The sequence below is a fragment of the Streptomyces sp. NRRL B-3229 genome (assembly GCF_000719505.1).
Taxonomy (GTDB): Bacteria; Actinomycetota; Actinomycetes; order Streptomycetales; family Streptomycetaceae; genus Streptomyces; species Streptomyces griseorubiginosus.
Genome location: NZ_JOGP01000029.1, coordinates 1 through 57,032, shown reverse-complemented (window position 1 = coordinate 57,032; position 57,032 = coordinate 1). Strand labels below are relative to the sequence as shown.

Annotated in this window: 46 protein-coding genes and 2 pseudogenes (1 of these 48 running past the window's edge); 22 read left to right on the top strand and 26 right to left on the bottom strand. The window is 71.8% G+C overall.

The features are described from left to right. Positions 1–386, top strand: the 3' portion of a protein-coding gene (locus tag IF54_RS0134315) for a GNAT family N-acetyltransferase (RefSeq protein ID WP_030326011.1). Its footprint begins 118 nt before the window's first position; the window shows 386 of its 504 coding nt (coding positions 119–504); the start codon falls outside the window, past its left edge; the stop codon is at positions 384–386. Positions 387–438: 52 nt separating this feature from the next. Here IF54_RS0134315 and IF54_RS0134310 read toward each other — a convergent pair whose 3' ends face one another. From IF54_RS0134310 to IF54_RS0134285, 6 genes and pseudogenes are all read right to left on the bottom strand, one after another. After that, positions 439–1,260 (bottom strand): class I SAM-dependent methyltransferase, encoded by an 822-nt coding sequence (locus IF54_RS0134310; protein ID WP_030326009.1) that lies wholly within the window; start codon positions 1,258–1,260, stop codon positions 439–441. Between the two features lie 265 nt (positions 1,261–1,525). Next, positions 1,526–3,337 carry a protein kinase domain-containing protein gene (locus tag IF54_RS0134305; RefSeq protein ID WP_030326007.1) on the bottom strand — a complete coding sequence of 604 codons (1,812 nt, stop codon included), beginning with the start codon at positions 3,335–3,337 and terminating at the stop codon, positions 1,526–1,528. Positions 3,338–3,498: 161 nt separating this feature from the next. Further along, entirely contained in the window at positions 3,499–5,928 is a 2,430-nt protein-coding gene (locus IF54_RS0134300) for a SpoIIE family protein phosphatase (protein WP_234439127.1), read from the bottom strand. Positions 5,929–5,980: 52 nt separating this feature from the next. Beyond that, the gene (locus IF54_RS0134295; RefSeq protein WP_030326004.1) at positions 5,981–6,826 is read right to left on the bottom strand and encodes an RNA polymerase sigma factor SigF; all 846 of its coding nucleotides are present in this window, start codon (positions 6,824–6,826) and stop codon (positions 5,981–5,983) included. A 139-nt stretch (positions 6,827–6,965) separates the two neighbouring features. Continuing rightward, a pseudogene (locus IF54_RS39955) lies at positions 6,966–9,258 on the bottom strand (FdhF/YdeP family oxidoreductase). Between the two features lie 35 nt (positions 9,259–9,293). Continuing rightward, entirely contained in the window at positions 9,294–9,842 is a 549-nt protein-coding gene (locus IF54_RS0134285) for an SRPBCC family protein (protein ID WP_030326003.1), read from the bottom strand. Positions 9,843–10,071: 229 nt separating this feature from the next. Here IF54_RS0134285 and IF54_RS0134280 point away from each other — a divergent pair, with 229 nt between their 5' ends. Further along, complete coding sequence (locus IF54_RS0134280; RefSeq protein WP_030326002.1) at positions 10,072–10,353, top strand: GlsB/YeaQ/YmgE family stress response membrane protein; 282 nt, start codon at positions 10,072–10,074, stop codon at positions 10,351–10,353. Between the two features lie 110 nt (positions 10,354–10,463). Here IF54_RS0134280 and IF54_RS0134275 read toward each other — a convergent pair whose 3' ends face one another. From IF54_RS0134275 to IF54_RS0134265, 3 genes are all read right to left on the bottom strand, one after another. Next, complete coding sequence (locus IF54_RS0134275) at positions 10,464–11,327, bottom strand: alpha/beta fold hydrolase (protein WP_030326001.1); 864 nt, start codon at positions 11,325–11,327, stop codon at positions 10,464–10,466. Between the two features lie 70 nt (positions 11,328–11,397). After that, positions 11,398–12,309, bottom strand: coding sequence for an SDR family oxidoreductase (locus tag IF54_RS0134270; protein ID WP_030325997.1), 912 nt, complete (start codon positions 12,307–12,309; stop codon positions 11,398–11,400). A 186-nt stretch (positions 12,310–12,495) separates the two neighbouring features. Continuing rightward, on the bottom strand, positions 12,496–13,272 hold the full coding sequence (locus IF54_RS0134265) for an SDR family oxidoreductase (RefSeq protein ID WP_030325995.1): 777 nt from the start codon (positions 13,270–13,272) through the stop codon (positions 12,496–12,498). A gap of 78 nt (positions 13,273–13,350) precedes the next feature. On the opposite strand from IF54_RS0134265, the gene IF54_RS0134260 reads away from it, so the two are divergent. Genes IF54_RS0134260 through IF54_RS0134245 form a run of 4 tightly spaced genes read left to right on the top strand, consistent with a single transcriptional unit; the run spans position 13,351 to position 16,874 of the window. After that, on the top strand, positions 13,351–14,118 hold the full coding sequence (locus tag IF54_RS0134260) for an enoyl-CoA hydratase family protein (RefSeq protein WP_030325993.1): 768 nt from the start codon (positions 13,351–13,353) through the stop codon (positions 14,116–14,118). Further along, positions 14,111–14,974: a CoA transferase subunit A gene (locus tag IF54_RS0134255; protein WP_030325992.1), complete on the top strand. Its 864-nt coding sequence runs from the start codon at positions 14,111–14,113 to the stop codon at positions 14,972–14,974. Before IF54_RS0134260 ends, IF54_RS0134255 begins: the two co-directional genes overlap by 8 nt. Further along, entirely contained in the window at positions 14,971–15,786 is an 816-nt protein-coding gene (locus IF54_RS0134250; RefSeq protein ID WP_030325990.1) for a CoA-transferase, read from the top strand. Before IF54_RS0134255 ends, IF54_RS0134250 begins: the two co-directional genes overlap by 4 nt. Then, positions 15,783–16,874, top strand: a complete 1,092-nt coding sequence (locus IF54_RS0134245; RefSeq protein WP_051735642.1) for an NAD(P)H-dependent flavin oxidoreductase — start codon at positions 15,783–15,785, stop codon at positions 16,872–16,874. The genes IF54_RS0134250 and IF54_RS0134245 overlap by 4 nt, the downstream gene beginning before the upstream one ends. A 31-nt stretch (positions 16,875–16,905) precedes the next feature. On the opposite strand, the gene IF54_RS0134240 is transcribed toward IF54_RS0134245, so the two are convergent. The 3 genes from IF54_RS0134240 to IF54_RS0134230 are packed head-to-tail and all read right to left on the bottom strand — an operon-like array spanning position 16,906 to position 19,517. Next, positions 16,906–18,063, bottom strand: coding sequence for an acetyl-CoA C-acetyltransferase (locus IF54_RS0134240; protein WP_030325985.1), 1,158 nt, complete (start codon positions 18,061–18,063; stop codon positions 16,906–16,908). A gap of 26 nt (positions 18,064–18,089) precedes the next feature. Continuing rightward, positions 18,090–18,677 carry a TetR/AcrR family transcriptional regulator gene (locus IF54_RS0134235; protein WP_030325983.1) on the bottom strand — a complete coding sequence of 196 codons (588 nt, stop codon included), beginning with the start codon at positions 18,675–18,677 and terminating at the stop codon, positions 18,090–18,092. 51 nt (positions 18,678–18,728) lie between these two features. After that, positions 18,729–19,517, bottom strand: a complete 789-nt coding sequence (locus IF54_RS0134230) for an SDR family oxidoreductase (protein WP_030325981.1) — start codon at positions 19,515–19,517, stop codon at positions 18,729–18,731. 103 nt (positions 19,518–19,620) lie between these two features. Here IF54_RS0134230 and IF54_RS0134225 point away from each other — a divergent pair, with 103 nt between their 5' ends. Next, positions 19,621–20,799: an acyl-CoA dehydrogenase family protein gene (locus IF54_RS0134225; protein ID WP_030325979.1), complete on the top strand. Its 1,179-nt coding sequence runs from the start codon at positions 19,621–19,623 to the stop codon at positions 20,797–20,799. After that, on the top strand, positions 20,799–21,788 hold the full coding sequence (locus IF54_RS0134220) for an acyl-CoA dehydrogenase family protein (RefSeq protein ID WP_030325977.1): 990 nt from the start codon (positions 20,799–20,801) through the stop codon (positions 21,786–21,788). The genes IF54_RS0134225 and IF54_RS0134220 overlap by 1 nt, the downstream gene beginning before the upstream one ends. 16 nt (positions 21,789–21,804) lie before the next feature. Here IF54_RS0134220 and IF54_RS0134215 read toward each other — a convergent pair whose 3' ends face one another. From IF54_RS0134215 to IF54_RS0134205, 3 genes are all read right to left on the bottom strand, one after another. Next, positions 21,805–23,070 carry a multidrug effflux MFS transporter gene (locus IF54_RS0134215; RefSeq protein ID WP_037820994.1) on the bottom strand — a complete coding sequence of 422 codons (1,266 nt, stop codon included), beginning with the start codon at positions 23,068–23,070 and terminating at the stop codon, positions 21,805–21,807. A 24-nt stretch (positions 23,071–23,094) separates the two neighbouring features. Next, on the bottom strand, positions 23,095–24,036 hold the full coding sequence (locus tag IF54_RS0134210; RefSeq protein ID WP_030325974.1) for an SMP-30/gluconolactonase/LRE family protein: 942 nt from the start codon (positions 24,034–24,036) through the stop codon (positions 23,095–23,097). A 135-nt stretch (positions 24,037–24,171) separates the two neighbouring features. Beyond that, positions 24,172–24,951 carry an MBL fold metallo-hydrolase gene (locus IF54_RS0134205; RefSeq protein WP_030325973.1) on the bottom strand — a complete coding sequence of 260 codons (780 nt, stop codon included), beginning with the start codon at positions 24,949–24,951 and terminating at the stop codon, positions 24,172–24,174. 128 nt (positions 24,952–25,079) lie between these two features. Between IF54_RS0134205 and IF54_RS0134200 the strand changes: the two genes are divergently transcribed. Next, entirely contained in the window at positions 25,080–25,985 is a 906-nt protein-coding gene (locus tag IF54_RS0134200; protein WP_030325971.1) for an AraC family transcriptional regulator, read from the top strand. 24 nt (positions 25,986–26,009) lie between these two features. Here IF54_RS0134200 and IF54_RS0134195 read toward each other — a convergent pair whose 3' ends face one another. Then, on the bottom strand, positions 26,010–29,042 hold the full coding sequence (locus IF54_RS0134195) for a glycoside hydrolase family 2 TIM barrel-domain containing protein (protein WP_030325963.1): 3,033 nt from the start codon (positions 29,040–29,042) through the stop codon (positions 26,010–26,012). 175 nt (positions 29,043–29,217) lie between these two features. Here IF54_RS0134195 and IF54_RS0134190 point away from each other — a divergent pair, with 175 nt between their 5' ends. Continuing rightward, positions 29,218–30,240 (top strand): LacI family DNA-binding transcriptional regulator, encoded by a 1,023-nt coding sequence (locus tag IF54_RS0134190; protein WP_051735641.1) that lies wholly within the window; start codon positions 29,218–29,220, stop codon positions 30,238–30,240. A gap of 46 nt (positions 30,241–30,286) precedes the next feature. Here the strand turns inward: IF54_RS0134190 and IF54_RS0134185 are convergent, their stop codons facing one another. The 4 genes from IF54_RS0134185 to IF54_RS0134170 all read right to left on the bottom strand — a co-directional run bounded on the left by IF54_RS0134185 (position 30,287) and on the right by IF54_RS0134170 (position 36,826). After that, positions 30,287–32,044 carry a cellulase family glycosylhydrolase gene (locus IF54_RS0134185; protein ID WP_030325959.1) on the bottom strand — a complete coding sequence of 586 codons (1,758 nt, stop codon included), beginning with the start codon at positions 32,042–32,044 and terminating at the stop codon, positions 30,287–30,289. 97 nt (positions 32,045–32,141) lie between these two features. After that, positions 32,142–33,644, bottom strand: coding sequence for a glycoside hydrolase family 43 protein (locus IF54_RS0134180; protein ID WP_030325956.1), 1,503 nt, complete (start codon positions 33,642–33,644; stop codon positions 32,142–32,144). Positions 33,645–33,662: 18 nt separating this feature from the next. Further along, positions 33,663–35,798, bottom strand: a complete 2,136-nt coding sequence (locus IF54_RS0134175) for an alpha-galactosidase (protein ID WP_030325955.1) — start codon at positions 35,796–35,798, stop codon at positions 33,663–33,665. Positions 35,799–36,274: 476 nt separating this feature from the next. Next, positions 36,275–36,826: a TetR/AcrR family transcriptional regulator gene (locus IF54_RS0134170; protein ID WP_030325954.1), complete on the bottom strand. Its 552-nt coding sequence runs from the start codon at positions 36,824–36,826 to the stop codon at positions 36,275–36,277. A 75-nt stretch (positions 36,827–36,901) separates the two neighbouring features. On the opposite strand from IF54_RS0134170, the gene IF54_RS0134165 reads away from it, so the two are divergent. The 3 genes from IF54_RS0134165 to IF54_RS0134155 are packed head-to-tail and all read left to right on the top strand — an operon-like array spanning position 36,902 to position 39,713. Further along, complete coding sequence (locus IF54_RS0134165) at positions 36,902–37,951, top strand: aldo/keto reductase (protein ID WP_030325953.1); 1,050 nt, start codon at positions 36,902–36,904, stop codon at positions 37,949–37,951. Then, entirely contained in the window at positions 37,948–38,667 is a 720-nt protein-coding gene (locus IF54_RS41660) for a DUF998 domain-containing protein (protein ID WP_030325952.1), read from the top strand. Before IF54_RS0134165 ends, IF54_RS41660 begins: the two co-directional genes overlap by 4 nt. An 11-nt stretch (positions 38,668–38,678) precedes the next feature. After that, positions 38,679–39,713 (top strand): SDR family oxidoreductase, encoded by a 1,035-nt coding sequence (locus IF54_RS0134155; RefSeq protein WP_030325951.1) that lies wholly within the window; start codon positions 38,679–38,681, stop codon positions 39,711–39,713. A 332-nt stretch (positions 39,714–40,045) separates the two neighbouring features. Here the strand turns inward: IF54_RS0134155 and IF54_RS0134150 are convergent, their stop codons facing one another. The 5 genes from IF54_RS0134150 to IF54_RS0134130 all read right to left on the bottom strand — a co-directional run bounded on the left by IF54_RS0134150 (position 40,046) and on the right by IF54_RS0134130 (position 45,848). Next, on the bottom strand, positions 40,046–41,086 hold the full coding sequence (locus tag IF54_RS0134150; RefSeq protein ID WP_030325949.1) for an ABC transporter permease: 1,041 nt from the start codon (positions 41,084–41,086) through the stop codon (positions 40,046–40,048). Beyond that, the gene (locus IF54_RS0134145; protein WP_030325947.1) at positions 41,079–42,587 is read right to left on the bottom strand and encodes a sugar ABC transporter ATP-binding protein; all 1,509 of its coding nucleotides are present in this window, start codon (positions 42,585–42,587) and stop codon (positions 41,079–41,081) included. Before IF54_RS0134145 ends, IF54_RS0134150 begins: the two co-directional genes overlap by 8 nt. Positions 42,588–42,607: 20 nt before the next feature. Continuing rightward, positions 42,608–43,675, bottom strand: coding sequence for a sugar ABC transporter substrate-binding protein (locus IF54_RS0134140; protein WP_030325945.1), 1,068 nt, complete (start codon positions 43,673–43,675; stop codon positions 42,608–42,610). A 110-nt stretch (positions 43,676–43,785) separates the two neighbouring features. Beyond that, positions 43,786–44,544 carry an SDR family NAD(P)-dependent oxidoreductase gene (locus IF54_RS0134135; RefSeq protein WP_030325943.1) on the bottom strand — a complete coding sequence of 253 codons (759 nt, stop codon included), beginning with the start codon at positions 44,542–44,544 and terminating at the stop codon, positions 43,786–43,788. Next, a complete protein-coding gene (locus IF54_RS0134130) occupies positions 44,541–45,848 on the bottom strand; it encodes an L-fuconate dehydratase (protein WP_030325941.1) in 1,308 nt (435 codons plus the stop codon). The genes IF54_RS0134135 and IF54_RS0134130 overlap by 4 nt, the downstream gene beginning before the upstream one ends. Before the next feature lie 310 nt (positions 45,849–46,158). On the opposite strand from IF54_RS0134130, the gene IF54_RS0134125 reads away from it, so the two are divergent. From IF54_RS0134125 to larE, 8 genes are all read left to right on the top strand, one after another. Beyond that, positions 46,159–46,881 carry a FadR/GntR family transcriptional regulator gene (locus IF54_RS0134125; RefSeq protein ID WP_030325939.1) on the top strand — a complete coding sequence of 241 codons (723 nt, stop codon included), beginning with the start codon at positions 46,159–46,161 and terminating at the stop codon, positions 46,879–46,881. 186 nt (positions 46,882–47,067) lie between these two features. Next, positions 47,068–47,919 carry a fumarylacetoacetate hydrolase family protein gene (locus IF54_RS0134120; protein WP_030325937.1) on the top strand — a complete coding sequence of 284 codons (852 nt, stop codon included), beginning with the start codon at positions 47,068–47,070 and terminating at the stop codon, positions 47,917–47,919. Next, positions 47,919–48,956 (top strand): aldo/keto reductase, encoded by a 1,038-nt coding sequence (locus IF54_RS0134115; protein WP_078852198.1) that lies wholly within the window; start codon positions 47,919–47,921, stop codon positions 48,954–48,956. The genes IF54_RS0134120 and IF54_RS0134115 overlap by 1 nt, the downstream gene beginning before the upstream one ends. Positions 48,957–48,987: 31 nt before the next feature. Next, positions 48,988–49,890, top strand: a complete 903-nt coding sequence (locus tag IF54_RS0134110) for an amidohydrolase family protein (RefSeq protein WP_030325933.1) — start codon at positions 48,988–48,990, stop codon at positions 49,888–49,890. Next, complete coding sequence (larA, locus tag IF54_RS0134105; RefSeq protein WP_030325932.1) at positions 49,887–51,167, top strand: nickel-dependent lactate racemase; 1,281 nt, start codon at positions 49,887–49,889, stop codon at positions 51,165–51,167. Before IF54_RS0134110 ends, larA begins: the two co-directional genes overlap by 4 nt. Beyond that, entirely contained in the window at positions 51,164–51,850 is a 687-nt protein-coding gene (larB, locus tag IF54_RS0134100) for a nickel pincer cofactor biosynthesis protein LarB (protein ID WP_030325931.1), read from the top strand. Before larA ends, larB begins: the two co-directional genes overlap by 4 nt. After that, positions 51,847–53,019, top strand: a complete 1,173-nt coding sequence (gene larC, locus IF54_RS0134095; protein ID WP_030325930.1) for a nickel pincer cofactor biosynthesis protein LarC — start codon at positions 51,847–51,849, stop codon at positions 53,017–53,019. The genes larB and larC overlap by 4 nt, the downstream gene beginning before the upstream one ends. Then, positions 53,012–53,842 carry an ATP-dependent sacrificial sulfur transferase LarE gene (gene larE, locus IF54_RS0134090; RefSeq protein WP_107047929.1) on the top strand — a complete coding sequence of 277 codons (831 nt, stop codon included), beginning with the start codon at positions 53,012–53,014 and terminating at the stop codon, positions 53,840–53,842. The genes larC and larE overlap by 8 nt, the downstream gene beginning before the upstream one ends. A 6-nt stretch (positions 53,843–53,848) precedes the next feature. On the opposite strand, the gene IF54_RS0134085 is transcribed toward larE, so the two are convergent. Next, positions 53,849–56,275: a SpoIIE family protein phosphatase gene (locus IF54_RS0134085; protein WP_030325924.1), complete on the bottom strand. Its 2,427-nt coding sequence runs from the start codon at positions 56,273–56,275 to the stop codon at positions 53,849–53,851. A 325-nt stretch (positions 56,276–56,600) separates the two neighbouring features. Here IF54_RS0134085 and IF54_RS39945 point away from each other — a divergent pair. Continuing rightward, positions 56,601–57,032, top strand: a pseudogene (locus IF54_RS39945) (hypothetical protein); the annotation flags it as partial.

The window sequence follows — 57,032 nt, the reverse complement described above, 5'->3', positions numbered from 1 at the left end:
AGGCCGTAGGCGACGTGGACGACCTGCCGGACCGCTACCGGGCCGAGATCTCCGACCCGTGGACCGCGTTCGCGGACGACGTCGTCCTGGTGGCCCGCCTGGGGGACGCCGCCGTGGGCTGTCTGGTCGTGACCGCCCCGGCCGACGGGCAGTCGGAGATCAAGAGACTCTGGACGGACCCCGCGTTCCGCGGCCGCGGCATCGCGTCCGGACTCCTCGAAGCGGCCCTCGCGCACACCGCGGAACACGGCGTGGACACCGTGCGGTTGTCGGTGTGGCAGTGGCGGACCGGGGCGATCGCACTCTACGAACGCTTCGGCTTCACCGTCACCGGGTCATGGGACGTGCGGGACCGGCTGGTGTGCATGCGGCGCACCGCGGTTTGAGCCCCCCCGCAGCGCCTCGCAGCCCCCCGCAGCGCGCCGCAGTCCCGCGCGGTCAGTCCGTGGAGCCGGGTTTCCAGCCCCAGGCCGTGAGCATGCCTGCCGACAGGGCCGCACATTCGTCGGAGTCCAGGTAGAGGAGTGCCGCGTCGATGGTGTCCTCGTCGACCGTGCCGGTGGCGAGCATCGCCTCCCGGCTGCGCTCCCAGGTGTCCGCCCAGAAGCGGCTGATGGGGCTCCCGGGGGTCAGCGGGGGCACGTACAGCTCGGCCGCGGCGCGCACCAGCCCCGCCCCGCGCAGCAGCTGGGGACAAGACGGCACCCAGGAGACGTCGGTGCCGATGCCGGCGCGCAGTCCCCGCCACATCGCCCGCATCACCTCGGTGTACGGCGTGTCCGGGGTCCGCTCGTTCGTCAGGTCCACCGCGTCGCTCAGCACCAGCACACCACCCGGTGCGACCAGTTCGGCCAGGTTCGCGATGACCCGCTCCCGTTCGGGCAGGTGCATCAGCACGAAGCGGGCGTGGACGAGCCGGAACCGGCCTGTGACGAAGCCCGGCGCGGTGATGTCGCTCTCCCGCACCTCCAGACCGGGCACGGGGCGACGCGCGAGGAAGCGCACGTCACGGTCCACGGCCAGCACGCTGTCGACGCCGGCCTCCTCCAGCAGTCGGCGGGACACGGTGCCCGTGCCGGCCCCCACGTCCAGACAGCTCCACCCCGGACCGGCCCCGAGGGCCCGCAGTCGCGCCATGGTGATCTCGTCGTAGGCCAGCGCGCCGTAGTCGATGCGCTCGCCCTCGCCCTCCTGTTCGGGCCGGAAGACGTCCTCGCCGTAGCGACCGCCACCACCCTGGCCCTCCGCCGACGCCGCCATCACATCGCCGCCGGTGCGCAGCAATGCGGTGAGTGGAGACCGCCCGGTGGTCGTCGGCGGCACGGGCGGTGTTGCGACTCCTGAGGACGACCGAGGTGAGCGCCGTCGTACGGTTTCATGTCCGGACCTCTTCACGCAGCGGGGGGTACCCGGCGGCCCGTCCGGCGCCGCCGTCCGACCGATGTTCCCCGTGCGGCCGCCCGCGGCACCGAGGCGCGCCGCCTCTGAGCCGATCGGAGCAGGGGACAGCCGTACGGCGGCGAGGTCACTCCGCGCTGCGCAGCGCGCTCCAGGTGTCGTGGGCGACGACACCGTCAGCGTCCAGACCCCGGTCGCTCTGGAAGGCCTCGACGGCGGACTCGGTACCGGTCCCGAACTCACCGTCGACACCGCCGCCGCCCACGGCGTATCCGCGCTCGGTCAGGATGCACTGCACCTGCCGCACGCGTTTGCCGCTGTCGCCGAGGCGGGTACGGCCGTTGCCGTCGTAGTAGGTGCACTCGGAGAGCCAGGGCGCGGTACCCGGGCCCGCGGTGGTGCTGTCGTCGGACGGCGTGGGCGAGGAGGAGGCGTCCGGTGCGGCACCGGGAGCGGAGGCCTCGTCGCTCTGGCCGCCGGCCGGACTCGAGGCCACGGACCGCTCCGGGTCGGGGCCGGTGCCCACGTCGGCCTTTCCGCCTTCGGTCGCTTCCTTGTTCAGGGCGCCGTCGAGGTCGGGTCGTGACTGCCCGTCGGAGGTCGCGGATCCGGGCTGGGCCGAGGCGTTCCGGGGCGCGCCGCCGATGGCCCGGACACCGTCTGCGCCCTGGGGGGAGCCACCGCCGGGGCCGTCGGGGTGGGTGAGCAGGACGGCCAGTGCGGCCACGACGCAGATCACGAGACCCGCGGCGACGGTCCGCCAGGGTCTCTCCCGGAGCCGGGCGACGACTCCGACGGGGCCGGAGGTCCGTTCGGACTCCGCCGCCGACGCGGGGGGCCGTTCCGCCGACGCCGCCGGCAGCGGTACCACAGGCTCCGGGGTGGAGGGGGCGGACGGGACTGACGGCCCCGGCAAGACGGGCTCGGCGACGGGCCGGAGCGGCCGCGGTGGCAGGCCCTCCCGACCCCGGAGCCGGACCATGCTCGCGACCGGCATCCGATGCAGTGTCTCGTACGCCCGCTGCCGGGCCGCCACCTCCTCGCCCAGCGGCTCCGGCCACACGGACGGCACAGCGCGCGACCGGGCGGTCTCGATCAGTTCCCGCGGAGTGGGCCGCCGTGCGGGGTCCTTGGCCAGGCAGGCCGTCAGCAGCGCACCCAATTCCGGGTCCACGGCCGCGATCTCACCGATCACGTCGGGGTTCGGTTCCTCGAACGCGACCCGGTGCATGACGTCGACGCCGGTCCCGTCGCCGAACGGGGCGCGCCCGGCCGCCGCGTACACCAGTGTCCCGCCCAGGGAGAACAGGTCGGACGCCCCGTCCGACAGGCCCTCCCGTAAGTGTTCGGGAGACATGTAGGCCGGGGTCCCCACCCGGTTGCCCGTACCGGTGATCGCGCTCGCGTCCACGGCCTTGGAGATTCCGAAGTCGATCACATGCGCGCCCCGGATCGTCAGGAGCACGTTGGAAGGCTTGAGGTCCCGGTGCACGATCTCCTCGGCGCCGAGGGCCGCGAGTGCCTGTCCCAGCTCCGCCACCAGCCGCCACACCGCGGCGGGCGCCAGCGCTCCGGCCTCCTGTACGGCCTCCGCGAGGTCGAAGCCGGGGAGGTACTCCGTGGCCATCCACAGCAGTTCGTCCTCGAAGCCCGTCCCGCACAGACGGGGGGCGTGCGGTGTGCGCAGTCGGGCGTGCACGGACGCCTCGCGCTCGAACCGGCGCCGGAACCGGGGGTCCTCCGCGTACTCCGGTCTGATCACCTTCACCGCGACCAGACCGGGACTGTCGTCCGCGGGACGCGCCAGGTAGACCCGCCCCATGCCCCCACTGCCCAGCAGGGCGACGGGCACGTACGGGCCGACCCGCGGTGGGTCGGTGGGCCGCAAGGGTGAGGCGCCGGTCCGCCTCAGCGCCGCCGCCGAGTCGTCCGTCGGCACGGGCCGCTGTCCCGACAAGAAATCCCCCGAAGTCACATTCGATGCACGCCTGTTCGGCCCCCGTGAGGGACGAGGTTAACCCAGTCGATGCGCACAGTCAGCGATTCACTCACTTAAGTCACTTCGACCACGCCTGCGGCTCTCGCCCACCCGGTCTCGCGCTACGGGGTCCGCGGCAGGCTGATGTGGAGGGCGCACACGTCGTCGGGGTGGTCGGCGTGGGCCAGGGACATGTGCAGGGTGGTGAGACTGTCGGGGCCGGAGGTGTCCAGGACCGCCGCGGCTGTCGTGGCCAGGGCACTCAGGCCCGCGGTCAGGTCCTGCCCGGGGTGCTCGATCAGGCCATCGGTGAACATCAGCAGTTGGTCGTCCTCCTCCAGCCGCAGCGTGGCTTCCGCGAACACCGGGGTGGTGGTGGCGCCGAGGAGGATGCCGGCGGGCCGCTCGAGGATCCGGGCCTCGCCGTCCCGCACCAGCAGGGGCGGCAGGTGGCCGGCCTGCGCCCAGGTGAGAGTGCGGTCGGCGGGACGGTAGCGGGCCACGATCATCGTCGCCGTGGTGTGCCGGTCGGCGAGGGAGTGCAGGTGCATCAGGAGAGCGTTGAGCCGGGTGAGCGCGTCCGTCAGACTCGACCCGGTGATGATCATGCCTTTGGCCGTGAAGCGGAGCTGAGCCATCGTCGCGACGGCGTTGATGCCGTGCCCCATAACGTCCCCGATGACGAACAGGGCGTCCCCGTCGGGGAGTTCGATGGCGCTGTACCAGTCGCCGCCGACGCTGATGCCCCGCTCGGCGGGGTGGTAGAACGCGTTCGTCCACAGCCCGGCCAGCGTGGCGGGACCCGTGGGCAGCGGCAGCAGCGCCTGCTGGAGCCGGGCCGCCATCCTGCGTTCGGCCTGGAGCAGCCCGCGCTGGGCGGAGACGGCGCGTTCACTGCTGAGCAGGGCGAGTTCCGCGTCCCGCTGCCCGGAGAGGTCCTGGAAGAAGCCGTGGACCTCCAGCGGGGTGCCGTCCGCGTCGGTGATGGCCTCGGCGACGATCCGCAGATGCCGCACGCCCGCCCTGGTGGTGATGCGGAAGGGCTGGTCGATGGCGGTGCCGTCGCTCAGCAGCCGCTGCGCCGCCACCGTCAGCCCGGGCAGGTCCTCGGGCAGGACCCACTCGGGCAGGTCCTCCAGGCGCAGCGGTCCGAGGCTCTGGTCCCGGTCGAAGATCGTGAACACGTGCGGGGACCAGGTGATGGTGTCGCTGATGAGGTTCCAGTCGGCCCAGCCCAGATTGCCCAGCCGCTGGAGGGTGGCCAGGCGCTGCTCCTGCCGTGCCGTGATGTCGTGCCGGACCCAGGAGACGACGAGGTGCTCGCCGAGCCGGGCCACCCGCAGGGAGAAACTGGAGTGCCGCGGGATGCCGGCCACCACCTCCTCGTAGGTGAACGGCTCGCCCGCGAACGGCCGGCCCGTGGCGAGGACGTCCAGGTAGCCCTTCCACATCTCCGTACCGGCGAAGGTCGGATAGCACTCCAGGACCCGCAGGCCGACGAGTTGACGTCCGGTACGGCCGGCGACGTCCACCGACTCGGGTGCCGCGGCCTCGATGCGGAAGTCCTCCACCACCCCGTCGGCCGAGGACAGCGGGGAGAGCAGGATCACCGACCCCGGCAGCACGTCGAAGATCTGCTGCACACTGTCGACGGACGGCTTGCGGCGGGAGACCTCCGAGTCGAGGGTCGTCAGCCGTCCCGCGCACAACTGCACCGCGGCCACGAGCAGTTCGCGTTCGGCAAGCGTGAAGGGGCGGTCGGTGCCGCGCAGCACGGCGACGATCTCCTCGGCCTCACCGCCCATGTCCACCGGCAGCCAGGCACGCGACGGCCACCGGCGCACGGTGTCGTCGGGCACCAGGAACGCCTCGTACGGCTCGGGCCCCTCCGACCACAGCGGTTCCCGGGCGGGCCACGGATCGCGTACGGCGGTCCCGTCCCCGGCGACGGCCAGTCGCTGCCAGCGGACGGCGTCCACCCCGTCGATGCCGGCGTGCCCGGCCAGCCGCACGGTGTCGCCGGCGGCGAGATAGATCAGTACGGCACCGGCCTCGACGCCGTCCGAGAGGTGTTCCAGCAGACAGCGGGCCAGCTCGTGCCGGTCCCGCACGTTCGCCAGGCTCAGGCCGAGCCTGCCCAGCAGCAGCGCGGTGTCGCGGGGCGCGCCCGTCGGGGCGGGGCGGGGGGACGGCTCTGCGGGCACCAGGTACTGGGCCGAGTCGAACACCGAACCGCCGGTGTCGCTCTCCGGTCGCTGACGGCGCCGCCCGCGCCGTCGACGGACCGGACGGATGGCCCCCAGCGTCAGCCAGCACTCCTCCACGAGGGTGCGGCCGGCCTCGGCGGACCGGTCGAGGAGCAGTTCGTAGGCCTCCTGGGCGGAACACCCCTCCTGCACCATCACGGCGCCCTTGGCCCGTTCCAGCACCGGAAGCAGGGCCGCGACCCGCTGAAGATCAACGATCTCGGCCCGCTGGCGTGCGACTACTTTCGCCAGCGCCGGGGAGTCGGACGCCGCTCCTTGCCGAGGCGGCTGTTCCCGTGACGTCACGCGTCGAGCATCGCACAGCCGACGGCCGTGGTCAGCAGGTGCGCCGACCGGGTCAGTGGGTGGAGAGCATCCCCTGGCGCAGCCGGGTCAGCGTGCGCGAGAGCAACCGCGAGACGTGCATCTGGGAGATGCCGAGGCGCTCGCCCATCTCCGACTGCGTGAGCTCCTCGACGAACCGCATGTGGATGATCAGCCGCTCGCGCTCCGTGAGACCGGCGATGAGGGGGGCCAGCGCGTGGAAGTCCTCCACCAGCTCCAGGGCCGTGTCGTCGGCGCCGATGAAGTCCTGGAGGACCGACTCGCCGTCCTGGCTGCCGCTGATGGTGGCGTCCAGGGAGGCGGAGTTGTAGCCGTTGGCGGCGATGCGGGCCTCGATGACCTCGTTCTCGGGCAGGCTCATCAGTTCCGACAGTTCCTTCACCGTCGGGGTGCGGCCGAGGCGGCTGCGGAGTTCCTCGGTGGCGCGGGCCAGCTGGACGCGGGCCTCCTGGAGCCGGCGCGGCACGTGGACGGCCCAGGTGGTGTCGCGGAAGAACCGCTTGATCTCGCCGACTATGTAGGGGATGGCGAACGAGGTGAACTCCGCCTCGCGGGACAGCTCGAACCGGTCGATCGCCTTGATCAGGCCGATCATGCCGACCTGGACGATGTCCTCCATCTCCTCCGGACCACGGCTGCGGAACCGGCCGGCCGCGAAGCGGACCAGGGACATGTTCATCTCGATCAGCGTGTTGCGGGCGTACTGGTACTCGGGCGTGCCCTCTTCCAGCACGGCCAGCTGCTCGAAGAACAGCCGCGACAGCTGCCGCGCGTCCTTGGGCGCCACCTGGGAGGGCTCCGCCAGCTGGGGCAGCTCGGTGGTCCTCGCTGCGGACGTTGTCCTTGTCGTCACCGCCATGATTGTTCCCCTCCCGGAATCAAACCCTCAGCGCCGCCCACCCCGGCGGCCGACAAACCCGCGCCTACCCCGGCGTCCACGATCCACTCCTGCTGTTCGGAAGGCAATCTGCCAGACCCTGGAAAACGCGTCCTGCGAATCAGGCGCCGGTCGGTTCGAGGCGGACCACGACGCCCTTGGAGGCGGGCTGGTTGCTGATGTCGGCGACGCTGTCCAGCGGGACCAGGACGTTGGTCTCGGGGTAGTAGGCGGCGGCGGAGCCCGGTGCCGTCGGGTAGGAGACGATCGAGAAGTCCGCGGCCCGGCGCTCGGTGCCGTCCGCTGCGACACTGACGAGATCGACGTGGTCGCCCTGCGCCAGCCCCAGTCGGGAGAGGTCGGCCGGGTTGACCATGACGACGTGCCGGCTGCCGTGGATGCCCCGGTAGCGGTCGTTCAGCGTGTAGGGGACGGTGTTCCACTGGTCGTGCGAGCGCAAGGTCTGGAGCAGCAGATGGCCCTCGGGGGCCCTGGGGACCACCCGCTCGTTGCAGCTGAACATGGCCTCGCCGGACGCGGTGTCGAACACCCCCTCGTTGACCGGGTTGGGCAGCTGGAAGCCGCCGGGGCGCGTCACCCGCGCGTTGAAGTCGTGGAATCCCGGCACGATGCGCGCGATGCGGTCGCGGATCGTGCCGTAGTCCGCCTCGAACCGGTCCCAGGGGATGTCCGTCCTGCCGTCGAGGGTGCGGCGGGCCAGCCGGCACAGGATGGCGACCTCGCTGAGCAGCAGCCGGGACGCCGGTTCCAGGCGGCCCTGGGAGGTGTGCACCTCGCTCATGGAGTTCTCCACGGTGACGAACTGCTCGCCGTCTGCCTGGACGTCACGCTCCGTGCGGCCGAGGGTCGGCAGGATCAGCGCGGTGTCCCCGCACACGGTGTGCGAGCGGTTGAGCTTGGTGGAGATGTGGGCGGTCAGCCGGCACGAGCGCATCGCCTCCTCGGTGACCTCGCTGTCGGGAGCTGCCCGCACGAAGTTGCCGGCGAGGGCCAGGAACACCTTCACGCGGCCCTCGCGCATCGCCTTGATCGAGTTGACCGAGTCGAGGCCGTGCGGGCGCGGCGGGTCGAAGCCGAACTCCTTCTGGAGAGCGTCCAGGAACGTGTCCGGCATCTGCTCCCAGATGCCCATGGTGCGGTCGCCCTGCACGTTGCTGTGCCCGCGCACCGGGCAGGCGCCGGTACCGGCCCGGCCCAGATTGCCGCGCAGCAGCAGGAAGTTGACGATCTCCCGGATCGTGGGCACGCCGTGCTTGTGCTGGGTGATGCCCATCGCCCAGCAGACGACGACCCGTTCACTGCGCAGGACCTCGTCGCGGACCTTCTCGATCGCCTCGCGGGTCAGTCCGGTCGCCGTCCGCACCTCGTCCCAGTCGACGCTGCGGGCGTGCTCGGTGAACTCGTCGAATCCGCTGGTGTGGGCGTCGATGAAGTCGTGGTCCAGCACGGTGCCGGGCCGGGCGTCCTCGGCCTCCAGCAGCAGCAGGTTCAGGGCCTGGAACAGGGCGAGGTCGCCGCCGGGCTTGATGTGCAGGAAACGGTCGGCGATCTGGGTGCCGCGGCCGACGACACCGCGCGGCTTCTGCGGGTTCTTGAAGCGCCGCAGCCCCGCCTCGGGCAGCGGGTTGACCGCCACGATGCGGGCGCCGTTCCGCTTGGCCTCCTCCAGCGCGGAGAGCTGGCGCGGGTGGTTGCTGCCCGGGTTCTGCCCCACCAGGAAGATCAGGTCGGCGTGGTGGAGGTCGTCGAGGCTGACAGTGCCCTTGCCGGTGCCCCAGCGTCTCGCTCAGGGCGAAGCCGCTGGACTCGTGGCACATGTTGCTGCAATCAGGCAGGTTGTTGGTGCCGAAGGCGCGGGCGAAGAGCTGGAGCACGAAGGCGGCCTCGTTGCTGGCCCGGCCCGAGGTGTAGAAGACCGCCTCGTCGGGGGAGTCCAGCGAGGTGAGCTCGCCGGCCAGCACGCCGAGGGCGTCCTGCCATGCGAGGGGCTCGTAGTGGTCGGAGCCCGGCCGCTTGATCATCGGCTCGGTGAGGCGGCCCTGCTGGTTGAGCCACATGTCGGAGCGCTCGGCGAGCTCGGACACGCTGTGCTCGCGGAAGAAGTCGGCGGTGATCCGGCGGGTCGTGGCCTCGTCGTTGATGTGCTTGGCGCCGTTCTCGCAGTACTCGTTGCGATGGCGGTTCCCTGGCTTCGGATCAGCCCAGGCGCAGCCGGGGCAGTCGATCCCGCCCACCTGGTTCATCGTCAGCAGGTCGACCCCGGTCCTGCGCGGTGAGGTCTGCTCCAGCGAGTACTCCAGCGCGTGCACGACCGCGGGAACCCCCGCCGCCCACTTCTTCGGCGGTGTCACGGAGAGGGTGTCCTCCGGCTCCTGACCTGACGGGTGCTGCATCGGTACGCCTCTCTTGTGCGGGTCCGGAACGCGGGTCAGCCGACGGGCCACCGGGCCACCCGGCTCCTCGGCGGTTCCGGGTGGTCGTGCTGGACGCGGCCGTTGCGGATGGTGCCGCGCCACGCGCCACACTCCTGCCCGACCCCCTCGATGTAGTCCTTGAAGCTCCCGAGCTCGCGGCGCACCAACCGGGCGACCACCTGCGTGCCCTTGGACGAGCCCAGGAGCAGCTTCGCGGCCCCGCGCGGTTCCAGGCGCATCCGGACGGTGACCGCCGTGCCGCCCGACCGTGTCGGCCTGAACCGCACCTCGCCCTGATGGGAGGGGTGCTGGTCAAGACCGCGCCAGATCAGGCACGTGTCAGGGTCCTGCTCCACGATCTCCACGGGGAAACGGTGGCGCAGCGGGCCGTAGCCGATGGTCCACGCGGTCACGGTGGGCCTGACCTGTTCGACGGCGTGCACCACGGCCGAGAAGCGCGGGAAGGTCTTGAACTGCGTCCACTGGTTGTACGCCGTACGCACCGGAACGGCGACCTCGACGGTCTCCTCGACGTGCTGCCGCGACTCGTCTGCGCGTGCCATCGTGGCCTCTCCTCCGGTCGGCGAACCGGGCTCACGCGCCCGGGCTCCTCTCCCGGTTCCCAGATCGCGCCCTTCGAGTCGCCCGAACAGGCATGTGAACTGCTCGGGCCCGGCCTGCGCGCGGCCTTTCGGTGAAACGGATTTCACAGGAAACGTTTGTATGCGCGCGGACGGTAAACACGATGTGCTGACGCAGTCCTTATCTCATGAAGGAAGAGGGACAGACACCATGGGAATCCTCGCGTGGATCATCATCGGCCTGCTCGCCGGAGCGATCGCCAAGGCCATCATGCCGGGCAAGGACCCCGGCGGTGTCATCATCACCATGCTCATCGGGATCGTGGGCGCCCTGCTCGGAGGATGGCTGGGCAAGGTGATCTTCGGCGTCGACTCGGTCGACGGGTTCTTCGAGATCTCCACCTGGATCGCCGCGATAGTCGGCTCCCTCATCCTGCTCGCCCTCTACCGGGTCTTCACCGGTAACCGAGGGCGCTCCCACCGGCACGCCTGACGTCTCGCCAGCGCCTACAGGTCGATAAATCGACCACTGCCCCGTGGGCCGGGATCCATCAGCGGATTCCGGCCCACGGGGCTTTGCGCGTCCTTCTGGGGCTGCCGGAGTCACGACTCGCCTCCCGCCGTGTGCCGCACCAGAGCCGGGACGAAGGCGTCCCACACGGCCCTCGGCACGTCGTGCCCCGCCCCTTCCAGGACGAGCAGCTCCGCGCCGGGTACCGCGTCGCGCAGCGCCTCGCCGTGTGCCGGGGGCAGCAGTGGGTCGAGGTCGCCGTGCACCACGAGCGTGGGGGCCGTGATGTCGCCGAAGCCGCCCCCGGACGGCTCGTCGAACCCGATGGCGTAGTGGTTCAGCAGCGTGGACGCGTAGTTCCTGGCACGCGCCACGTCCCGTTCGGCCAGCGCCCGGATCGCGGCCTCGTCGAAGTACGGCGACCCGCCGGCGCACGCCCTCGCCCCGGCGACCACGTACGCGACGACCGCGGCCGGGTCGGAGGCATCCGGTGCGGCCGGCATGGCCAGGTCCGCGGCGGGCGGCGGCAGGTCGGCGGCGCCGGTCGAGGTCGACACGAACGTCAGCGTCGCGACCCGGTCGGGCCGGTCCACCCCGAGGAGGAGACCGATCCCGCCGAACATCGACTGACAGACCAGATGGGCGCGCTCGACACCGAGGGCGTCCAGGATGCCCAGCACGTCCTGGGCCAGGTCGGCGTAGGTGTACGTCGGCCGCCCGGGCGGGCAGCAGGTCGAGCGGCCGGTGTCCCGGTGGTCGTACCGCACCACGAACCGGCCACCGGCGGCGATCCGTACGCACAGTTCGGCGTCCCACCACAGCATCGAGGCGCAGGCCCCGGCGACCAGCACGATCGCCTGGGCCGAGGGGTCTCCGAAGGTCTCGACGCACAACTCGGCACCGTTGATGTCGAGGAGCCGCTCGCCGTGGGAGTGAGGGGCGGTGCCGGAGGCCATACCTGGAACGCTAGCCCGCACCGCCGGGCATCGTGGCCCACGGCACCGCCGCGTCCGGCGAAGGGCCGTTCTAACCGGCCCCGTACACCGGCCGCGGCACCTCCGCCTCCGCCAGCAGTTGCAGCGCCGTCTCGCCCGCCTGTTCCGGGGTCCAGCGGGCTCCCTTGTCGACCGTGGGTCCGGGCCGCCAGCCCTCCATCACGGTGATCCGGCCGCCCTCGGCCTCGAAGACCCGTCCGGTCACCCCGGCGGACGCGGGGGAGGCGAGCCAGACGACCAGCGGGGAGACGTTCTCCGGGGCCATGGCGTCGAAGCCGCCGTCGCCGGGGGCGGCCATGGTCTCGGCGAAGGTCGCCTCGGTCATCCGGGTGCGGGCGGCCGGGGCGACGGCGTTGACCTGGACGCCGTAGCGGGCCAGTTCAGCGGCCGCGACCAGCGTCAGCCCGACGATTCCGGCCTTCGCCGCGCTGTAGTTGCCCTGCCCGACCGAGCCCGCAAGGCCCGCCCCGCTGCTGGTGTTCACCACCCGCGCGACCGGGGTCCGCCCGGCCTTCGCCTCCCCGCGCCAGTGTGCGGCGGCATGCTTCAACGGCAGGAAATGGCCCTTGAGATGGACGCGCAGGACGGCGTCCCAGTCGTCCTCGTCGAGGTTGACCAGCATCCGGTCGCGCAGGAACCCGGCGTTGTTGACCAGGGCGTCCAGACGGCCGTACGTCTCCAGGGCCGTACGGACGAGGGACGCGGCGCCCTGGGTCGTCGCGATGTCACCGCCGTGCGCGACCGCCCGTCCCCCGAGTGCCCGGATCTCATCGACGACCTGCTGCGCGGGCCCGGCAGCGCTACCGGTCCCGTCGACGCCGACCCCGAGGTCGTTGACGACGACCGCGGCGCCCTCCGCCGCGAGGGCGAGCGCGTGCGCGCGGCCGAGTCCACGGCCGGCGCCGGTGACGACGGCGACGCGTCCGGTGCACAGTCCGTTCATGGGGATCATCCTCACGTCGTGGGTCGGTGGCTGCTGACCGGTCGGGCGACGGCCGTGGCCGGCGGATGGGCCGGTCAGACGGCTCGTGGGTTGGGCTGGGGACGGCTCACTGGGCGGTCGGCGGTCGGCGGTCGGCTCGCGGGTCGGGCTGCCGGACGACTCGTGGGTCCCTCGGTGGCCGCCGGCTCAGCGGTTGGCGGTGGCCGCGTCGAGGAATGCCGGTCGCTCCCCGCCGCCGTGCACGAAGAGGCTCGCACCGGAGATGTAGGAGGCGCGGTCGGAGGCGAGGAACGCGCAGGCGTCGCCCACCTCGGCGGGGTCGGCGAGCCGGCCGAGCGGGACGGTGCGCCCCACGGCGGCCACGCCCTCCTCGTCGCCGTAGTGCAGCCGGGTCAGTTCGGTGCGGACCATGCCCAGCACCAGGGTGTTGACCCGCACGAGCGGGGCCCACTCCACGGCCATGGTCCGGGCGAGCTGATCGAGACCCGCCTTCGCGGCCCCGTAGGCCGCCGAACCGGGGGAGGGGCGGCTGCCGCTGACGCTTCCGATCATCACGATCGACCCGCCCTCGGGCTGCTCGCGCATCACCTCGTAGGCGGCCAGGGACGCGGTGAGCGGGGCCAGCAGGTTCAACTCGACCACGCGCGCGTGCCGTTGGGCCCCGCCCTCGTCCAGCATCCGGTACGGCGTGCCGCCCGCGTTGTTGACCAGGACATCGAGGCGGCCGCATTCCCGGCGCACCCGCTGGAAGAAGCCGGTCACCGCGTCGGCGTCCCGGAGGTCCAGCGGCAGGAACCGGGCCGTGCGCCCGTCGGCCCGCACCGGCGCCTCCGGTGGGCGCCTGGCGCAGACGACGACCTCGGCGCCCGCCTCCAGCAGGGCCCGGGTGATGCCCGCGCCCACCCCGCGCGTGCCGCCGGTGACCACCGCGACCCTGCCGTCCAGCTCGATGACCGATGCCATGAGGCCCTCCCGGAGGGTGCGCTCCGCTGCTACCTTCGTGCCTAACAAACGTTTGGTGGAAAGGTAGCTGAATAGCTCATGGGTGTCTCCACCGCAGCCCCCGATGAGGGCGTTTCCGTCGTCAATGTCGACTTCCCACCGGTCAACGCCCTCCCCGTGCAGGGCTGGTACGAGCTCGCCGCCGCGGTGCGCGCCGCCGGGGCCGACCCCAAGGTGCGCTGTGTCGTGCTCACCGCCTCCGGGCGCGGGTTCAACGCGGGCGCCGACATCAAGGAGATGCAGCGCACCGACGGCCACGCGGCCCTCGTCGGCACCAACCGCGGTTGCTACGAGGCGTTCGCGGCGGTGTACGACTGCGAGGTCCCGGTCGTGGCCGCCGTGCACGGCTTCTGCCTGGGCGGCGGCATCGGCCTGGTCGGCAACGCGGACGCGATCGTGGCGAGCGAGGACGCGACCTTCGGACTGCCCGAGCTGGACCGGGGCGCCCTCGGCGCGGCCACCCACCTGGCCCGCCTGGTGCCCCAGCACCTGATGCGGACCCTGTACTACACCTCGCGCACCGTCACCGCCCAGGAGCTGTACCGGCACGGCTCGGTGTGGCGCGTGGTGCCGCGTGGGCAACTGACGGAGGCGGCACTGGAGTTGGCGCGTGAGATCGCGGCCAAGGACGGACTGCTGATCCGCCTGGCCAAGGCGGCGATCAACGGCATCGACCCGGTGGACGTCCGCCGCAGCTACCGCTTCGAGCAGGGCTTCACCTTCGAGGCCAACCTCAGCGGTGTCTCCGACCGGCACCGCGACGCGTTCGTGGCGTCCAAGTCGCCGGAGGGTGGCGCCGGTGAGTGACAAGACGATGAGCGCCGAGGAGGCCGTCGGCCGCCTCCGCAGCGGCATGACCGTCGGCATCGGCGGCTGGGGATCGCGGCGCAAGCCGATGGCCCTGGTCCGCGCCCTCCTGCGGACCGACGTCACCGACCTCACCGTGGTCTCCTACGGCGGTCCGGACGTCGGACTCCTCGCCGCCGCCGGGAGGATCCGCAAGCTGGTCGCCGCCTTCGCCACCCTCGACTCCATCCCCCTGGAGCCGCACTTCACCGCGGCCCGGCAGCGGGGCGCCTTCGCACTGGAGGAACTGGACGAGGCGATGTTCATGTGGGGCCTGACCGCGGCCGCGCAGCGCCTGCCGTTCCTTCCGGTCAGGGCGGCCCTCGGATCGGACGTCATGAAGGTCAACCCCCGCCTGCGGACCGTCACTTCGCCCTACGACGACGGTGAGGAGTTCGTCGCCGTCCCGGCCCTGCGGCTGGACGCCGCCCTCGTCCACCTCAACCGGGCGGACACCCGCGGCAACGCCCAGTACCTCGGCCCCGACCCGTACTTCGACGACCTCTTCTGCCAGGCCGCCGACACCGCCTACGTGTCCTGCGAGCAGATCGTCGACACCGCCGACCTGCTCAAGGACGCGGCCCCGCAGAGCCTGTTGGTCAAACGGGCCTTCGTGACCGGGGTCGTCGAGACGCCGGGCGGAGCCCACTTCACCTCCTGCGTGCCCGACTACGACCGCGACGAGCCCTTCCAGCGCGCCTACGCGCAGGCCGCCCGGGATCCGGAGGCCTGGCGGGCGTTCACGGACCGTTTCCTGTCCGGCGACGAACAGGCGTACCGGACGGCGGTCACGGCATTCCACGAGGAGCGGACGTGAGCGCACCCCGGACGAACACACCCCCGACCAACGCACCCTCGGCGAACGCACCCACGACGAGCGACGCGACCCGCGCCGAGTACTGCGTGGTGGCCTGCGCCGAGGCCTGGCGGGACGCCGGCGAGATCCTCGCGAGTCCCATGGGCACCGTCCCCACCCTCGGCGCCCGGCTGGCCAGGCTCACCTTCGCCCCCGACCTGCTCCTCACCGACGGAGAGGCGCTGCTCATCGGCGACACCCCCGCCCTCGGCGCCCCACCCGGGATCGTGGAGGGCTGGCTGCCCTACCGCCAGCACCTGGCCCTGGTCGCCACCGGCCGTCGGCACGTGATGATGGGCGCGAGCCAGATCGACCGCCACGGCAACCAGAACATCTCCTGCATCGGCGACTGGGCCCGCCCCACGCGGCAGTTGCTGGGAGTGCGGGGCGCACCCGTCAACACCCTGAACAACCCCACCAGTTACTGGATCCCAAAGCACTCGCCGCGCGTCTTCGTCGAGCACGTCGACATGGTCAGCGGAGTCGGCTACGCCCGCGCCGCCGAGGCCGGTCCCTCCGCCACCCGCTACCACCGCATCCCCGAAGTCATCAGCAACCTGGGCGTGTTCGACTTCGACACCCCGGACCGCACCATGCGGCTGCGCTCCCTGCACCCCGGCGTCACCGTGGAACAGGTCGAGGAGGCCACCGGGTTCGCGCTCACCGTCCCCGCGGAGGTGCCGTACACCCGCGCCCCAGACGCCGACGAACTGCGGCTGATCCGCGAGGTCCTGGACCCCGGCGACCTCCGCACCCGTGAGGTCCCCGCATGAGCGACGGCACCCTCACCACCGACGGCACCCCTCCCGCCGATGGCACCATCCCCACCGCGCTCACCGCACTCGTCGGCGTACGGCACCCGATCGTCCAGACCGGTATGGGATGGGTGGCCGGGCCACGGCTGGTGAGCGCCACGGCGAGGGCCGGCGCACTGGGGATCCTCGCCTCCGCCACCATGACCGTGCCGCAACTGCGGTCCGCCGTACGCGAGGTGAAGTCCCGTACGGACGCCCCGTTCGGGGTCAACCTGCGGGCGGACGCCTCGGACGCGGCCGAGCGGGTGCGCGTCCTGATCGACGAGGGCGTACGGGTGGCGTCCTTCGCGCTCGCGCCGAACCGGGACCTCATCGCCCGCCTCAAGGACGCCGGAGTGGTCGTCGTCCCCTCGGTCGGCGCCCGCCGCCACGCCGAGAAGGTGGCAGGCTGGGGCGTCGACGCGGTGCTCGTACAGGGTGGCGAAGGGGGCGGCCACACGGGCAGCGTGGCCACCACCGTGCTGCTGCCGCAGGTCGTCGACGCCGTGGACATCCCGGTGATCGCGGCCGGCGGCTTCCGCGACGGACGCGGCCTGGTCGCCGCGCTCGCCTACGGCGCGGCCGGCATCGCCATGGGCACCCGCTTCCTGCTGACTTCCGACAGCGCGGTCCCCGCCCCGGTCAAGGCCCGCTATCTGGCCGCGGGCGTACAGGACGTCACCGTCACCACCAAGGTCGACGGCCTGCCGCACCGGATGCTGCGCAGTGAACTGGTCGACACGCTGGAACGCGCGGGCCGTACCCGGGCGTTCGCCCGTGCCCTGCGCCACGCGTCCGCCTTCAGACGGGAGTCCGGCCTGAGCTGGACCGCCATGGTCCGTGACGGCCTGTCCATGAAGCACGGCAAGGACCTGACCTGGAGCCAGGTCCTGCTCGCCGCGAACACGCCCATGCTGCTGAAGGCGGCCATGGTGGACGGCCGCACCGACCTCGGCGTGATGGCAGCCGGCCAGGTCGCCGGTCTGATCGACGACCTGCCGTCCTGCGCCGAACTGGTCGAGTCCATCATGGCGGAGGCCCTGACAACGCTGAAGCGACTGCGCTGATCCTCGGGTGCATAGGGCCGTCGACCTACCGTCAGAGCCGTTCGATGATGGTGACGTTGGCCTGGCCGCCGCCCTCGCACATCGTCTGGAGGCCGAACCGGCCGCCCGTGCGCTCCAGTTCGTGCAGCAGGGTGACCATGAGCTTGGCACCCGTGGCGCCCAGCGGATGGCCCAGCGCGATCGCGCCCCCGTTCACGTTGACCTTCTCCGGTTCGGCGCCGGTCTCCTTCAGCCAGGCCAGCACCACGGACGCGAACGCCTCGTTGATCTCGACCAGGTCGATGTCGTCGATGGTCATCCCGGCCTTCTTGAGGGCGTACGCGGTCGCCGGTATCGGCGCGCTGAGCATCCGGATCGGGTCCTCGCCGCGCACCGACAGGTGGTGGACACGGGCCCGCGGGGTCAACCCGTGCTCCCGCACGGCCCGTTCGCTCGCCAGGAGGATCGCGGAGGCGCCGTCGGACACCTGGGAGGAGACGGCCGCCGTCAGTTGGCCGCCCTCGATGACCGGCTTCAGCCCCGCCATCTTCTCCAGGCTGGTGTCGCGGCGCGGCCCCTCGTCGGTGGGTACCTCGCCGTAGGGGGCGAGTTCGCGGTCGAACCGGCCCTCGTCGATGGCGCGGACGGCCCGCTGATGGGAGCGCAGCGCGAACTCCTCCATGTCCTGGCGGGAGATGCCCCACTTCCCGGCGATCGTCTCGGCTCCCACGAACTGGTTGACGGGCCGGTCGCCGTACCGGGCCCGCCAGCCCACCGAGCCCGCGAACGGGCCCTGGGTCAGCCCCAGGGGCTCGGCGGCCTGCCGGGTGGCGAAGGCGATCGGGATCATCGACATGTTCTGCACACCGCCCGCGACCACCAGGTCCTGGGTGCCGGAGAGCACGCCCTGCGCGGCGAAGTGCACGGCCTGCTGCGAGGATCCGCACTGCCGGTCCACGGTGGTGCCCGGCACCTCCTCCGGCAGTCCGGCCGCCAGCCAGCTGGTGCGCGCGATGTCACCGGCCTGCGGTCCGACGGCGTCCAGGCAGCCGAAGACGACGTCCTCGACGGCCGCCGGGTCGGCGCCCGACCGCTCCATCAGCGCCTTGAGCACATGGGCGCCCAGGTCGGCGGGGTGGACGGCGGCCAGTCCGCCGTTCCGCTTGCCGACGGGGGTACGGACCGCTTCGACGATGTATGCCTCGGCCATGGCCGCTCCTTGAGGGCTTCAGGGGATCATTCCCGCAGGTTGATGCCCTCCAGCACCATCGACAGGTACTGTCGGGCGATCTCCTCGGGGCTGTGCTGTCCGCCCGGCCGGTACCACGAGGCCGCGACCCACACGGTGTCGCGCAGGAAGCGGTACGTGAGCCGGATGTCGAGATCGGCACGGAAGGCCCGTTCGGCCACTCCGCGCTCCAGGGTGCCCAGCCAGGCCTTCTCGAACTTCACCTGGGAGTCCGCGAGATAGGCGAAGCGCGGCTGGGTCTGGAGGACCCTGGCCTCCTTCTGGTAGATCGCGACGGCCGCGTGATGCCGGTCGATCCCCCGGAAGGACTCGGTGACGAGCGCCTCGATGGTCTCCCTGGGCCCGAGACCCCCGGCGAGCACCGCGTCGTAGCGCGCCCAGAGGTCGGTCAGGAAGGTGGAGAGGATCTCGTCGACCATCGACTCCTTGGAGTCGAAGTGGTAGTACAGGCTGCCCGCGAGGATCCCCGCCGCGTCCGCGATCCTGCGGACGGTGGTGGCGCGGTACCCCTGCGCGGCGAACACCTCGGCGGCGGTGGCGAGGAGTTCCTCACGGCGCTCGGGCCCGCCGCTCATCGCCGTCTTCCTGCGGTCACTGTCACTGTTCGGCACGGGGTCATTGTCGCCTCACGCGCGCTGGCTGCTGACCGCGACGACCTCGCCCGTCATGTACGACGAGTAGCCGGACGCCAGGAAGACGATCACGTTGGCCACCTCCCACGGCTCGGCGTAGCGCCCGTACGCCTCCCGGGCGGTCAGCTCCTCCAGCAGCTCCGGAGTCGTCACCTTCACCAGATGGGGGTGCATGGCCAGGCTCGGTGCCACCGCGTTGACGCGGACGCCGAACTCGGCGGCCTCCAGGGCGGCGCACCGGGTCAGCGCCATCACGCCCGCCTTCGCGGCGGCGTAGTGGGCCTGGCCCCGCTGCGCCCGCCAGCCGACGACGGAGGCGTTGTTCACGACGACTCCGCCCTGTCCCGCCGCCTTCATCCGCCGCAGCGCGGCCCGCGTGCAGCGGAAGGTGCCGTTGAGCGTCACGTCGAGCACCTTCGACCACTGCTCGTCGCTCATGTCGACGAGATCAGCGGTCCCGCCGAGCCCGGCGTTGTTGACGACGATGTCCAGTCGCCCGTGCCGCTCCGCCGCGAGGTCGAACAGCGCGGCCACCTGGTCCTCGTCGGTGACGTCACAGGGAAGGGAGGCGACCCGGTCCGCTCCGAAGGTGTCGGCGAGTTCGGCCGCGGACTCCTTGAGCCGGCGCGCATGCGCATCCGATACGACGACGCTCGCGCCCTCCTCCAGCAGCCGCCGCGCGGTCGCCCCACCGATACCGGCACCGGCGGCCGCGGTCACGAGGGCGGCTCGGCCCGCGAGCAGCTGGTGGCCGGGCTCGTAGGGCGGCGGGGAGGTGGTCACGGACGGGCCTCCTTGGACAGGCCGGCGGCGCGTTCGACTCTCGACGGCTGACGCCCCGTACGTTAACCTACCAAACACTTGTTAGGGAAGGAGCCGGAGCCTGATGGACCTCGACTTCTCGGCCGCCGAGGACGCGTTCCGCACCGAGGCCCGCGCCTGGCTCGCCGCCCACGTACCCCGCACACCCCTGCCCTCGCTGGAGACCGAGCAGGGCTTCGCCGCGCACCGGGCGTGGGAGCGCACCCTCTCCGCCGACCGCTGGTCCGTCGTCTCCTGGCCCGAGGAATACGGCGGCCGAGGTGCTTCCGTACTGGAATGGCTGATCTTCGAGGAGGAGTACTACGCGGCCGGCGCGCCCGGCCGGGTCAGCCAGAACGGCATCAACCTGCTCGCTCCCACCCTCTTCGAGCACGGCACCCCCGAGCAGCGCGCCCGCGTCCTCCCGCCGATGGCCACCGGCGAGGTCATCTGGGCCCAGGCATGGTCGGAACCCGAGGCCGGCTCCGACCTCGGCTCGCTGCGCTCCACGGCCCGCCGGGCGGACGGGGGCTGGCTGTTGAACGGCCAGAAGACCTGGTCCTCCCGCGCCGCCTTCGCCGACCGGGCCTTCGGTCTCTTCCGCAGTGACCGGAGCGGCGTGGACGAGGGCCGACCCCACCGGGGCCTGACCTACCTGATGTTCCCGCTCGACGCCGACGGTGTGACCGTACGGCCCATCGGACGGCTCGACGGCAAACCCGCCTTTGCGGAACTCTTCCTCGACGACGTCTTCGTACCCGACGAGGACGTCATCGGCGAACCCGGCCAGGGCTGGCGGGTCGCGATGAGCACCGCGGGCAACGAACGTGGCCTCACCCTGCGCAGCCCCGGCCGCTTCACCGCGGCCGCCGACCGGCTCACCCGGCTGTGGCGGGACCGGGCCGATCCCGCCGACACCGCCCTGCGCGACCGCGTCGCCGACGCCGTGATCGGCGCCCGCGCCTACCAGTTGTTCACCTACGCCGGTGCCTCACGCCTCGCCGCGGGCGGCTCCATCGGCGCCGAGTCCAGCATGAACAAGGTGTACTGGTCCGAACTCGATATCGCCCTGCACGAGACCGCGCTCGACCTCCTCGGCCCCTACGGCGAACTCGCCGACCACGCCGACGAGGCGCCGGAGCAGGGCAGTTGGGCGGAAGGGCACACCTTCTCCCTGGCCGGTCCGATCTACGCGGGCACCAACGAGATCCAGCGCGACATCATCGCCGAGCGGCTGCTCGGCCTGCCGAAGGGACGCCGGTGATGCGCTTCCTCCTCGACGACGAGCAACGGGAGTTCGCGAGCTCACTCGACGCCCTGCTGAAGGCGGCCGACACCCCGGCCGTCGTCCGGGCCTGGAGCAACGGTGACCATGGCCCCGGACGGGCACTGTGGAGCCGCCTCGCGGAGGCCGGTGTGTTCGGGCTCTCGGTCCCGGAGGAGCATGACGGCCTCGGCCTACTCCCGGTCGAACTCACCGTTGCCTATACGGAGTTGGGCCGTCACGCCGTGCCCGGCCCGCTGGTCGAGACGGTCGCGGCGGCCGCCCTGCTCGATGGGCTCGGCGACGGGCACACGACCTGGCTCCCCGGCATCGCCTCCGGCAAGACCGTCGTGACCCTGTGCCCTCCGGGGGACGACAGTCCCTACGCCCTCGACGCGGACATGGCCGACGTCGTCCTCGTCGTCACCGGTGACACCCTGCGCGCGGCCGATTCCACCGGGCCCGTCCAGCCGTCCGCCGACCCGGCCCGCCGTCTGGCCCGGCCGACGTGCGGCACCGTCCTGGCGGAGGGGCCGCACGTGCGGCGCGCTGCCGCGCACGCCGCCGACGTGGGCCGACTCGCCACCGCGGCCCAGGCACTGGGAGTCGGCCGGACACTGCTCGACCGGACCGTCGCCCACGTGCGGGAACGCCACCAGTTCGGGCGACCCGTCGGATCGTTCCAGGCGATCAAGCACCAGCTCGCGGACGTCCTGATCAGCCTCGAATTCACCGCACCGCTCGTCCACGCGGCAGCCCTCTCGCTCGCCTCCGCGACCGGCGACAGCGGCCGGGACATCGCGGCGGCGAAGACCGCGGCAGGCGAGGCGGTCCACCTGGCCGCCCGCACCGCACTCCAGTGCCACGGTGCCATCGGCTACACCGACGAACTCGACCTCTCCCTATGGATCCGCAAGGCCCGTTCCCTGCGTACTGCCTGGGGCACCCCCTCGGCCTGCCGCGCCCGCGTGATTCCGAACTCCCGGTGAAGAGCCCGCGTCGGGCTCATCCGGCCAGCGGGTCGGGAGCGGTCTGCCACGGACGGCACAGGGTGAGGAAGCAGCCGGCCGCGGCGACGGCCAGGCCGAGCACCGACACCGCCATGGGAAGAGCGCTGGCCCGTCCTCCGAGACCGGAGAGGGCGGGGGCGAGGGTGCCCATCAGGAACTGGGTGGTGCCCACCAGCGCGGAGGCGCTGCCCGCCGCGTGCGGGGCGCGTTGCAGGGACAGGGCCGTGGCGGTGGGAAGGATCATGCCGACCGGGCAGGCGGTGAGGAAGAGGGCCACCGCGATCCAGGGCAGGCCCGCGTGGCTGACGGTGACCAGGAGCACCAGGGCGGTACCCGCGGCGCCGAGCACCGCCAGGCCGATGCCCAGCACCCGGTGAGAGGGACGACGACCGAGCAGGAACCTGCCGTTGAGCTGCCCCGTGGCGACCATGCCGAGCGAGTTGAGGCCGAACAGCAGGCTGTACTTCTGCGGGGAGGCGCCGTAGACCTCCTGGAGGGTGAAGGAGGAGCCCGCGATGTAGGCGAACAGGGCGGCGAAGCCGAGGCTCCCGGTGAGCAGGTAGCCGGTGAACGGGCGGTCGCGCACCAGGTCGCGCATGGTGCGCAGGGTCGCCCGGAGGCCGCCGTGCCGCCGCTCCGGGGGCGGCAGGGTCTCGGTCAGCAGGGCGGTGGTGGCCGTCAGGACGACCAGGCCCAACAGGGTCAGGGCCACGAACACACCGCGCCAGGAGGTCAGTCGCAGCAACTGCGCGCCGAGCACGGGCGCCAGGATCGGCGCGGTGCCGGACACCAGCATCAGCGAGGACAGCAGACGGGCGGCGCCGAGCCCGTCGTACAGGTCGCGCACGACGGCCCGCGCGATGACGATGCCCGCCGCGCCCGCCAGCCCCTGGACCAGTCGCATGCCGATGAGCACTCCGGGGTCCGGGGCGAGCGCGCACAGAGCGCCCGCCACGACGTAAACCGACAGGCCGGTCAGCAGGGGCCGGCGGCGGCCGAGGGTGTCGCTGAGCGGGCCGACGACCAGCTGGCCCAAGGCGGTCCCGACCATGTAGGCGGTCAGGGTGAGCTGGGTGACGGCCGGGGAGACGTGCAGGTCCGCGCCGACGCGGGGGAGGGCGGGAAGGTAGAGGTCGATGGTGAGGGGGCCGAGCGCGGTCAGGGAACCCAGGACCAGCACGAGAGGGAGACGGCTGGGCGTGCGGCCCCGCGGTGCTGCTGATCGTGCGCGTTCGGCGCTGGCGGTGCCGGTGTCGGCCATGTCCGTTCCAGGGCTGAGTCGGTGTCAGTGGGCGAGGTGGGCGACGAGGAGGTTGGGGTCCTCGTTCGTGAGATACGCGGCGCTGGGGACGTACACCGTGTCGCCGTGCACCGCGACGGAGGTCGGGGTCCGCAGGCCGTCGGCCGCCGTGAGGACCGCGGTGTGGGTGCCGTCGGGGCGGACGAGGTCGACCTCGTTGTCGTCGCGGGCGGCGAGGAGGGTGTCGCCCTGTCCGGTGAAGGCGAAGTCGTCGATGGAGGGCATGCCGGTGGCGCGGACCTCGATCCGGCCCGCCGAGCCGTGTGCGGTGACCGGGATGCGCAGGACCGTGCCCTTGTCGAGGTTGGTGGCCCAGACCGCTCCATCGTGCAGTTTCAGGCCGTTGGCGCCGGCGAAGGTACTGGGTTCGAGGGCCGTGCCGCGGGCCCAGACGGTCGCCGTGCCGCCGTCGGCGGGGAGGCTGTAGATGACGCCGCGGACGGAATCGGTGACGTAGAGCCGGTGCCTGCGCGTGTCGAGGGCGAGGCCGTTGGGCAGTCCGTCGGCGGGCAGGGCGGCGATCCGGTGCGGACGGCCGCCGGGGCGGACCGCCCAGACGCCGGTCAGGTCGGCGGTGCCGGTGGCGTAGGTGACGTAGAGCGTGCCGTCGTCGGCGCGGGCGATGCCCCCGACGAACGCCTTGCCGAGGTTGGGGGTGCTCGCCTTCGCGGGGGCGGGGAGCGTGGCGGGCACGTGGAGGTGTCCGCCGGGGGAGAGGCGGACGATCTGGCGGGCGAAGGAGAAGGTCAGGTACGCCGATCCGGTGCGGTCGACGGTGATGTTCTCGGGCTGCTGCGAGGACGCCAGGCTGAAGTGGGCCACGACATGGGGCCGGGACAACGGCTCGGTGGCCGCGGTGGCGGTCGCCGCGGAGTTCAGCAGCGCCGCGGCGACGGCCAGCGCGGTGACGGTGGTGCGCACATGCATGGGGGGATCTCCTGTGGTGCGTCAGGACCGCTGCCGGTTGGTGAGAACCGGGTGGTGGGGTATGTCGCCGCCGGAGGCGGCGAGGGCCGGGGGCTGCGCCGAGCGCGTGTCGACAAAAGGCGTGAAGGAGAGGGATCAGCCGGCGGCGGGGAACAGCGACCGGTTGGCGATGTCGATGATGAACGGGCCCACGTGGGAGGGGTACTTGTCGACGATCGCCTTCTTGTAGGCGTCGCCGTCGTCGCCGAGCAGCTCCCGGGCGTCGTCGAGGTAGCGGCGGACGTCCCCGTAGACCTCGGGACCGGTCGGCGCGCCGTGGCCGGCGAGGATCGTGTCGTAGCCGCTCTCGGAGGCCAGGGCGTCGACGGCCAGCTGCCAGCCGGTGATGTCGTTGTTGCCCAGGTAGAGGTGGACGTCGTTGTAGACGAGGTCCTGGGCGATCAGGACACCCTGCTCGGGCAGCTTGATCAGGAGCTCGTCGGCTGCCTCGCCGCCGGAGACGGCCTCGAAGACGAAGGGCACCCCGTCGATGACCTCGGTGCCCGGGGCGATGTTCACGTCCGGGGTGAACTCGGTGAGGGTGATGACCTGTCCGGTCGGCAGGTGGCTGTCGCCGCGGGCGATGATCTGCTCGGTCACCTGGGGCAGGGCGTGCACGGGGACACCGAAGCGGGCGGCACCGTTGTAGTGGTCCGGGTGGGCGTGGGTGACGATCAGCCGGTCGATCGGCTTGCCGAGGCCCTTGGCGTAGGCGACGGCCTCCTCGGCGTAGACGGGCAGCAGCTGGGCGTCGATCGCGATGATCCGCCCCGGTGTCTCGATCAGCTGGGTGGTGGTGTGGAAGGTGTCGGCCGGCGACATGTAGCTGTGGATGCGGACCGAGCCCCTGTCGAGAACCGTGACCGTGCCGTTCATGGTGATGCTCCTTGCGGTAAAGGCGGCCCCTTGCCGTCTTGCTGTCCTCCACTCTGGTCGGAACGCCGCAGGTAATCGAGATACGCTGAAGACGCGGCATGGTAATTCGAGGACATCTGGAGAAGTCGATGCGTACGGCGGACTCCGAGGGCGTGGACCCCTCGCAGCGGGGTGCCATCCCCCGGCTCGACTTCAACCCGCCGCACGAACGCGTCCCGGGACTGGAGATCGTCGACGTGGCGGCCCTGCACGAGCGGCGCCGGCGCCGGGGCAGCCGGACCGACCTGGTGCACCGGGTCGACTTCCACACCCTCACCCTGATCACGGAGGGCAGCGCCGAGCACGCGGTCGACTTCGTGACCTACCCCTGCCGGCCCGGCACCCTGCTGTGGATCCGCCCGGGCCAGGTGCAGCGCTTCGTCCGGCCGGGCACCGCCAACGGCACCCAGCTCCTGTTCACCCCGGCCTTCCCGCCGCACACCGGCAGCGCCGACCGGCTGGTCAGGGAGTGGCACGGGCCGGCCTGCCGGCAGCTGGGGGCGCGTCCCGAGTACGCCGTGCTGTCGACCCTGATCGGTCAGATGCGGGCCGAGTACGGCCGTCCCGTGGAGACCGTGTCGGCGGAGATCCTGCAACTCCTGCTGGCCACCGTGCTGTTGCACATAGACCGGCTGCCCCGCCCCGACGGCGGCGGCGACCCGCACGCGGGCGGCGAGGTGTACGCGCGCTTCCGCGCCGAACTGGAGCGCGGGTACGCCACCACCCGCCGGGCCGCCGACTACGCCCACCGGCTCGGGTACACCGTCAAAACCCTCACGCGCGCGTGCGTCGCCGCCACCGGACAGCCCGTCAAGCACGTCATCGATGGCCGAGTCGCCTTGGAGGCCCAGCGTCTGCTCGCCCACACCGACGAGCCGGTGGCGTCGATCGCCCGCCGCCTCGGATTTCCCGAACCCACCAACTTCGGAAAGTTCTTCACCCGCCACACGGGCGTGACGCCGGGCGCGTTCCGGCAGAGCCATCAGGGCGGCTAGCGTCCTGCGCGCCAGGGCCCGGCGTCACCGGGCGGGCAGGGCGGTCAGCACGAACGCGAAGTCCGCCGGGCGTACTTCGAGCCGGTGCTCGGGCAGCACACCCGGGCCGACGGCGCCGGAGCCGAGGCCCTGGACGACGTGGTCGGTGTGCAGATGGACCGTCGGACCCGCCGTCAGGTCGGTCTGGTGGCGTGCCTCGGCCAGCTGCCGGTCGCTCCACCTGCGGGCGGCCAGGTTGAACAGCTCGGCGCCCTCGACACGCAGCCCCGCGCCCGCCCCGTCGACGATCTCCGCCCAGCGCACCTCGGCCCGGTTGCCGTTGTCCTGCGGGCGCACGTACGGCGTCTGGAGCTCGTCGACGCTCGCGTGGAACAGCCCCGTCCGGGCCGCCTGCCGGGAGTCCGGGTAGGCCTCGCCCGGACCGGCGCCGAACCAGCTGACCTGCGACCACTCGCCGGGCAGTTCCCAGTGCAGACCGATGCGGGCCAGCGAGGGCGCCTTGTCGCGGCGCAGGAGTTCCGCGCGTTCGCCGGGCGGCAGGTCGGCTGCCACCATGGCCTCGGCGAAGCGGTCGTCCCGCTCCGGCCAGTGGCCGAACGGCTCCGTGCGGACCCGCACCCGCAGGCGCCGCCCGTCGGTCTCCCAGCGATAGGTGGTGAGGTAGCCGCAGTCCGTGGCGGCGGCGCCGCTGCGCACCACGACGGTCAGACCCTCGGTCCCCTCGTCGACGGAGACGGTCCGGTGCCGCAGCCGTTGAAGGCCGCGCGCCTCCCAGTACATCGCGTCGCGCTGCGACCAGGCGAGGTCGTTGTCGGTCGGCGCCCGCCACAGGGACAGCCGCGGTCCGTCGAACGCGTGGTCCCCGAGGCCGAGCAGGCGTCCGGTCGTCCGGTCGAAGCGAGCCCGCCCGAGCGCGATGCGCGTGCCCGACGTCTCCGTGGCCGGAATCCTGGCGCCCAGCGCGGACCGGTCCGGCACGCTCCCGGTGGACGGCAACGGCACCTGCCCCCAGGCCACCTGGTGCCCCTCGGGCGCCCACACGGCGGGCTTGGCCAGCTCCGCCCGTACGGTCAGCAGTCGCTCGCCGCCGCCGGTGCCCGCCCCGAGCGGCGGCAGCGGTATCTCCGCCTGCTCCCCGGCACCGAGGTCCGGCGTCACGAGGGTGCCTTGCTCCCGTACGGCCCCGTCCTCGGTGAGCGACCAGGTGAACCTCAGGTGCGACAGATCCACCATGTCGTGGCGGTTGCGCACGAGGAGGTGCCCGGGGCTGTCGCCGGGGGCGATGAGGACGGGCTCGATGACCTTCTGGTACTCCAGCAGCCCGGGTGACGGGGTGCCGTCCGGGAAGACCAGACCGTCACAGATGAAGTTGCCGTCGTGCACCTCCTCCCCGAAGTCGCCCCCGTAGGCGAAGAACTCACGGCCCTCGGTGTCGGTGGTGCGCAGCCCCTGGTCCCTCCACTCCCACACGAATCCGCCCTGGACGCGCGGAAATTGGTCGCACAGCCGCATGTACTCGGACAGTGCGCCGGGGCCGTTGCCCATCGCGTGGGCGAACTCCGTGTAGACGAAGGGCATGCGGTTGCGCGGTTCGTCCGCTGGGTCGCCCTCGCCGTCGGTGGCCGGGTAGAGCTTCTCGCCCGGACGCAGCAGGCCCTGGCCGATCCGGCGCACGGTGGCGGGAGTGCGGTACATCTCGCCGTAGAGGTCGACGTAGCGGGCCAGGCGGTCGCCCTCGTAGTGAATCGGCCGGGACGGGTCCCGCTCGCGGATCCAGGCGGCCATGGCCTCGAGGTTGCTGCCGTCGCCCGCCTCGTTGCCCAACGACCAGGAGATGACGCTCGCGTGGTTCTTGTCGCGCTCCACGGTCCGCTCGGCGCGGTCCAGGCAGGCCTCGCGCCACCGCGGGTCGTCGGAGGGGTTGTCCCGCCAGGGCTCCGGCCTCGTCATCTCGAACCCGTGGGTCTCCAGGTCGCATTCGAGCATGACCCACAGGCCGTACTGGTCGCACAGGTCGAGGAAGGCGGGGTGCGGCGGGTAGTGCGAGGTGCGGACGGCGTTGATGTTGTGCCGCTTCATGGCCTCCACGTCGCGGCGCATGTCGTCGAGGGTGACGGCCCGGGCCCGGTCGGGGTGGAACTCGTGCCGGTTGACGCCCCGCAGCACCACCCGCCTGCCGTTGACGGTCAGCACACCGGAGTCGTCGACTGCCACCGTGCGGAAGCCGATCCGCAGCCCGACCTCCTCCGCCGGAGTCGTGACCACGGCGTCGTACAGGTACGGGTCCTCGGCGCTCCACGGCCTGACCCGGTCGAAGAGCAACTCCCGGGACACGGCGGCGTCCGTGATCCCGAGCGCGGGGACGGTGAGCGTCGCGTCCTCTTCCGCGTCGACGTCGATCCGCAGTCGGCCGGCCCCGCGCAACGCGTCGTAGTCGGCGTGCACGAACACGTCCCGGATGCCGCCGGCCGGCCGGGCGAGCAGGGCCACGTCACGGAAGATGCCCGCCAGTCGCCAGGTGTCCTGGTCCTCCAGGTACGTACCCGACGAGTACTGGTGCACCCGGACGGCAAGGACGTTCCGCCCCGGGCACAGTGCCTCGGTGACGTCGAACTCCGAGGCCAGACGGCTGCCCCTGGTCACCCCGAGCTCCCGGCCGTTCAGCCAGACCCTCGCGCACGACTCGACGCCCTCGAAGCGCACCACCGCCGGTGTTCCGGCCCACGAGGGCGGCAGGTCGAAGGTCCGCCGGTAGTCACCGGTCGGGTTCTCGTCCGGGACGTACGGCGGGTCGAGCGGGATGGGATACGGGATGTTCAGGTACACGGGCCGGCCGTAGCCGTGCAGCTGCCACTGGGAGGGGACCGGCAGCCGGTCCCAGCCCCGGTCGGGGAAGCCGGGAGCCTCGAAGCCGTCGGTCTCGTCGAGCCCGGTGGCCGAGAACCGGAAGGCCCAGTCGCCGTTCAGGTCGAGCCGCGGGGCGTTCGTCGCCAGTGCGGCGCGAGGGGCCTTCTTGCCGTGGCCGGGGGAGAACTCCTCGAAGTAGCGCGGGGACATGTGACTCCTTGGGCAGCGAAAGTGTCGATGGGGGTGGCGATCCGGAAGGGAGGGGTGTGTGCACCGGGGATCTGCTTCATGCCTGGTCAGGGGCCGGCGATCGGTACTTCGGCTGAGTACGAAACCCGTGGGTACACTTTCGTGACCATTGGCGAGGGGATGGAGACGGAGAACCGTGCCGGACGAGGAAGAGAAGACCAGCGGCGACGGGCCTCCGGTGGTCACCATCGCGTACATCGCCGAGACCGCCGGTGTATCCGTCCCCACGGTGTCGAAGGTGCTGAACGGCCGGTCCGGGGTGTCGGACGAGACCCGCAGCCGGGTCGAGGAGCTGATCCACCGGTACGGGTACCGCAAGCCGCCGAAGAACCGCAGCAACCTCGTGGAGCTGGTCTTCCGCGAGCTGGAGAGCATGTGGGCCGTGGAGATCATCCGCGGCGTCGAGCGCGCCGCGCGCCGCAACAAGGTCAGTGTCCTGGTCTCGGAGTTCGGCCTCCAGGAGACTCCCGAGCGGACCATCGACGACACCCTCGGACGCCGTCCGCAGTGCGTGCTGTCCGTCGCGTGGCTGTCGCCGGACGAGCGGGACCAGTTGCAGGCGAAGGGCATTCCGTTCGTCGTCTTCGACCCGAACCGGGAGCTGCCCGAGGGAGTGCCCTTCGTCGGGGCCACCAACTTCCGGGGCGGCCGGTCCGCGACCCGGCACCTGATCGACCTGGGGCACCGCCGTATCGCCATGATCACCGGACCGGATCATCCTTTCTGTCTGGCGCGGACGGCCGGCTATTCCTCGGCGCTCGTCGAGGCCGGACTGCCGGTGCAGCAGGAGCTGCTGGTCAAGGCCCAGCTCACGCGTGAGGACGGCCGTGTCGCGGCCCGCGAGCTGCTGTCCCGGCCCGAGCGGCCCACGGCCGTCTTCACCGCCAACGACATGCAGGCCCTCGGCGTCTACCAGGCCGCCCGGGACCTCGGACTGCGCATCCCGGACGACCTGAGCGTGGTCGGCTTCGACGACGTGCCGGCCGTGGCCTGGGTGGACCCGCCGCTGACCACGGTCCACCAGCCGTTGGCCGACATGGCGGTGGCGGCCACCGAACTGGCGCTGGCGCTGGGCCGGGGCGACGACGTGCCTCAGGTGGGTCTGGAGATCGCCACCAGTCTCACCGTCCGCGAGAGCACGGCTCCGCCGAGGGACTGAGCGGCAGGGCCCCGGGCGCCCGTCGGGCACCCGGGGCGCGGCCGGATCAGGCGACTGTCCCCGTCACGGAGCCTCCGTTCTTCGTCACGCGGTATGTCACGGTCGTTCCGCTCCAGAAGTGGAGGGTGAGCGTGACCTGCGCACCGTCGTTCAGGGCGTTGAGGTAGGCGGGGAGCAGGGTGATGGCGTTGTGCGGGTAGTCGGGGGAGAAGGCGACGTTGAACTCCTGGTACGGCGTCCAGGAGGTGTTGCCGGCGGTGCTGCCGTCGGCGTACCGGGACTCCAGGGTCGCCAGCTGGTCACCGCGGAACTGGGTGGGGATGCTCAGCCCGTCGGTGGTGTTGCCGGTGGCGTCGGCGAGGACCGGCGGGTCGTAACTGGTGACATAAATGTTCCAGGGGACGCCCGCGGAGAACCGGGCCTGGATCGTCGCGTTGGTGCCGTAGGCGCGGTTGCCGGCCAGCCTGGTGAGGGCGGAGGCCGTGAGGGTCAGCTGGTTGCCGGAGACGGTGTAGTCCCGGCCCTGGACGAGCTGGGTGCTGCCCTGCCACAGGCCCCGGAAGGTGGTGCCGTTCGGGTTCAGGGTGAGGGTCTCGGCGGTGATGGCGCCGGTCTTCGCCAGGTAGACCCGGTCCGAGGAGGCGGTTCCCGAGCGGGTGGTCCAGCTGGACCTGATCGCGGCGCCCAGGCCGGGGTCGCTCCACTGGAGCGTCGTGCGGTTGAAGTAGTTCCAGCTGCCGGCGTCCCACAGGGCGGTGGTCGCCCCGGCGGTGCGGGCGCTGTGGCCGAGCATCTCGTAGTACTTGAGGGCCTCGCCCTGCTCCACGCGCGAGGGGTGGTTGCTGTCCGGGTACCCCAACAGGCCGTACTCGCCCAGGTAGGTGGGGATGCCCTGGCTGACGAAGAGGGTGCGGATCCTGGTGAAGGCGTCGGTCATGTCCTGCTGCGAGGTGGCGTCGAACCGGGTGCCGCCCGCGATGTTCACGCTGAACGGGTAGTAGCCGTAGTAGTGGACGGTGGCCGCCAGGTTGGGGTCGTTCATCGACTTGAGCTGCGCGGCCAGGGGGGCCATGCGTTCCTGGGACGGCGTGCAGCCGAGGGTGGGCAGGAACAGCAGGCGGGTCGCGTTGTTGCCGCCGGACTGGCGCACCACGGTGCGGAAGGCGCTGTTCAGTTCGGCGTTGTACTGGATGCCCTGGGCCTCGGTGGTGTTGTTGAACTGCGGCTCGTTGTTGCCCTCGAAGAGCAGTTTCTGCGGGTAGCTGCGGAAGGTGCCGGCGATCTGCGTCCAGGTGGCCTTGAACCGGGCCAGCACGCCGTCATGGTCGGTGGGCATGTCGGCTATCCATTGCCATGAGTCGTGGTGGACGTTGATCACGACGTAGAGGCCGTCGTTGAGGGCCAGGTCGACGGCCTTCTTGACGGACGTCATCCACGCCGCGTCGATCGCGTAGGGAGCCGTGGCGGACTGGTGGTCGGTCCAGGTGACGGGGATGCGCACACTGCGGTATCCCTGCGCCTTGAGGGCGTCGAACAGGGACTTGGTGGGCACGTCGTTGCCCCAGGACGTCACGTCCGGAATGGCGTCGAACGTGTTGCCGAGGTTCCAGCTGGGCTGCATCGCCGCCACGGTGTCCGCCGGGCTCGCCGCCGCTGCCGGCAGCCGTGTCGGGAGCGGGCCCTTGAGGGCGGGGGCGGCGAAGGCCGCGGTGCTGGTCACCCCGATCATGGTGACCAACGCCAGCAGCAGACCCAGCAGTCGACCGAGGCCGCGGCCTCCGGTCAGGTACCGCGTTCTCTGCATGGTTGACCCTTCTCTGTCGGCCGGGCGGGGGGTCCGCCCGTGGGGGGAGGTGCGTCCAGACGGGTGAAGGAAGGCCCTTGAGGCGAGCGGTGCCTGGTCAGGCGCCCTGTGGGGTGTAGTCGAACCAGTCGAAGTGGACCGTGCCGGCGGCGGCGTACATGCCGACGACCCGGCCGGTGAAGCCGCCCGCCACCTCGGTGGAGAGGTAACGGCCGTCCAGGGAGCCGAGTTCGGCGAAGGTGCCGTCCGGCTCCTCGACACCGAAGGTGACGATGTCGGGCCCGGTGCGGGGGCCCAGGTCGGGGGCGGGGGAGAAGCGGACGCCGAGCACCACGGGCCCGGCGGGGACCGGGCGGGAGACCAGGACCGTGCGCAGGGTTCCGGCGCGGGCGAGAACCCTGACCTCGCCCTCGGCGGCCTCGATCTCGTAGTGGTGCTCCTCGTCGAGGCGGACCGCGAGACCACCGCGGCCCTGTCCGGTGTCGACGCGGGTGCGGGCCTCGCACGTCAGGTGCTGCTGGCGGCGGCCGACGAACACGGCGTCCGGCTCGTCCAGGGAGTCCCCGCGGGCACGCAGGGTCAGCCAGCCGGAGCGCTCCTTGGTGGTGCAGTGCTCCGGGGAGCGCTCCCGGGGGGAGATCCACTGCGGCCGCAGTTCGCCGAGCTCGAAGTCGTCCCGCACGGGCTCGACCGGTGCGGTGACCAACGGCCAGGAAGGGGTGGGCAGTTCGGACGGGACCTCGCCGACCACGGGCCAGCCGTCCACCCACTCCACCGGCACCAGGAACGTCTCCCGGCCCAGCACGTGCCAGCCCGGGGTGCCGCCGCGCGGCCGGACCCCGAGGAGCACCATCCACCACGAGCCGTCGGGCGCCTGGACCAGGTCCGCGTGCCCGGTGTTCTGGATCGGGTGCTCGATACCGCGGTGGGTCAGCACCGGGTTGTGCGGGCAGGACTCGAACGGGCCCGAGGGGGAGGGTCCGCGGGCGATCGCGACGCCGTGGCCGCGCTCGGTGCCGCCCTCGGCGATCAGCAGGTACCAGTGGTCACCGATGCGGTACAGGTGCGGGGCCTCGGGGGCCTTCGCGCCGGGGGTGCCCGACCAGATCCGCCGCGGCTCCCCGGACGTCTCTCCCGTGACGGGGTCGATGCGCACCTGTCGGACCCCGGCGATCGTGCACCAGCACGTGCCGTTCTCGTCCCAGGCGAGGTCCGGGTCGATGCCCGGCACCCCCGGCAGCGGGATCGGGTCCGACCAGGGGCCCGCCGCGTCGGTCGCGGTGAAGAGCATGTTGCCGCCACCGCCCACGTTGGTGACGACGAGCCAGAAGCGGCCGTCGTGATGGCGCAGGGTCGGCGCGTAGAGACCGGCCGACGACCGCAGCTCCCGCGGCAGCCGCAACTGGCTCGGCCGGTCGAGGGCGTTGCCGATCTGCCTCCAGTGCACCAGGTCGCGGCTGTGGAAGACGGGGATGCCGGGGAAGTACTCGAAGCTGGAGCAGACCAGGTAGTAGTCGTCGCCCACGCGGCAGACACTGGGGTCGGGGTGGAAACCGGGGATGACGGGATTGCGCAGGGCGGTTCCCTGATGCTCGGACACGGGGTCAAGTCCTGTTCTTCAGCGGGCGGTTGCCGTGTGGGCGAGGCGGAGCAGCACGGCGGACGGGGCCGTGGGCAGAGTGAGCGTGAGGTCGGCGGTGTCGGGGTTCCACAGGGCTTCCGCCGGGCTCGCGGCGGGATACAGCACGTCGACGCGGGCGGTACGGCCGTGCAGGTGCGGCAGGGCGAGCGTGGTGCCGGCCTCCGCTCCGGGGCGGCGCCAGACGCTGACGTAGGTGGTGGCGCGGGTGTGCAGGGCCAGGGCCAGCCATTCGTCGTCCCAGGCCGGAAGGCCGAGTGGCCACGCGGGAACGGCTTGGGCGAGGTCGGCGCGGATGGTCTTGTACGTGGCGACGGCCTCGTGGACCAGGGCACGGGCCTCCGGGCGCAGATCCCCGGGCAGACCGGATAGATGGATACGGCCCAGGAGGGCGTTGACCATGGTGAAGGCCACCTCGTCCGCGGAGTCCTCCGGCACGGGGTAGGCCCAGACGGCACCCTGCTCGGGGGTGACGGCGGTGGGCGCGGCGGCGGCGATGGGGGCGTACAGCCGATGGCTCTGCTGGTCGCTGGTGGACTGCAACTGGAGCCGGGACAGCAGGGCGTAGTCCCAGCGCATGCCGCCGGAGGAGCAGTTCTCCACCACCAGCCGCGGGTGGCGGTCAAGGATGCCGTCGAGCCAGTCGAGCTGGGCCCGGTTGTGTCCCAGCAGCCCTGCGGCCGGGGCCTCGCCGGGGTGGGCGCTGGTGCCGGAGCCGGGGTCGATGTTGTGGTCGAGCTTGAGGTAGCCGACGCCCCACTCGCCGACCAGACGGTCCGCGACCTCGTCCAGGTGGGCGCGAGCGGCCGGGTGGCGCAGATCCAGGTGGTGGCGGCCGGTCTCGGTGACCCGGACGCCGTCGCGGCGGAAGAACGCCTCGTCCGGCAGGGACTTGGCCATGGGGCTGCGGACGCCGATCACCTCCGGCTCCAGCCACAGGCCCGGCACCATGCCGCGTTCCCGGATGCGGTCCAGCACCTCGTGGATGCCGCGCTCGCCGGGGAAGCGTGAGGCGGCGGGCTCCCAGGCGCCCACGCTGTCCCACCAGCCGCCGTTCTCGCCGTCGTACCAGCCGGCGTCGATGACGAAGTACTCCGCCCCCGCGTCGGCTGCCGCGTCGACCAGCGGCAGCAGCTTCTCCGTACTGGGGTCGCCCATCAGGCAGTTCATGTAGTCGTTGAAGACGACGGGGAGTCGTTCGTGGTCCGGGTGGGGGCGGCGGGTCGCGCGGCGGTAGCGGGTGAGCGCGGCGAACGCCTCGTCGGGGCCGCCGTCCTCGCTGAACGCGAGCGCCACCGGCACGGTGGTGAACTCCGCGCCGGGCTCCAGCGGGTGGCGCCAGCCGTGGTGGGTGTCGTTCGGGCCGAACAGGGCCAGGTAGGCCAGAGTGTCGCGTTCGCCGCACTCCCAGTGCCAGCCGCCGCCGTTGTGCTCGATCTGCCACACCCAGGTGCGCCCGAGGCGGCGGTCCGTCAGACCTCCCATGGGCAGCAGGCCACAGCTGGACCACACACCGCGGCCGGTCCGGGTGAACTCGCCCTTGCCGTTGTCGTAGACGACACGGTCCCCGATGACCGGGGAGGTCTGCCGCATCGGACGGCACTGCCAGCGGCATTCGGCGACCCAGTCGTTCTCGGCCCACAGCAGGTCCGCCGCGTTTATCGCTTCCGGGCCGTCGGCGAGCGGACCCACGACGAGGGAGGAGACCGACTCCAGGTGGAGGGTGGTCGCGCCGTCGTTGCGGAGGGTGACCTGGGAGCGCAGCACGGGGATCCCGTCGGGCGAGCGGTAGACGATCTCCGCGGCCAACCCCGTCTCCGGGTCGTGCAGTTCGACGGTGAGCACATGCCAGTCGCCGTCGCGGCCGATGCGATGGTCGCGGTACCGCATCCTGCTGCCGAGGGACGTGTCGATCAGGCGGCCGCCCGACCAGTTGCGGCCGTGACCCGCGGCCGTCACCTCCGCCAGGGGCAGCGGGGCCCAGGTGCGCCGCTCGGGGGGCATGCCGCCGGGCAGGCCGATCCGCGTGAGGCGAGGGACGCCGTCCTCGCCGACGCCGACCTCGACCTCCAGGGCCTGGTGGCCCCATCGCACGGTCCGCGGTGCGCTGGTCATGGATGCCCTTCCGGTCACGGCCCTCGGCGGGTGTCGAAGCGCTTCACTTGGCCGGGAACGTTAATGACATGTTTCTCGCGAAACAAGAGGGGGGAACTCCAAGAAACTTTCTGTTCCCCACGTCATTGACAGCCCCTCGGGCCGGTGGCAGCGTCGAAGCGCTTCAATACTCCGGATCGGCCGACGTGGGTGGCGTGGGTTCTCGGTCCCTCCCCGCCGCCCCCCGGCTCCGTTCCGTGGTCCCGGCGGTCGACGCTCGGGGGCGCTGCGTGCCTGGTGCTCGGTCATTGAACCGGTGGGCGCCGTCTTCGCTGACACCGCGTAGGGGGCGCCAGGGTCGCCAGGGGCGTTACCGGCCGAGCGTGCCGGGCAGGGCGCCGCGATGCCGTGCCGGGCAGGGCACCGCGATGCCGTGCTGGGCAGGGCGCCGCGATGCCGTGCCGGGCAGGGCGCCGCGGTGGACCCGAACGAAATGGTCAGCGCGCTGATTGAGCCTCGTGCGTACGGAGCCCGTCGAGAATGAGCGCGAGCATGTGGGGGGCCCGGTCCACGGGGCTGGACGCGGCGCGCCACAACGCACCGGTCAGCTGGAGGAAGTCCCCAGGTGCGGCGTCCGCCCGGATGCTCCCGTCCTTCTTGCCGGCGTCGAGGAGTTCTGTGATCGCGGCGACGACCGGGCCGTAGCTCTGCTCGTTGATCGCCTGGTGCACGGCCGGGGTGAGCGCGTCGCCGAGGCCGTGCTTGCGCCGCATCGCCTCGACCAGGTCCATCGTCCAGTGCCGGAGGGCTTCCAGCGGAGGCAACTGGGACAGCAGGTCGGGAACGGTGCCGGTGATGCGGGCGACCTCGTCCTGGTTGACGGCCAGGACAAGTGCCTCGCGGGTGGGGAAGTTGCGGTACAGGGTGCCCGCGCCGACTCCGGCGCGCTGGGCGATCTGGTTCATCGAGGTACCGCCGTCCGCGGCGAGTGCTTCGCGTGCGGCGGCGAGGATGCGTGCCCTGTTCTCTCGGGCGTCTGAACGGACCACGGGACCTCACGTTGCTAAGTGGAGAGTTCTCCACTACGTTATGCGGAGAGCTCTCCACATACTTTAAGGAGCGTCATGCATTACATCAAGCTGGGCACGACCGGCCTCGACGTGTCCCCGATAGCCATCGGTGCGATGACCTACGGCGAACCGGACCGCGGGCATCCCGTCTGGTCGAAGGGCGAGGCGGACGCGCGCCCGCTCATCCGGCACGCACTGGAGAAGGGCATCAACTTCTTCGACACCGCGAACATGTACTCCAACGGCTCCAGCGAGGAGATCCTCGGCCGCGCGCTCAAGGACTACGCCGACCGCGATGCCGTCGTGATCGCCACGAAACTGCGCCATCCGATGCGGCTGGGACCCAACGGACGCGGACTCTCCCGCAAGGCGGTCATGACCGAGGTCGACCACTCGCTGCGCCGCCTCGGCACGGACTACATCGACCTCTACCAGATCCACCGCAACGACCACTCCACCCCCTGGGAGGAGACCCTCGAGGCACTCAGCGACCTCGTGAAGGCCGGAAAGGTCCGCTACCTCGGCGCCTCCTCCATGCACGCCTGGGAGTTCGCGAAGGCCCTGAACCTCCAGAAGCAGCACGGCTGGGCGCGGTTCGTGTCGATGCAGGACCACTACAACCTCCTCGCCCGCGAGGAGGAGCGGGAGATGATCCCGCTGTGCCTGGACGAGGGCGTCGGCACGATCGTCTGGTCGCCGCTGGCACGCGGCCGTCTCGCCCGCGCATGGGACGACGCCCGTTCGACGGCGCGCTCCGAGACGGACGGCGCCTACGCGGACCTGCTCTACCCGTCGGCCGAGGAGGCGTCCAACCGCGCCGTCGTCGACGCCGTCGGGAAGGTCGCCGCCGCACACGGCGTCAGCCGCGCGCAGGTCGCACTCGCCTGGCTGCGCCACCAGCCGGTTGTCACCGCGCCCCTGGTGGGCGCCGGTTCCGTCCAGCAGATCGACGAGGCCGTGGCCTCCCTCGACATCGAGCTCACCGACGACGACGTGCGCGCCCTGGAGGCCCCGTACACCCCTCGGTACGACTGGCAGGGCGTCTCCGACGAGGCCGAGTTGGAGGCCATCCGCCGGCGTGTCCCCGGAATGGCCCTCGCATGACCACGATCGTCCGCTCCGGGGCGCCCGCCCGGACCGGAGCCCTGCTCATCCTCCTCGGCCCGCTGGTGTCCTGGGTCGCCGAGTTCATCACCGCGGCCGCATGGCAGGACCCGCCGTACTCGCCCTTGTACAACTGGGTCAGCCACCTCGGCCTGACCGGTCCGCCGCAGACCGCGTTCGGGCAGGTCGCCAACTCCCCCCTCGGTGCCGTCATGGACACCGGCTGGGTGGTCTACGGCATCCTCCTGATCGTCGGCACGTTCCTCGTGTTCAACCCGCGCAAGGGCGCCCGCCCCGTCGTCATCCTGAGCCTCGCCGTCCTCGCCGGTGTCGGAGTCTCGCTCGTCGGCCTCTTCCAGGGCTCCGAAGCCAACGTCGACAGCGGCCGGATCGCCTTTCACACCGTCGGCGCACAGGGCGTCATGCTCGCCGGCAACCTCATGGCGATCGCCGTCGGTACCGGCGGAACCCGCATCGGACTCACCAGGCGCCGCTCGATCGTGAGCACCGCGCTCGGCACCGCAGGACTGGTCGCGTTCCCCCTCTTCATGACCGACGTGTTCACCGGCTGGATGTGGAACATCGGTCTGTTCGAGCGCGCCGTCATCTACCCGATCATGATCGGCCACGCCCTCCTGGGCAGCAGCGTGGCCGCCACCAGGCGCCACCGTGCGACACACCCGATGGCTCGCCTCACCGCACGAGCCGAGAGCTGAAGGAGAGACAGATGACACAGGTACTGGTCACCGGAGGAACCGGATTCATCGGGAGCTGGTGCATCCAGGCCCTGCTGGAGGCCGGGCACACCGTCCGGACCACGGTCCGTGACCTGCGGCGCGAGCCGGCGCTGCGCTCCTGGCTGCACGCGGCCACACCGTTCGACGACGACCGGCTCACCGTGGTGCGCGCCGACCTCGAACAGCCCGAGGGCTGGGATGCCGCCGTCGCCGGCTGCGAGTTCGTCCTGCACGTTGCCTCGCCGACCCTGCGCCACACGCCTGCCAACGACGACGACCTGGTGGTCCCGGCCCGCGAGGGCGTCCTGCGGGTGCTGCGCGCCGCTCGTGACGCCGGGGTCCGCCGGGTCGTCCTGACCAGCGCCTTCGGTGCCATCGGGATCGGGCACCCGCCGCGCTCGACCCCGTTCACCGAGGAGGACTGGACGGACGTCGACAGCGACATCCCGCCCTATCAGCGGTCCAAGACACTCGCCGAACGCGCCGCGTGGCAGTTCATCCAGGACGAGGGCGGTGGTCTGGAACTGGCGGCGGTCCACCCGGTAGGAGTCCTTGGCCCCCTGCTCGGCCTGGACGATCCGCCGTCTCTGCGTCTCGTCCGCAGAATGCTCGAAGGACAGGTCCCCGCGTGCCCGCCCTTCGGGATGGGCTTCGTGGACGTGCGCGACGTCGCGGACCTTCACCTGCGCGCGATGACCGACCCGGCAGCCGCCGGCGAGCGCTTTCTTGCCATCGCCGGGCACAGCCTGCGCGTCATCGACATCGCGCGCATCCTGCACGCCCGCCTCGGTGAGCGCGCCGCGAAGGCCCCGACCCGTGAACTGCCCGTGTGGGCCGCTCGCGCACTGGGCATCGTGAACCCGGAACTGCGCCTGCTCAGGCACCAGCTCGGCCGGGATCTCGACGCCACGAGCTCCAAAGCGGAGAAGCTCCTCGGATGGCGGGCCCGTCCCATCGAGGACACCATCGCAGACACCGCCGAGAGCCTCCTCGCCCACGGCATCGGGACGAAGGCCGCCTCGTAGCCGACCGACGCGACAGGCTTCAGGCGCCGAAGGTGCGGCGGGCTGGTGCCGCGGAGCGACTGGTCCAACTCCTGGAGGCGCCTGGTATCTGGGTATCGCCGTTTCAGTGCAGCCCCGAGCGCCCACGGCGGACCGGACTGAGCGTCCAGTGCGCCTGGTGATCAGCGGATTCTGCGGTTGCGGGCAGGCCGGCACCATGCGTTGACGGTCAGGCTGCTCCACGACTTGACGGCCATCGCCCTGCTGCGGTCCGCCTGCTGACGCCTCGCGACGATCTGCGACGGTTCGGAAGAAGGTGGAGGCGGCCCGGGGTTGCGGGCCGCCTCCACCGTCTAGTCCTGGACCTTGCCGCCCGTCACCCGGGACAGGGCCAGCGCGATCAGGATGATGGCGCCGTTGAGGGCGCCGATCCACTGCGCGGGGACGCCGCCGAGGGTGAGGACGTTCTGGATCAGGAAGAGCAGCAGGATGCCGGTGAACGCGCCGAACATCGTGCCCTTGCCGCCGTTGAGGCTGATGCCGCCGATGACGGCCGCGGCGAACACCGTGAAGATGTAGCCGTTGCCCTGCGCGGACGCCACCGAGGCCAGTCGCCCCGAGAGCATCAGACCGCTGAGCGCGGCCAGCAGGCTCGCGGTGACGATCACGATCCACAGCACCCGGCCGGTGCGGATGCCGGCCGCCTTCGCCGCGTCGACGTTGCCGCCGATGGCGTAGAGGGAACGGCCGAAGCTGGTGAAGCCGAGCACCACGATCCCGACCGCGAACAGGATCAGGCAGACCCAGACCGAGGCGGGCATGCCGAACCACTCCGCGGTGCCGATGTACAGCATCGACGACGGCAGCTGGAAGAAGGTCTGACCGCCGGAGATGCCGGTGAGGATGCCGCGCAGCACGATCAGCATGCCCAGGGTCACGATGAAGCCGTTGAGGCCGAACCGGATGATGAACAGGGCGTTCACCGCCCCGATCAGCAGGCCCACGGCGAGCGTGACCGGCACCGACCACGCGCCCGGGAGCAGGCCCAGGCCGTGCGTGGCGCCCGCCGGGACCGTGAGCCAGGCGGCCACACCGGGCGCGAGGCCGACCGTGGACTCCAGGGACAGGTCCATCTTCTTCACGATCAGCACCAGCGTCTGCGCCAGGACCAGGACCGCGATCTCGGACATGGTCTGGAGGACGTTGATGAGGTTGTCGGCCTGGAGGAAGACCGGGTTGACGATCTGTCCGACGATGGCGATGACGATGATCGCGGGGATCAGGGCGAGGTCGCGCAGCCGGGCGAAGGCGATCCTGCGCCCTCCGGCCGGCCGGGCGGCCGGCTGTTCGTCCTGCGGGGTCTTCGCGGTGGTCGCGGCCGCTGTCTCAGACATCGAGGTCCACTCCTTCCATCGCGGCCACCAGCTCGTGGTCGTGCCAGCCGCTCGGCTTCTCGGCGACCACGCGGCCCTGGAACATCACCAGGACCCGGTCGCACATGCGCAGGTCGTCGAGTTCGTCGGAGGCGATGAGTACGCCCGTGCCGGACTCGGCCGTCTCCTCGACCTTGCCGAGGAGGAACTCCTTGGACCGCACGTCGACTCCTGCGGTCGGGTTGATCAGCACCAGCACCTTGGGGTCGCTGGCCAGGGCGCGGGCCATGACGACCTTCTGCTGGTTGCCACCGGAGAGCCCGGAGACCTCCAGCTCGGGGCCCGGCGTCTTGATCGCCAGGTTCGAGATCATGTCCCTGGCGAGATCGTCGCGACGGCGGCGATCGATGAACCCGGGCGGTCCCAGCCGTTCCGGGATCGTCAGGGTGCCGTTGTCCGCGATGGACATCCCGGGGACATAGCCCTGGTGGTGACGGTCCTGCGGGACGAATCCCACGCCGGCCCGGAGAGCGGCGGGGACGCTGCCCGGCCGGGGCCGGACTCCCGCGATCTCCACCGTGCCGGTGCCCGCGGCGCGCAGGCCCACCACGGTCTCCGCCAGCTCGGTGCGGCCACTGCTCGCCGCGCCCGCCAGACCGACGATCTCGCCGCCGCGGACCACGAACGAGACGTCGTCGTAGGCACCGTCCAGCGACGCGCCGGTGACCGACAGGACCTCCGGGGCCCCCGTCTCCACCCGGCCCCGGCGCCTGCCGGCGCTCTCCGCCGCCGCGTCACCCGTCATGGCCGCGACGAGCTCGGAGCGTGGCAGGTCCGTGACCGGGGCGGTCAGGATGTGCCGGGCGTCGCGGAACACCGTCACGGTGTCGCAGATCTCGTAGATCTCCTGGAGGTGGTGGCTGATGAACAGGAAGGTGACGCCCTGTTCCTGGAGGTCCTTGATCCGGCCGAACAGGCGGTTGATGGCCGCCGCGTCCAGCTGGGCGGTCGGTTCGTCGAGGACGATGAAACGCGCCCCGAAGGAGAGCGCCCGGGCGATCTCGACGAACTGCCGCTGCTCGACGTCCAGTTCACCGGCAGCCGTGCGCACATCCACGTCGACCGACCAGGTCCGCAGCAGGTCCTCGGCCTTGCGGCGGAGGGTGCGCCAGCTGATCAGACCGCCCCGGCCGCGGTCGTGGCGGTTGAGGAAGAGGTTCTCCGCGACCGTCAGCTCGGGGATGATCGTGGACTTCTGGTAGACGCAGGCCACTCGCTGCCGCCAGGCGTCCCGGTCGGCGAGCCGGGGAGCCGGCTCGCCGCCGAAGGTCACCGAGCCCGTGTCGGGTGCCTGGAGGCCGGTGAGGACCGAGACCAGGGTCGACTTTCCCGCGCCGTTGCGTCCCACCAGCGCGTGTGTCTGCCCGGGTGCGATCGTGATCCGTGCGTCGCTGAGCGCGACCGTGGACCCGAACCGCTTCGTAATCCCCGACGCCTCGGCGACGGGCGGAGCAGTAACCATGTCTGCGAATCGCCTTCCGGTCAGCCGAGGTTGTTGCCCCAGAGGGACTTGTCGTCGCTCTTGACGCTGCTGACGCCGCCGTAGGTGCCGCCGTCCGCGGTGACGAGCGGGGCGGACAGCTGGTCCTCGAGGACGCCGTCGCGGACCTGGATGATGGTGCTGTCGTGGTCGGTCTTGCCGGGCTTGAACGTCTTGCCGTCGATCGCCGCCTTCAGGTAGTAGAGGGCGTACTTGGCGTAGAGGTCGGCCGGCTGGGAGACCGTGGCGTCGATCTTCCCGGCGGCGATGTCCTTGAGCTCCTCGGGGATGCCGTCGTTGGAGACGATGAAGACGTGCTTCTTGTCCTTCGGGTCGACCAGCAGACCCTTCTGCTTGAGCACCTGGAGCGTGCCAGCCAGGGCGAAGCTGGACTCCATGTAGACGCCCTTGATGTCCGGGTTGGCCGTGAGGTCGGTCTGGAGCTTCTGCGCGGCGACCGCGCCGTCCCAGTTGGTGGCCTCGCCGAACACCTTGATGCCGGGGTAGTTCTTCTTCATGCAGTCGTTGAACGCCTCGGTGCGGTCACGGCCGTTGATGGAGTCGAGGCCGCCTTCCAGCATGACGACCTTGCCCTTGCCGCCCAGCTTCGTGCCGAGGAACTGGCAGGCCTTCTCGCCGTAGGCGCGGTTGTCGGCCCGCACCACCATGTAGACCTTGCCGGTGTCGGGACGGGTGTCCACGGTGACGACCGGGATCTTCTTCGATGCCAGCTGCGACAGGGTGGGTGCGATGGCCGCCGTGTCCTGCGGGGCCATCGCCACGCCCTTGACGCCCTGGCTGATGAACGTCTGGGCGTTGGCGGTCAGCTTGGCCACGTCGTTCTGCGAGTTGGTCGTCTTCAGGTCCAGGCCCAGCTCCTTGGCGTACTGGGGCGTGTACTTGATGTACGAGTTCCAGAAGTCGGTGTCGGAGCGGGGGTAGTCGACGCCCACCACGGGCTTGCCGCCGGAGCCTGCCGAGGTGCTGGAGCTCTGGCAGGCCGTGAGGGCGGAGACCGTGAGGACGGCGAGCGCGCCGAAGCAGGCGTACCGGGTGTGTCTGAGCGTCATTGCTCTTCTCCTTGGTGCAGGAAAACCGGAAAACGGACGGGACGAAAGAGGCGGAAGGGGCGGGGGGATGTGGGCGCGGAGGGGGCGGAGGTGTCCGGGTCCGACTGCTGTCAGGCCCGCGGGCGGATGCGCAGTCCTTGCATGCCGCCGTCGACGGCGAGATCGGTGCCGGTGGTGGAGGCGGCGAGGGGGCTCGCGAGGTGGGCGACGGCCGCGGCCACCTCTTCGGCGGTGACCAGGCGCCCCATGGGCTGACGGGCCTCGAGGGCGGCGCGTTCGGCCTCCGGGTCGTCGGCGCGCTCCAGCAGCCTGCCGACCCATGGGGTGTCGACCGTGCCGGGGTTGACGCAGTTGACGCGGATGCCGTCGTGCACGAGGTCGGCCGCGCTCGCCCGGGTGAGCGCGAGGACGGCACCCTTGGTCGCGGAGTACAGCGCCCGTTGGGGCAGACCGGCGGTCGCCGCGATCGAGCAGGTGTTGACGACGGCCGCGTGAGCGGAGCGGCGCAGATGGGGCAGCGCGGCGCGGGTCACCCGGACGATCCCGAGGACGTTGACGTCGAAGACGCGGTGCCATTCGTCGTCGCTGTTGTCCTCGATGGTTCCCTGTGCGCCGATCCCGGCGTTGTTGACCAGGATGTCGATGCCGCCGAGCACACGCGCGGCTTCCTCGACGGCCGAGCGCACCTCGGTGTCGTCGGTGACGTCGGCCCGGATGCCGACGAGCGGTTCGGGCACCTGCTTCGGCGTGAGGTCGAGGCAGGCGACCCGGGCTCCCCGGGCGGCGAGCAACTGGGCGGTGGCCAGACCGATACCGGACGCGCCGCCGGTGACGACCGCCGTGAGACCGTGCAGCTCGGATCGGCTCACTCGCTGGTCGCCTCCTGCCAGACGGGCCCGTCCGGGTAACGGTGGGCGGCGACGGACTCGGCGTGGATCTCCGCGCTGATGCCGGGCGCGGTCGGGGCGAGGTAGCGGCCGTCCCGGATGCGGACCGGGTCGGTGAAGTGCTCGTGCAGATGGTCGACGTACTCGATCACGCGGTTCTCGGTGCTGCCGCTGACGGCCACGTAGTCGAACATCGCCAGGTGCTGGACCATCTCGCACAGGCCGACCCCGCCGGCGTGCGGGCAGACCGGGACACCGAACTTGGCGGCCAGCAGCAGGATGGCGACGTTCTCGGTGACGCCGGCGGTGCGGCTGGCGTCCATCTGGAGGATGTCGAGCGCCTCGGCCTGGAGGAGCTGCTTGAACATCACCTGGTTGTGGGTGTGTTCACCGGTGGCGACCTTGATCGGTGCCAGCGCCCTGCGGACGGCGGCGTGGCCGAGGATGTCGTCGGGAGAGGTGGGTTCCTCGATCCAGTACGGGTCGTAGGGGGCGAGCGTACGCATCCAGTCGATGGCCTTCTGGACACCCCAGGCCTGGTTGGCGTCGACGGCGATCCGGATGTCCGGGCCGACCGCCTCCCGGGCCAGTCGCATCCGGCGCACGTCGGCTTCCTGGTCCGCGCCGACCTTGAGCTTGATCTGGGAGAAGCCGTCGGCGACGGCCTCCTTGGACAGCCGCACCAGCTTCTCGTCGTCGTAACCGAGCCAGCCGGGCGTCGTGGTGTAGGCGGGGTATCCGGACGACAGCAGGTGGGCGGTGCGTTCGGCGCGGCCGGGCTCCGCGCGGCGCAGGATCTCCAGCGCCTCCTCGCGGGTCAGCGCGTCCTCCAGGTAGCGGAAGTCGACCAGGTCGACCAGCTGTTCGGGGGACAGCTCCGACAGCAGCCGCCAGACCGGCTTGCCGGTGCGGCGGCCGTACAGGTCCCACACGGCGTTGACGATCGCCGCGGCGGCCATGTGGACGGCGCCCTTCTCCGGTCCCAGCCAGCGCAGTTGACTGTCGCCCGTCAGCCGGCGGGAGAAGGCGCCGAGATCGCCGAGGACCTCTTCCACCGGCAGACCGACGACCAGCGGAGCCAGCGCGCGTACGGCGGCCACCTCCACGTCGTTGCCGCGGCCCACGGTGAAGGCCAGACCGTGGCCCTCGTCCCCGCCGCTCGTACGGATCGTCACATACGCGGCGGAGTAGTCGGGTTCGGGGTTCATGGCGTCGGAGCCGTCGAGGTGGAGTGAGGTCGGGAATCTGACGTCCACCGCTTCGACGGAGCTGATCAGTTCAGTCATGGGGCCCGGCCGTCCCGTCCCGGGGGCCGCGCTGTCCGTGAGAGGTCATGGCAAACCACCTGTTGTCATATGTCATGGGTATGTCCTGCTGCGAGTAGCAGGTCTCGGACATGGGATGGATTTAAGAGGGCGCTGGGACGTGATGTCCATACCCCGCACCGAAGCAATTTGGTCCGTCCCCGAGCAACCTGCAAAGACGGGCACCATTAACCAGCAGGAGAAGCAGGAGCAGTCATCCCATCTCTTCCGTATCCATGGGATGTATTGCTACGGTGCCGCTTGCGCACGCACTCAGAGGGGACGGCGATCCATGTCACTCACCGACAAGGCCATCGACCGCATCAGGGAGCTCATCCAGTCCGGTGAGCTGGCGCCGGGAGCCAAGCTGTCGCCCGAGCCGCAGCTCGCCGCGGAGCTCGGGCTGTCCCGGAACCTGACGCGGGAGGCGGTGAAGGCCCTGGTCGTCTCCCGGGTGCTGGAGATCCGGCGCGGTGACGGCACCTATGTGACCAGCCTCGAACCGGAGCTGCTGCTCAGCGGCATCGGCTCCGCCGTGGAGCTGCTGCACGGCGACACCCTGCTGGAGCTGACGGAGGTGCGCCGGCTGTTCGAGCCGGTCGCCACCGCCCTGGCCGCCACCCGGATCTCGGCCGCCGCCCTCGGCGAGGTGGAGCGCCACCTGGACGCGATGCGCGCCGCCCGCGAGGACGTGGAACTGCTCAACGAGCACGACACGGCCTTCCACCGCACGGTCGTCGCGGCCACCGGGAACGCCACGCTCGCCGCCCTGCTGGAGGGCATCTCCAGCCGCACCGTGCGCGCCCGGATCTGGCGCGGCCTGGTCGACGACAACGCCGCCGCACGCACCGTCGCCGAGCACGAGGCCATCTACCAGGCCCTCGCGGTCGGGGACGCGGCCCTCGCGCAGGCCGCGGCCCTGCTGCACGTCACCACGACGGAGCGGTGGCTGCGGGCGCACTGGGGTGCCGAGGACGGCCGAACCTCGCGTGACCTGGCCGGCGCCGAAGCCTGAGCCGGCCGGCGCCTGCGCCTGAGCCGGCCGTCGGACTCCGCGGTCACCGACTCCGCAGTCTCCGACTTGCGGTCGCCGACCCCCCGGCCCCCCTACCCCGCCCCCCGCTGACGCCGATGCACAAGAGCCCCGGCGCCCCGTCTTCCCCGAACCGATCGCTCGCTCATCCCCATCCAGGAGAACCCGATGAGACTGCTGCGTGTGGGCCCGCCCGGCCTGGAGCGCCCCGCCGTCCTGGACGCCGACGGAGGCGCCCACGACCTGACCCCGGTCACCGACGACATCGACGGCGACTTCCTCGCGGGCGGCGGCATCGACCGCGCCCGGAGAGCCCTCACCGAGGGCCTCCTGCCCCCGATCGAGATTGCCGGGCAGCGGATCGGCGCCCCCGTCGCCCGCCCCGGCAAAGTCGCCTGCGTGGGTCTCAACTACGTCGACCACGCCGCCGAGACCGACACCCCGCCGCCCGCCGAACCGGTGCTGTTCATGAAGGCCGCGAACACCGTGGTCGGCCCCGACGACACCGTGCTGATCCCGCGCACCAGCGTCAAGACGGACTACGAGATCGAACTCGCGATCGTCATCGGCCGCACCGCGCGCTACCTGGACTCGGAGCACGCCGCCGACGAGGTCATCGCCGGCTACGCCATCGCGGACGACGTCTCCGAGCGCGCCTTCCAGCACGAGCGCGGCGGACAGTGGGACAAGGGCAAGTCCTGTGAGACGTTCAACCCGCTCGGCCCCTGGCTGGTCACCCCGGACGAGGTGGGGGACCCGCAGGGTCTCGCCATGCGGCTGTGGGTCAACGGGGAGCTCCGGCAGGACGGCCACACCAAGAACATGATCTTCGGGGCGCGGCACATCGTGTGGTACCTGAGCCAGTTCATGGTGCTGGAGCCCGGTGACGTCATCAACACCGGGACCCCGGCCGGTGTCGCCTTCGGTGCCAACGACTTCTCCTATCTGCGGGAAGGAGACGTCGTCGAGGTGGAGATCGACCGGCTCGGACGGCAGCGACACGTTCTGGGTCAGGCCTGATGACCTCCCTCGACGGGGATCAGCACCCCGGCAGGGACCAGCCCCGTGGCCTCGCCACGGAGCCGCCCCGGTACGCCGAGCGGGTCCCGCTCGGCCGTTCCGGCGTCACCGTCAGCCGCCTCGGTCTGGGCACCTCCCCGCTCGGGGGCCTGTTCTCGGCGGTCGACGACGACCAGGCCGCCGCCACCCTCGACGCGGCCTGGTCCGCCGGTGTCCGGTACTTCGACACCGCCCCGCACTACGGCGCCGGCCTCGCCGAACGCCGACTCGGCCACTTCCTCACCGCGTCCGGCCTCCCGCGCACCGAGTACACGGTCTCCACCAAAGTCGGCCGCCTGCTCGTACCAGGTGACTCCGCCCCGGGGGACGAGGCCTTCGACGTCGACGAGGGGCTCGTGCGCGTCCGTGACTACAGCGCCGACGGCGTCTACCGTTCGCTGGCCGACAGCCTCGAGCGCTCAGGACTCGACGCCTTCGACATCGTCCTCATCCACGACCCCGACGACCACTGGGAGGAAGCGGTCCGCGGCGCGTACCCGGCCCTGGCCCGGCTGCGGTCCGAAGGGGGCGTACGGGCGATCGGCGCCGGGATGAACCAGACGGCGATGCTCACCCGGTTCGTCCGCGAGACCGACCTCGACTGCGTGCTCGTCGCGGGCCGCTACTCGCTGCTCGACCGCACCGCCGCCGAGGAGCTGCTGCCCCTGTGCGCGGAGCGCGAGGTGGGCGTGCTGGTCGGCGGCGTCTTCAACAGCGGCGTCCTCGCCGCCCCCGCACCCGGCGCCACCTTCGACTACGCCCCGGCACCCGAGACCGTGCTGCGCCGCGCCCGGGCCCTGGCCGAGCGGTGCGCCGCCCACGGGGTCCCCCTGGCCGCGGCCGCGCTCCAGTTCCCGTACCGCCACCCGGCGGTCACCTCGGTGGTGCTCGGCGCCCGCACCGCGCGGGAGATCGCCGAGAACGTGGACCACGCCCGCCGGGAGATCCCGCAGAAGCTGTGGGACGAACTCGACGCCCTCGGAACGGAGGGGCGATGAACGGAATCGACGGCCTCGGAACGGAGGCGCGATGACCAGAATCGACGCCCACCACCACGTCTGGCGCCTCAAGGACTCGCCGCGGCACACCCCGGGCCCGAGTCCCCGTCCGCACGACTGGCTCGACACCCCCGACATGGCCCCCGTCCGCCGCGACTTCACCCTGGACGACCTCGTGCCGGAAACCGCGGCCGCCGGCATCGAGCGCACGATCCTCGTCCAGGTGCTGCCCGACGTCGACGAGACCGCCGACTTCCTGGCGTTGGCCGCCTCGTCCGACCTGGTCGCGGGCGTGGTCGGCTGGGTGGACCTCACCGCCGGGGACGTCGCCGACACGCTCGCCGCCCTGCGCGCGGGCCCCGGCGGCGAACTACTGGTCGGCATACGGCACTTGGTGCAGGCCGAGCCGGACACGGCGTGGCTGAACCGACCGGACGTCCGGCGGGGCCTGGCGGCCGTGTCGGACACGGACCTGGTCTACGACCTGCTCACCGTCCCGGACCAGCTGCCCGCCGCCCTCGACACCGTCCGGGCCCTGCCCGGGCTGACCTTCGTCCTGGACCACATCTCCAAGCCGCCCATCGCCTCGGGGGAGCGGGAGCCCTGGGCCGGCCGGATCCGTGAGCTGGCCGCCGAGCCGAACGTGTTCTGCAAGCTGTCCGGCATGGTCACCGAGGCCGACCGGGACAGCTGGACCACGTCCGACCTGCGCCCGTACGCCGATGTCGTGCTGGACGCCTTCGGCCCGTCCAGGGTGATGTTCGGCTCCGACTGGCCGGTGTGCCTGCTCGCCGCCTCCTACCAGGACCTCGTCCGCACCACCGAGGAACTCACCTCCGGGCTGAGCACCCTCGAGCAGGCCGAGGTCTTCGGGGGCACCGCGGCCCGCGCCTATCGACTCCCCCTGGACCGACCGCGTGAGGAAGCCCCGTGAAAGTACGTCTGGCCTACGGTCGGTCGGGACTCGACATCGACGTCGACCCGCGCACGGCGACCGTCGTCGAACCCGTCCACCACGAAGCCGCCCCGGACCAGTCGGCAGTGCTGCGCGCGGCCCTGCGCGACCCGGTCGCCGGACCGCCCCTGCGCGAGCGGGTCCGCCCGGGGCAGACGGTCGCGATCTCGGCCTGCGACGGCACCCGCCCCCAGCCGCGCCACCTGATGATCCCGGCCGTCCTCGACGAACTCGACGGGATCGTGCGCCTGGAGGACGTCGTCATCCTCGTGGCCACCGGCACCCACCGCGGCAACAGCGAGGCCGAGCTGCGCGCGATGTTCGGCGACGAGGTCGTGGACACGGTACGGATCGTCAACCACGACGCCCGCGACGCCGGGCAGCTGACCTGGATGGGCACGTACGGCAAGGACGTGCCGGTGTGGCTGAACCGCGCGTGGGTGGAGGCGGACGTCCGCATCACCACCGGTTTCGTCGAACCGCACTTCTTCGCCGGGTTCTCGGGCGGCCCCAAGCTCGTCGCCCCCGGCCTCGCCGCGCTGGAGACGGTGCTCGTCCTGCACGACGCGGCCCGGATCGGCGACCCGCGTGCCACCTGGGGCGTCATCCACGGCAACCCGGTCCATGACGACGTACGCGCCATCGCCGAGGCCACCGGCGTGACCTTCGCGCTGGACGTGGTGCTCAACCGTGACAAGGACATCGTGGCCGCGTTCGGCGGCGATCTGCTGCCGATGCACGCGGCGGCCACGGCGGCGGCCAAGCGCATGGCGATGCGCCCGGTGCCGGCGCCGTTCGACGTCGTCGTCACCACCAACTCCGGCTTCCCGCTGGACCAGAACCTCTACCAGGCGGTCAAGGGCATGTCCGCCGCCTACCAGGTGGTCCGCCCGGGCGGGACGATCGTCTGCGCCGCCGAGTGCCGTGACGGCTTCCCCGACCACGGCTCCTACCGCGAGGTCCTCGCCTCCGCCGCCTCGCCCCAGGCGCTGTTCGACGACATCAGCGCCCGCACCGAGACCGTGCCCGACCAGTGGCAGGTACAGATCCAGGCCCGCATCCAGTCCGGCAGCCGGGTCGTCATGCACACCGGCTTCCTCAGCGACGCAGACCTGGCCACCGCCCACCTCGAACAGACGCGGGACATCTCGGCCACCGTCGCCGAGGCCCTGGCCGCCGCGGGACCGGGGGCCCGGGTGTGCGTGCTGCCCGAGGGACCGCAGACCATCCCGTACGTCGACGGGGCCCGGTCATGAGCGAGGTGCTGAACCTGGGCTTCGCCCGCGTCGACCTGGACCGCGAGGCCCGCCAGGGACTGCCCGAGGTCGTCTACGGCCCCGGCAAGACTCCCGAGCAGATCGTCGGCATCGTCACCGGGCTGCTGACCCACAACACCGGCCCGGTGCTCGTCACCCGCGTCGCCCCGGAGACCGCCGAGACCGTCCTGGCGTCCGTGGACGGCGGCTCGTACGACGCGGAGGCCCGGCTGCTGCGGTGGCGCCCCGCCGCCACCGGGTCGTTCTCCGTACTCGTGGCCGCCGCCGGGACGTCCGACCGGCCGGTCGCCGCGGAGGCCGTCGCCGTGGCCGCCGCGGTCGGCCTGGACATCAGCGCCGTCCACGACGTCGGCGTGGCGGGACTCGACCGCATCCTCCAGGTCCGGGACCAACTGCGGGCTGCGGACGCGGTGATCGTCGTCGCCGGCATGGAAGGCGCCCTGGCGAGCGTCGTCGGCGGCCTGGTCCGCGCACCGGTCGTCGCGGTCCCCGTGTCCACCGGTTACGGCGCCTCCCTGGAGGGCGTCACCGCGCTGCTCGCCATGCACGCCTCCTGCGCCGCCGGAGTGACCGTGGTCAACATCGACTCCGGCTTCTCGGCCGCGATGGCGGTCCACCGCATCGCCCAGACCCGCGGCGACCGTGGAGGAGACGACCGGTGATCTGCTGGATCAACCCCTTCACGGGCCTGGCCGGTGACATGCTGCTGGCCGCGCTCATCGACGCCGGTGCACCCGTGGACCGTATTCGGGCGGCCGTCGCCGCCACCGGCCTGACCGGCTGGGAACTCACCACCGAGCGCGTCACCGACCACGGCCTGTCCGCCACGCGGGTCCACGTGCACGTCACGGATCCGGTCACCGAGCGGCACGCGGCGGAGGTCGTCGACCTCGCCTCCCGGGCCGCGCCCGAGCCCGTGGCGGCCCTGGCGGTCGCCGCCATCACCGCGGTCGCCGAGGTGGAGGGCCGCCTGCACGGCACCGACCCCGCCCGGGTCCACCTGCACGAACTGGGCGGCCACGACACCCTCGTCGACATCGTCGGCACCGCCGCCGCTCTGCACGCCCTCGGTGTCACCGAGGTCGTCAGCTCGCCGCTGCCGCTCGGCCGGGGACGCATCGACGCGGCCCACGGCGTCCTGCCCTGCCCGGCCCCGGCGACACTCGCGCTGCTCGCCGGGGCCGCGGTCACCGGCACCGACCTGCCGGGGGAGACCGTCACCCCGACCGGTGCCGCCCTGCTGCGCGCCTCGGGCGCCCGGTACGGCCCACCGCCCCCGATGACCCTGGGGCCCACCGGCTACGGCGCGGGCACCCGGCGCCTGCCCGACCGCCCCAACGTCGTCGCCGTCACCCTCGGGGAACCGGCCCGCACCGGTCAGGAGGACGTCGTCGTCCTGGAGACCAACCTCGACGACGTCACCGGCGAGGTGCTCGGCCACACCATCGCCCGGGCCATGGAGGCGGGGGCCCTCGACGCCTGGGCCACTCCCGCCGTGATGAAGAAGGGCCGCCCCGCGCAGGTCCTGCACGTGCTCACCACACCCGAGCACGAGCGGCCGCTCCGGGACCTCGTGCTGGCCGAGACCGGCAGCCTCGGCATCCGCCGCCTCACCGCGACCCGCACCATACTGCCCCGCCGCTTCGAGACCGTGGACGTCGACGGACACCCCGTGCGGATCAAACACGGCCCGCACCGGTCCAAGCCCGAACACGACGACCTGGTCGCGGCAGCGGCCCGACTGGGCCTGCCTCTGCGCGAGGTGGCGGCCCGTGCGCTGAGCGGGCGGGCCCAGGACCACCCGCCGAAGGAGAGGGGAAACCGTGGGTGACGACACGCAGGAACAGCGCCTGCTGGACCGTATGCGGGCCATCGGACCGCTCGCCGTGGCCTACTCCGGGGGCGCGGACTCCGCGCTGGTCCTCGCCGCCGCGGTCCGTGCCCTCGGTCCCGAGCGGGTCGTGGCCGTCACCGCCGTCTCCGAGAGCCTGGCCGCGGAGGAACTCCCCGGAGCCGCACGGCTCGCCGAGAGCCTGGGCGTGGTCCACCTGACCCCGCGCACGGAGGAGCTGTCCCGCCCCGGCTACCGGGCCAACGGCCGCGACCGCTGCTACTTCTGCAAGTCCGAGGTCCTGGACACCATCACCGCCCTCGCCCGCGAGCACGGCCACGACCAGGTCGCCACCGGCACCAACGCGGACGACGCCCGTGACCCGTACCGCCCGGGCATCCGGGCCGGCCGCGAACGCGGCATCCACACCCCGCTGCGCGACACCGGCCTGGACAAGGCGAGCGTACGGCGGCTCAGCCGGGCCTGGTCCCTGCCCACCTGGGACAAGCCGGCGACCCCCTGCCTGGCCAGTCGGATCCGCTACGGCGTCGAGGTCACCCCGTACCGTCTCGCCCGCGTCGACCGCGCGGAGACCGCCGTACGGGCGCTCCTCGCCGACGCCGGACTGACGGTGACGGATCTGCGGGTCCGTGACCTCGGGGACACGGTGCGTCTGGAGATCGACTCCCGGCTGGTGGAGCGGGTCGCGGCGCACCCGGGAATCCCCGGGGCCCTGGCGAGCGCGGGGTACGGCGAACTGCCGCACCATGTGGGGCCGTTCCGGTCGGGAGGGCTCAACGTGGAGCCCCGGGCGGGCGGTTGAGGAGGCTCAGTCCGGCAGCGGCAGCTCCGCCCAGATCGTCTTGCCGGTGGCGGTCTGGCGGCTGCCCCAGCGCTCCGCGAGCTGGGCGACGAGCAGCAGTCCCCGTCCGCCCTCGTCGAAGGTGCGGGCCCGGCGCAGGTGCGGGGCGGTGCTGCTGCCGTCGGAGACCTCGCAGATGAGCGTGTCGCCCCGCAGGAGGCGCAGTTCGATGGGCGCGCTGCCGTAGCGGATGGCGTTGGTGACCAGTTCGCTGACGATCAGTTCGGTGGCGAAACCCAGCTCGTCCAGTCCCCACGCGGTCAGCTGGTCGCTCGCCTCGCGGCGGGCCCCGGCGACCTGCGCGGGGTCGGTGGGCAGCCGCCAGGTGTGCACCCGGTCGGCGTCGAGCGCGGACGTGCGGGCCAGGAGCAGCACGATGTCGTCGGCCGGGGCGGCGGGTATCACCTTGCGGACCACCTGGTCGCAGAGGTCCTCCAGGCCCGAGGGCGGATGGGCCAGCGCGTCCCGCAGCAGGCCGAGCCCCCGGTCGATGTCGCGGTCGGCGGCCTCGATCAGCCCGTCCGTGTAGAGGGCGAGCACGCTGCCCTCGTCGAGTTCGACCTCGACGGCCTCGAACGGCAGACCTCCCACACCCAGGGGCGGGCCCGCGGGCAGGTCGAGGAACCGTACCGTTCCGTCGGGGGCCACCAGGGCCGGCGGCGGGTGTCCCGCCCGGGCCATCCGGCAGGTGCAGGAGACCGGGTCGTAGACGGCGTACAGACAGGTGGCGCCCACCTCTCCCGACGCCCCGCTCGACAGGCCGCGCACCTCGGGGCCCTCCTCCCGGTCCAGCCGGACCACCAGGTCGTCGAGCTGGGTGAGCAGTTCATCGGGGGCGAGGTCGACGTCGGCGAGCGTGCGCACGGCGGTGCGCAGACGGCCCATCGTGGCCGAGGCGTGGATGCCGTGGCCCACCACGTCGCCCACCACGAGGGCCACGCGGCCCCCGGACAGCGGGATGACGTCGAACCAGTCGCCGCCGACCCCGCTCGCGGAACCGGCCGGCAGGTACCGGTAGGCGAGGTCCACCGCCGCGGGCGCGGGCAACCGCTCGGGCAGCAGGCTGCGCTGGAGGGCGAGGGCCGTCCGGCGCTCCTGGGAGTAGCGGCGGGCGTTGTCTATGCTCACGGCCGCCCGCGCGGCCATCTCCTCGGCCAGCAGCAGGTCGTCGTCGCCGAAGGCCTCCGGGGTGCGGTGCCGGACCAGGTACACCAGGCCCAGGGTGACGCCACGGGCGCGCAGCGGCACCAGCAGGACCGAGTGCATCCCGAACCGCCGTACCGCCTCACCGCGCGCCGGGGACTCGGTCAGATACTCGCGCAGCACCGGATCGCTCATGCGGTGCCGGGTGCCCCGGCCGGTGCGCAGTGCCAGGGCCGCGGGGGAGTGCGCGGGCCGGGTGGTGGTCTCTCCCACCGCCACCGCGGCCTCGGGACATCCCGGGAGCACCGAGGCGTGGGCGCAGCGGGACAGGACGACCGGTCCCGTGGGCGACACGGGTTCCGGTTCATCCCCGCGTACGACGGACTCCAGCAGGTCGACGACGACGTAGTCGGCGAAACCCGAGATGGCCACGTCGGCGAGCTCCTCGGCGGTGCGCGTCACGTCGAGGGTGCTGCCGATGCGCGCACTGGCCTCGTTGAGCACCTCCAGGCGGCGCCGGGCCCAGTACTGCTCGGTGGTGTCGATGACCAGCGCCGACAGGCCCTGCACCGAGCCACCCGGCTCCTTGAGCGGGGTGAGATAGACCGACCAGGCGTGGTCCTGGACCTCGCCTGGGGCGCGCCCTGGCTGCTGCTCCCTGTGAAGGGCCTCCCCGGTGCGCAGCACACTGCGCTGGAGGCGGTCCATCTCCCGGTGGCTGGCCTGGATCTCGGTGAGGGTCAGGCCCTTCATCTCGTCGCTGGTCATGCCCATGGCCCGGCTCATCACCTGGTTGCAGGCCACGAAACGGGCTTGACGGTCGTAGACGGCGACGGACAGCGGGAGCTGTGCGAGCGCCCGGTCCCACAGCACCGCGGCATCCGCCTCCTCCGGACCGGAGGCGTACGTCGTCGCCGCGCCTGTGACCAGCCAGAGCGGGCCGGCCTCGCCGGCCGGCAGGGGGGTGCCGGACAGCCGCACGAGGACCCGGTCGCCCTCGCGGTGGCGCAGGACCACGTCGCTCGTCCAGGGTTCGGCGGCGGACAGGCGACGCCCGGCGGAATGGGGCAGGTCCGCGGCAAGGAAGTCGGCGGCCGGACGGCCCACGACCTCGTCGGTGGTGTGTCCGAGCAGCGCCTGGGCGCCCGCGCTGCACGCCATGATCCGCAGCTCGGCATCGATGACGACCGCGAAGTCCTCGGGTACTCCGGTGCCCGCCGCCGCACCGGAGACTTCGGACTGGTTGCCCATGGGACGACCCACTCTCACTCATGCCGTGACTGCGCCCGCCGGTGGCGCGTCACGGGCGGTGGGTCCAGCATCCCGCCCGGACACGCCTGACTCAACCGAAACAACCCTTGAGAGATATGAGTACTACTCATTGAGGACCGCTGGAGCAATGAATTCCGGCTCATGCGGGGGAGTCGACCGTGGCCATCGGCCCATCTGCCTGCCACGTTGCACCCCTTGCTGTGAGACGAGCGGAAAATGTGCCTGTCCCATCTCTTGACTCATGCTCGGTATGACCCTGATAAATGCAACTCATGAGCAACGTGGCTCGGAGAGGAACCCGCACATGAGACCCCTGCGTACAGGCGCCGTACTGGCCAAGGCACTCGCGGCCGGAATCGTCGTCTTGGCGACCCTCGTGCCGGCCCAGTCGGCACAGGCGGCCACCGTCACCTTCTACGTGGACCCCACCGGCGGCAACGACAGCAACTCCGGCACCAGCCCCAGTGCCGCCTTCAAGTCAGTCCAGGCGGCCCAGGCCGCGGTCCGGGCCGTCAATGCGAACATGTCCGACGACATCGTCGTGAACCTGCGCGGCGGCACCTACCCCCTCACCGCCCCGATCACCTTCGGCACCAGTGACTCGGGCACGAACGGCCACACGGTGGTCTATCAGGCCTACAACGGGGAGACGCCCGTCATCACCGGTGGCAAGGCGATCACCGGATGGACCGCGGCGACCAACGGCGAGTACAAGGCGTCCGTGGGCAGCCTGAAC

What these genes read in the sequence shown, in the direction of transcription:
- IF54_RS0134155 (WP_030325951.1), top strand. Translation starts at nt 38,679, where the DNA reads ATGACACAGGTACTGGTCACCGGAGGAACCGGATTCATCGGGAGCTGG.
- IF54_RS0134125 (WP_030325939.1), top strand. Translation starts at nt 46,159, where the DNA reads ATGTCACTCACCGACAAGGCCATCGACCGCATCAGGGAGCTCATCCAG.
- IF54_RS0134145 (WP_030325947.1), bottom strand. Translation starts at nt 42,587, where the DNA reads ATGGTTACTGCTCCGCCCGTCGCCGAGGCGTCGGGGATTACGAAGCGG.
- IF54_RS0134120 (WP_030325937.1), top strand. Translation starts at nt 47,068, where the DNA reads ATGAGACTGCTGCGTGTGGGCCCGCCCGGCCTGGAGCGCCCCGCCGTC.
- IF54_RS0134260 (WP_030325993.1), top strand. Translation starts at nt 13,351, where the DNA reads ATGGGTGTCTCCACCGCAGCCCCCGATGAGGGCGTTTCCGTCGTCAAT.
- IF54_RS0134220 (WP_030325977.1), top strand. Translation starts at nt 20,799, where the DNA reads ATGCGCTTCCTCCTCGACGACGAGCAACGGGAGTTCGCGAGCTCACTC.
- IF54_RS0134140 (WP_030325945.1), bottom strand. Translation starts at nt 43,675, where the DNA reads ATGACGCTCAGACACACCCGGTACGCCTGCTTCGGCGCGCTCGCCGTC.
- IF54_RS0134200 (WP_030325971.1), top strand. Translation starts at nt 25,080, where the DNA reads ATGCGTACGGCGGACTCCGAGGGCGTGGACCCCTCGCAGCGGGGTGCC.
- IF54_RS0134285 (WP_030326003.1), bottom strand. Translation starts at nt 9,842, where the DNA reads ATGGCACGCGCAGACGAGTCGCGGCAGCACGTCGAGGAGACCGTCGAG.
- IF54_RS0134215 (WP_037820994.1), bottom strand. Translation starts at nt 23,070, where the DNA reads ATGGCCGACACCGGCACCGCCAGCGCCGAACGCGCACGATCAGCAGCA.
- IF54_RS0134235 (WP_030325983.1), bottom strand. Translation starts at nt 18,677, where the DNA reads ATGAGCGGCGGGCCCGAGCGCCGTGAGGAACTCCTCGCCACCGCCGCC.
- IF54_RS0134175 (WP_030325955.1), bottom strand. Translation starts at nt 35,798, where the DNA reads ATGACCAGCGCACCGCGGACCGTGCGATGGGGCCACCAGGCCCTGGAG.
- IF54_RS0134195 (WP_030325963.1), bottom strand. Translation starts at nt 29,042, where the DNA reads ATGTCCCCGCGCTACTTCGAGGAGTTCTCCCCCGGCCACGGCAAGAAG.
- IF54_RS0134165 (WP_030325953.1), top strand. Translation starts at nt 36,902, where the DNA reads ATGCATTACATCAAGCTGGGCACGACCGGCCTCGACGTGTCCCCGATA.
- IF54_RS0134150 (WP_030325949.1), bottom strand. Translation starts at nt 41,086, where the DNA reads ATGTCTGAGACAGCGGCCGCGACCACCGCGAAGACCCCGCAGGACGAA.
- IF54_RS0134280 (WP_030326002.1), top strand. Translation starts at nt 10,072, where the DNA reads ATGGGAATCCTCGCGTGGATCATCATCGGCCTGCTCGCCGGAGCGATC.
- IF54_RS0134270 (WP_030325997.1), bottom strand. Translation starts at nt 12,309, where the DNA reads ATGAACGGACTGTGCACCGGACGCGTCGCCGTCGTCACCGGCGCCGGC.
- IF54_RS0134295 (WP_030326004.1), bottom strand. Translation starts at nt 6,826, where the DNA reads ATGGCGGTGACGACAAGGACAACGTCCGCAGCGAGGACCACCGAGCTG.
- IF54_RS0134275 (WP_030326001.1), bottom strand. Translation starts at nt 11,327, where the DNA reads ATGGCCTCCGGCACCGCCCCTCACTCCCACGGCGAGCGGCTCCTCGAC.
- IF54_RS0134240 (WP_030325985.1), bottom strand. Translation starts at nt 18,063, where the DNA reads ATGGCCGAGGCATACATCGTCGAAGCGGTCCGTACCCCCGTCGGCAAG.
- IF54_RS0134085 (WP_030325924.1), bottom strand. Translation starts at nt 56,275, where the DNA reads ATGGGCAACCAGTCCGAAGTCTCCGGTGCGGCGGCGGGCACCGGAGTA.
- IF54_RS0134110 (WP_030325933.1), top strand. Translation starts at nt 48,988, where the DNA reads ATGACCAGAATCGACGCCCACCACCACGTCTGGCGCCTCAAGGACTCG.
- IF54_RS0134185 (WP_030325959.1), bottom strand. Translation starts at nt 32,044, where the DNA reads ATGCAGAGAACGCGGTACCTGACCGGAGGCCGCGGCCTCGGTCGACTG.
- IF54_RS0134210 (WP_030325974.1), bottom strand. Translation starts at nt 24,036, where the DNA reads ATGCATGTGCGCACCACCGTCACCGCGCTGGCCGTCGCCGCGGCGCTG.
- IF54_RS0134310 (WP_030326009.1), bottom strand. Translation starts at nt 1,260, where the DNA reads ATGGCGGCGTCGGCGGAGGGCCAGGGTGGTGGCGGTCGCTACGGCGAG.
- IF54_RS0134205 (WP_030325973.1), bottom strand. Translation starts at nt 24,951, where the DNA reads ATGAACGGCACGGTCACGGTTCTCGACAGGGGCTCGGTCCGCATCCAC.
- IF54_RS0134115 (WP_078852198.1), top strand. Translation starts at nt 47,919, where the DNA reads ATGACCTCCCTCGACGGGGATCAGCACCCCGGCAGGGACCAGCCCCGT.
- IF54_RS0134265 (WP_030325995.1), bottom strand. Translation starts at nt 13,272, where the DNA reads ATGGCATCGGTCATCGAGCTGGACGGCAGGGTCGCGGTGGTCACCGGC.
- IF54_RS0134130 (WP_030325941.1), bottom strand. Translation starts at nt 45,848, where the DNA reads ATGACTGAACTGATCAGCTCCGTCGAAGCGGTGGACGTCAGATTCCCG.
- larB (WP_030325931.1), top strand. Translation starts at nt 51,164, where the DNA reads ATGAGCGAGGTGCTGAACCTGGGCTTCGCCCGCGTCGACCTGGACCGC.
- IF54_RS0134225 (WP_030325979.1), top strand. Translation starts at nt 19,621, where the DNA reads ATGGACCTCGACTTCTCGGCCGCCGAGGACGCGTTCCGCACCGAGGCC.
- IF54_RS41660 (WP_030325952.1), top strand. Translation starts at nt 37,948, where the DNA reads ATGACCACGATCGTCCGCTCCGGGGCGCCCGCCCGGACCGGAGCCCTG.
- IF54_RS0134245 (WP_051735642.1), top strand. Translation starts at nt 15,783, where the DNA reads ATGAGCGACGGCACCCTCACCACCGACGGCACCCCTCCCGCCGATGGC.